Below are 57,671 nucleotides of genomic sequence, written 5' to 3'. Positions count from 1 at the left end.
TGATTTTTAATTATTAAGAGCAAGGTTGTCTATAAGCCTAATATCACCTGCATACGCAGCGATAAAAGCTCGGTAAGATGTTCCTTCTCTTTTTTCTGTTATTTCTTTTAAAGTTTCAGCATCGGATATTTCAAAATATTCCAGTTCTAAAAATGGATAATTTTTGAATTGTTGTTCTACCCAATCATTAATATAATTTGCACTTTCTGTGCCAAATAACGTTTGAGTTTCTTTTAATGTTTCATAGATAAAGGCAGCTTTTTCCCTTTGCAAGTCATTAAGTCGTTCGTTTCTACTACTCCTTGCAAGACCAGATTCTTCTCTAAGAATAGGGCATCCTATGATCTCTACGGGAATACGCTCTATTTTGGTAAGTCTTTTAATAATTTGTAATTGCTGATAATCTTTTTCACCAAAAAAAGCCTTGTCTGGTTCTACGGTTTCAAATAAAAGTTTAACTACAGTTCCTACTCCGTCAAAATGTCCGTTTCGATGTTTCCCTTCCATCACATTGTCTAATCCTTCGAAGTCAAAATGTTGTGAAATCACTTCACTGTCGTACAATTCGTTAGCATTTGGAGTGAAAACGATAATATTTTCAGATATTTTTCGGATAAGATCAATGTCCTTTTTCAGGTCTCTTGGATATTTTTCCAAATCGCTTGGATTGTCAAACTGAGTAGGGTTAACAAATATGCTTACAACTACCTGATCGCAGGATTTAAAAGCTTCATTAACAAGGTACAAGTGACCATCGTGCAAAGCACCCATAGTGGGTACTAAACCAACTGTTTTGTTGGCCGACTTTATGTTTGCTAAGGTAGTCCTTAGCCGTTCCTTTTCTTTAAAAACCTGCATTGTAAATTAAAATTAACAGCGTGCAAACTTAATATATCTCTGGCAATCTGCATAAAATTTTGTAATTTTGCGTGTTTTTTGTTCGCAATCGCACTTTAAAGAAAAAATTATATGAAAGATAAGAGGATATTGTACGTCTCGTCTGAAGTTATACCTTACTTACCTGAAACCGAAATATCATCCACATCTTTTGAAGCCGCAAAAATGGTGAATAACCTTGGAGGGCAAATTCGAATTTTTATGCCAAGATTTGGTAATATTAATGAGCGCCGCCATCAACTTCATGAAGTTATTAGGCTTTCCGGGATGAATATGGTGATTAATGATTTAGATATGCCGCTAATCATAAAAGTTGCTTCGATCCCAAAAGAGAGAATGCAGGTTTATTTTATAGATAACGAAGATTATTTTAAGAGAAAGGCAACATTGACTGATGAAGATGGAAATCTTTTTGATGACAATGACGAACGCGCTATATTTTTTGCAAAAGGTGTGATCGAAACGGTGAAGAAATTAAACTGGTCTCCAGACGTTATTCACGTACATGGTTGGCTGGCGTATATGTTGCCGTTATATTTGAGAAATTATTATGGTAATGAGCCTCTTTTTAAAGATGCAAAAATAGTTACGTCTATTTACAATGAAAACTTTGAAGGAACGTTAGATGAAGAGATGAGAGAGAAAATCTTGTTTGACGGAATGGAAAAGAGAGATCTTAAGCACCTGAAGGAGCCAAGTTTTGTGAATTTAGCAAAAACAGCTGCAGATAACTCAGACGCTCTGATCGTTGGAAGTGATGATCTTCCAGAAGATTTATTAGATTATTTGAAGAAAATCAATAAGCCTTTACTTCCTTACAAAACAAGAGAAGAGTTCTCGCAAGCATATCAAGATTTTTACACTACAAAAGTATTAGCGGAATAGTAATTCTTATTTACATGAATTTATACAGAAGGATTTTAAAAATAGCAACAGTTCCTGTTGTTATTTTTCTTTTAGCATCTTGCGATGAAGATTTTAGTAATGTTGGTGGAGAGGTTATCGGAAATCCATCTGGCGTAGAGGTGCGTGAATACGACATCAATGCCTATACTGTCGATTTAAAATCGATCGAGTCTAACCGAAATTTTTTGGTAGGAGTAAGTCCTAATCAGATTACTCACTATCCCAGACTTTTAGGGGTTTATAATCATCCCGTTTTTGGGCAAAAATTAGCCAGTGTGCTTTCGCAAGTGAGTATCTCTCAAACTTCACCACAATTTCCTGATGGTGCAATTTTAGATAGTGTGGTGCTTAATATGCCATATTATAGTAGAGAAACAAGAAACGCAGACGGGGATTCAGAATATACACTAGATAGTATTTATGGTAGTGGAGCTTTTAAATTAAGTATCTATGAGTCAAATTACTTTTTAAGCGATTATGATCCCGACCAAAACTTTGAGAAAAGACAAAAATACTATTCAGATCAACAGGATGTATTTGAGCAATTCTTAAATGACGATCCTATTTATGTGAATGAGAATTTTACTCCTTCAGCAAATAGAATACGGATTATAAGACCCAATGGAGAAGGTGAAAATGACACTGTTTACAATGCGCCTTCATTGCGAGTTAAGTTAGATAAAGAATTTTTTCAGCAGAAAATATTTGATAAAGAAGGAAGTCAAGAATTATCAAGTCAAAGTAATTTCAAAGATTATTTCAGAGGACTTTTTCTTAAGGCGGAGCCTGTTGGGAATAGTGGAAGTATGATTCTTTTCAATTTTGCTTCAAGTTCTGGTGTGAAAATGTACTATTCTTACGAAGAAGAAACTACAGACGATGAAGATCAAACTGTAGATGTAAAAGTAATAGACAGTCTTGGATTAAACTTTACTGGTAATAGAGTAAATACCTTTAAAGGAGAGTACCCTCAGCAAGTTCAAGAGGATATTGCTAATAGATCAGATAATCTTTATATTGACGGAGGTGAAGGAACTATTGGAGTTGTAGAGCTTTTTAATGACGTAGAATTGGAAGATTTAAGAGCTGAAAATCTTATTATTAATGAAGCAAATCTTGAGTTGTATCTTAAAAGTGATGAAATGGGCGGTGCTGAAGAACCATCGCGAATTTATCTCTATGATATAGATAATAATTCGGTTTTAGTTGATTATAATATAAATCAAAGTGACGTAAATCAGAATGCTTTTAATTCCAGATTAATATTTTCTTCTAAGCCAGAAACAGATGAGGAAACGGGAGTTACAAAATACACTTTAAGATTAACACAACATATCTTCAATTTGATAGAAAATGATTCTAGTAATGTGAGATTGGGGATAGCAGTAACTTCCAATATTAATCAGGCTGGTAATATCGCTGCAAAAGAAAGTACTCCAGTGTTAACTGGCGATAATAAATTAGATGTTGTTCCGGCTGCTTCAGCAATTACTCCAGAGGGAGCTGTTTTTTACGGATCTGAAGCATCGAACGAGGATAGAAGATTTAAGTTAAGAATATACTATACAGACGCAGACCAGTAAACCAAATCTTATATGTGCGGAATAGTTGGATATATTGGGCATAGAGATGCTTATAATGTAGTTATAGAAGGTTTAAAGCGATTAGAATACCGTGGCTATGATAGTGCAGGTATAGCGCTTTATGATGGTGAACAGCTTAAGGTTTGTAAAACCAAGGGAAAAGTAGCTGATCTTGAAAAGAAAGTTCAGGAATCTATAACTTCTAATGGCTCTATTGCAATAGGCCATACGCGATGGGCAACTCATGGTCAACCCAATGATATTAATTCGCATCCACATCTTTCAAATTCTGGTAATCTTGCTATAATTCATAACGGAATTATTGAAAATTACGATTCGCTTCGTAAAGAATTGAAAAAGCGTGGCTATACTTTTCAAAGTGATACCGATACTGAAGTTTTGGTGAATCTTATTGAAGATGTTATCAAAAATGAAGGAGTAAAGTTAGGTAAAGCTGTTCAGATAGCGTTAAATCAAACAGTAGGCGCTTATGCAATTGCTGTTTTTGATAAAAGAAAGCCCGATGAAATTGTAGTCGCAAGACTAGGAAGTCCTTTAGCAATTGGGATAGGTGAAAATGAATATTTTATAGCCTCAGATGCTTCACCATTTATAGCTTACACCAATAACGCTATTTATCTGGAAGACGGAGAAATGGCGGTTGTAAGAAATGGAAAGGATGTTAAGGTTCGTAAAATTCATAATGATTCTGAAGTTGCTGCTTACGTTCACGAACTTCAATTGAATCTTGAGCAAATAGAAAAAGGTGGTTACGATCACTTTATGCTTAAAGAAATATACGAGCAACCTAACGCTATAAGAGATACATATAGAGGGCGCTTGTTAGCCGACCAGGGAATTATAAAAATGGCCGGTGTAGACGATAATATAGAACGTATCGCCAAAGCTAATCGAATCTTAATTGTAGGATGTGGTACATCTTGGCATGCCGGTTTAGTAGCCGAATATGCTTTTGAGGATATGGCCAGAATTCCTGTTGAGGTAGAATATGCTTCAGAATTTAGATATAGAAACCCTGTTATTACTGAAGATGATGTTGTTATAGCTATTTCCCAAAGTGGGGAAACAGCAGATACTATGGCCGCTATTAAATTAGCGAAAGAAAAAGGTGCTTTTGTATTTGGTGTTTGTAATGTAGTAGGTTCATCCATTTCTAGAGAAACTACCGCGGGCGCGTACACTCATGCGGGACCAGAAATTGGGGTAGCTTCAACAAAAGCATTTACAACTCAAATTACGGTTTTAACCCTAATGGCGTTAAAGCTTGGAAAATATAAAGGAACGATTTCAGATTCAGACTTCAGATTTCATCTTCAGGCGTTAGAAGCAATTCCGCAGAAAATAGAAAGTCTTTTGAAATCAGATAAGATTATCAAGGAGATTGCTGAAACCTATAAGGATACTCGAAATTGTATTTACCTGGGAAGAGGTTATAATTTTCCTGTAGCATTAGAAGGCGCGTTGAAGTTAAAGGAGATTTCTTATATCCATGCTGAAGGTTATCCAGCCGCAGAAATGAAGCATGGTCCTATTGCACTAATCGATGAAGAAATGCCAGTTGTAGTAATTGCTGTTCGTAAAGGACATTACGAAAAAGTAGTTAGTAATATTCAGGAAATAAAATCTCGAAAAGGAAAGATAATTAGCTTAGTTACTGAGGGCGATACTGAAGTTAAAGAGATTGCCGATCATGTAATTGAAATTCCTGAAACTATAGAGTCTTTTACTCCGTTATTAACAACAATTCCGTTACAATTACTTTCTTATCATATAGCAGTAATGCTTGGTAAGAATGTAGATCAGCCAAGAAATCTTGCAAAATCGGTAACGGTAGAGTAAGGATAGCGCAGGATAATTTTTCTAAAATTTTTTAGTAGTTTTAGTGCTTCATGGATAACTTTTTGAACTATAAAAAAAGTTATTTACATGGAAGTATGAAATTATAAAGAAAAAACTATCTTTGCAGCCAAATTTGTGGCCTGTTTTATTTTATAGATTTATGAATCAGTTAGATAGGTTTGCAGTTAGATTTAAATAAAAAACATTAAAGAAATTAATAATGTCTAAAGTAACAGGTAAAGTTGCCCAGGTTATTGGCCCTGTAGTTGATGTTTCCTTCAGCGCAGAGAACGTAGAATTACCAAAGATTTACGATTCTTTGGAGATTAAAAGGGAAGATGGTTCTATTTTAGTTTTAGAGGTTCAAACGCATATTGGAGAAGAAACTGTAAGAGCTATCTCTATGGATTCTACAGATGGGTTAAGCCGTGGTGTAGAAGTTGTAGCTACCGGAGCTCCTATCCAAATGCCTATTGGTAATGATGTTTACGGACGTCTTTTTAACGTGGTAGGTGATGCTATCGACGGTTTAGGAAACTTACCGAAAGCAGGGAAAGATGGACTTCCGATTCACCGTGATGCTCCAAAATTCGAAGACTTATCTGTTTCTACTGAAGTTTTATTTACTGGTATTAAAGTAATCGATCTTATCGAGCCTTATGCAAAAGGTGGTAAAATTGGATTATTTGGTGGTGCTGGTGTTGGTAAAACTGTACTTATTCAGGAATTAATTAACAACATAGCGAAAGGCCATGGTGGTCTTTCTGTATTTGCCGGTGTAGGCGAGCGTACTCGTGAAGGGAATGACCTTCTTAGAGAGATGCTTGAATCTGGTATTATCAAATACGGTGACGATTTTATGCATTCCATGGAAGATGGAGGATGGGATCTTAAGAAAGTAGATAAGAAAGTAATGAAGGAATCTAAAGCTACTTTCGTATTTGGACAGATGAATGAGCCACCGGGAGCACGCGCGCGCGTCGCTTTATCTGGTCTTACTATTGCAGAATACTTCCGTGATGGTGCTGGTGAAGCTCAAGGTAAAGATGTTCTTTTCTTCGTAGATAATATTTTCCGTTTTACTCAGGCAGGTTCAGAGGTGTCAGCACTTCTTGGTCGTATGCCTTCAGCGGTAGGTTATCAGCCAACGCTTGCTACAGAGATGGGTGCAATGCAGGAGAGAATTACTTCAACTAAAAATGGTTCGATTACATCTGTACAGGCGGTTTACGTTCCTGCGGATGACCTTACCGATCCTGCTCCAGCGACAACTTTTGCTCACTTGGATGCAACAACAGTACTTTCTCGTAAAATTGCAGAGCTAGGTATTTATCCAGCGGTAGATCCTTTGGATTCTACCTCAAGAATTCTTGCTCCAGATATTTTAGGTAACGATCATTACGATTGTGCACAAAGAGTAAAAGAATTATTACAGCGTTATAAAGAATTACAAGATATTATTGCGATTCTTGGTATGGAAGAGCTTTCTGAAGAGGATAAACTTGCGGTATCACGTGCAAGACGTGTGCAACGTTTCCTTTCTCAGCCATTCCACGTTGCAGAGCAGTTTACAGGTCTTAAAGGAGTGCTTGTAGATATTAAAGATACTATCAAAGGATTTAATATGATTATGGATGGTGAGTTAGATCACTTACCAGAAGCAGCTTTTAACCTTAAAGGTACTATCGAAGAAGCGATCGAGGCTGGAGAGAAAATGCTAGCTGAATCATAATAAAGTAGTGATAAGTGAATAGATAAGTAGAGGGAACTCGAAGTTATCTACTCAATACTCAGTACTCAATACTAATAACTATGTATTTAGAAATCGTAACTCCAGAAGCAGTCGTTTTTCAAGCCGAAGTGGATGCTGTAAAAGTACCGGGGATTGATGGTGAGTTTCAGATGCTGAACAATCACGCACCAATCGTTTCTACTTTGACAGATGGCACGGTTAAGATTAACCTTGCTGCTTCAAATGCTGAGGTGACTTCAAAGTTGTCTTCAGATTTTAAACAAGAAGGAAAAGAATTATTCTACCATATTAAAGGTGGAGTGTTAGAAATGAAAGATAATAAAGCGATCATTCTAGCCGACTAATATATTTTTGATATTATATAAAAAAGCCTGTTGCAATTGCAACAGGCTTTTTCTATTTTTAAAGATTACTGTGAACTGTAAGCCTTAAACTTTACTTCCCTGAAAGCCATTTTTCACGATTTTTGACTTCCTTTTTCTTTGCATCGGCGTTTATTTTTATTTCGTAAGAAGGATTACTGCCTACAATTAATTCAGTAGTTTTTTCTTCTCCATAAATGCTGAATTTGATGCTAATTTCTTCATCAGGTTTTAATGCTGAAGTTATTTTCTTGAATTCTTCTGTGTTTTCTACAATTTGCTCGTTAATGGCTAGAATTCTAGCACCTTTATCCAAACCTCCTTTATAAGCTGATGTTCCTATTTTAGGATTATTCGTCATAACCACCATGCTATCTTTATTTTCTACGGAAATTCCCAGATCAGCTTCCTCTGCTTTTCTTGAAATATTGATCCCCATTTTGGCCAAAAGCGGTTCGTATTTTGGCATTTCGCTATTGTAGATATATTTATTGAAGAAGTCTTCTCCAAATTTTTTGCCCGCATACTGTTTTAAGAGGTGTTGGATATCTTCAACCTTATATGGTTTTTCTGGTTTTCCGTAAGTTTCCCAAACCAGTTTCATGAAATCATCTAGATTAAGATCTTGATCGCGTAATTCTAGATCTAAGGCTAGTCCCAAAACACTTCCGTAGGAATAATAAGAAATAAACGTATTTGCTCTATTTACTGGATCCAAAGAAGTTGCCGCATCTACAAAAGGTGCCTGGTAGCTCATTTCAATAGGATTAAAATACTGAAGTGCCGGAGATGTCCAAACATAGTTAAAGCTACCGCTTAGACCGTTTATGTAATCTTCCGCAGAAATAATTCCTGCTCTGCATAAAATCAAGTTAGTGTAATAACTAGTGAAGCCTTCAGCAAACCAAAGTGCACCCGTCATATTCGCTTTTGTGAAATTAAAAGGTTCTAAAGCTTTTGGGCGAATGCGCTCCACATTCCATGCATGGAAAAACTCGTGGGAAACAGTGCCAATATTTCCCTTCATGCCTCCATTGGCCAAAGTTTCAGTATCCGTTAAAATGGTGCTGTTGCGATGTTCCATTCCGTCTCCCGAAACATTTGGCATGTAACAGGCTAAAAAAGTGTATTCCCCGTAATCGAAATTGGGCAATTCGCCGTAAACTTTCATTTCTTGCTCCACGATTTTTTTTACCTTCTGAAAGTACGCTGAGAAAAGGTCATCGCTGCTTGGATCGTGTAACACAAACCGAATGGTTTTCCCGTCCAACTCAAATTTTTTCATTCTGAAATTGCTAATTTCAGTTGGGCTATCCATAAAGTACTGAAGGTTGGGAGCGGTGTATGTATTCCCTTTAATATGCTTTAGCTGTGTAGCTACTTTCCAATCTGGCTGACTTTCAGTATTGTATTCGATCTCTATAGCTCTATCCTGCAAGCTTTCAGCAAACATAAAGGTCGCCGGCATATTTAGATGAGCGTGTGTAGGATCGATTTGGGAGTATGTACCATCGCCACGGTTGGCGAAAAGAGTGTACTCGATATTTACGATTCCGCTATGATTTGTAATAGCCCAAGAGTATGGGTCTGGTCGAGAAACTTCCAGCTGTTTTCCTTCGCTATCGGTAGCCTTGAAATCGTAAACGTTTTTCGCAAATTCATGAATAGCGTATCGACCTGGGGAAGATCTACTCATTCTTACCGTTAGTGTATCATTTTCAATTTCAGGAAATCTAATATTGATTTTCGCTTCGTGATGCACGGCATTTTCAAAAGAGATGCTGTATTGATTTTGCTGAGCAAAACTAATCGTGCAGACAAAAAGTAAAAGTAGGGGTAAACGCATAAACTAAATTTTAGTGCTAAAGTTAAATAATTAATTTTCTTCTTGGTATTCAAGAATATCTCCAGGTTGGCAGTTTAGTATTTCGCATATCGCTTCTAAGGTTGAGAATCTTACTGCTTTGGCTTTTCCGGTTTTCAGAATAGAAAGGTTTGCCGTAGTAATGCCGATTTTATCGGCAAGTTCGTTGCTCTTCATGCCCTCGCGTTCCAAAATTCTATCTAGATTAATAATTATCGCCATGACTTAAACCGTAAGATCATTTTCTTGTTTTATGACTTCACCTTTGGCTACAACTTTACCTAAAAGGAGCAATACTTTGCCTAGAATATAAAGAATTATGAATGATGGTATGAATCCTAAAATATTAAAAGGAGACATTAAAAAAAATGCGCCGCAACATAGAATAATGAGAAATTTAAGCTTTGCATATCCTATGATTGTTGATGATATTCTTCTTATTTCCTCTGCTTGATAAGGGTAGAATAGGTTCTCTTTCAAGATGTCGTTAATTAATTTGGGTACTTTCCTTAAACCGATGGCTAGATATATGAATACTGCCGAGTTTAGTACGTAAAAAAGTCTTTCACCATTCTTAGAATAGTCGAAGCTTCTTTCAGGGAAATAGTTTTTGAAGAAAAATGAGTTTGATATCTCATTAAGCATGTCAAATTGATGAATAGCTCCCAGAATATTAATTAGTGCGGAAGCTATTAAAAGAGCAATAACAGTAATTACTATAATCTTTAGAATGTTTAAATGCCATTTCATATTTATAATATTATACGGTTAAATCATTTTCTTGTTTAAGTATACGGGCATTTTCAAAAACCTTACTAAGGAAGATTAGGAAAATACCGAATGCAAGAATTATCCAGAAAGAGCTGAAAGAAAATTCCAAACCAAAGTTTAAGGAGATACGGCTATCGACAATTAACTTTTTTAAGAATTCAGAAATTGCTCCTAGTATTACAGATAAGCATATTAATCTGCCACTAAGATTAAAAGATGCTATTTGAAGCCTGGTATAAAGCTTATTTCTGAAGAAACTTCTAATTAATTTTCTCAGAACAAATAGCCCATATAAGAAAGTACCTGTTCTAACTACTTCTAATAAAACAAGTATCCATAATGCTAAATTGTTGACATCTTTTGAAGGATTTTCTATAGATATAAATGGGACATCTATTCCTGTAAAAATATTGACTACCAGCATTATCATGACTCCAGCCAAAGAGAGAGCAGAAAAAATAAAACAAATATCGAAGATTGTTTTTAGCAGAATTGGTGGTTTCATAAAATATAAATTATCGATTAACGATAACAATTATACGTATTATTATTGTTTTTCGATAATTTAATTATAAATAATTTTTGAATTAGTTATCAAGAAGTTTTCTAAACTACTATTTTTCAAATGTAAACATTAAGTTATTGCAAAGTCTGCGTATATATGTATATTTAACGTTTATTATTCGCATAAAACTTAAATAATAACTATTATATTTGCGAGAAACGGATTATTAATCAACTATGCTATTAGCAATACTTTTAGGATTTTTATTTGCTTTACTTTTAGTTTTTGCAGGAAAGTTTTTTAAAGGAAAGTTTGCTGTCTTATCATCATTGATCCCCTTAGGATTATTTGTCTATTTTCTTCAGTTTATACCTGAAGTTATGGCTGGGGAGATTATGAAGGAAAGTTATAACTGGGCACCCTCATTTGGTGTGAACCTAGGTTTTACTTTGGACGGTCTTTCACTTTTATTCTGCTTAATGATTACCGGAATTGGTTTTCTGGTTTTTGTATATACTTCAGCCTATCTACACCATCATAAATATCTTGATCGATTTTATGGGTATCTGAGTGTGTTTATGGCGGCCATGTTAGGTTTGGTTTTATCGGATAACGTGATAAGCCTTTTTACTTTTTGGGAACTTACTAGTATAAGCTCATTCTTTTTAATAGGTTTTAATAACACGCAAGAAGCTTCCAGAAAGTCGGCTTTAACCGCGCTTGGGATTACCGGTCTGGGTGGGATGTTTTTACTTGCAGGAGTTATCGTTTTAGGAAATATCGCTGGTACATATAGCATTGCTGAAATGCTTAATATGGCGCCAGAATTAATAAAAGGACACCAGTATTACTCGGTCGCTGTAATTTTATTATTTGGAGCGGCTTTTACTAAATCTGCACAGTTTCCTTTCCATTTTTGGTTACCGGGAGCGATGAAGGCACCAACACCAGTTTCTACTTATTTGCACTCTGCAACGATGGTAAAAGCAGGTATTTATCTGGTAATGCGTTTTACACCCGTTTTAGGAGGTGAAGAAATTTGGAATACAACATTAATAATTGTTGGAGGATTTACGATGCTTTACTCTGCAATTCATTCTTTATTTAGAACCGACCTTAAAGGAGTTTTAGCGTATTCGACCATATCGGCTTTAGGAATTTTGATGTTCTTGATTGGTATGGGAACAACCGAATCTTTTACAGCGGCGGCAGTATTTATTGTTGTGCATGCGCTTTATAAAGCTACACTATTCTTAACAACAGGAATAATAGATCACCAAACAGGAAGCCGTGATGTGACAAAGCTTTCTGGTCTGCGTAAAGTTTTGATGCCAGTTGGTATTGCAGCGATTATCGCAGCAATATCGAGTGCAGGTATTCCGCCAACGATCGGTTTCTTAGGTAAGGAACTCACTTACGAGGCAACGATGCATGCGCCTATTATTGCAACTGTTTTACTCGTTGGGATCATTATTACCAAAATATTACTTTTATGGGCTGGTTTTGTAGCCGGTATAAAACCGTTTCAAGGAAAGTTACCTGATAATCTTAAGGATACTAAAATGCCGGGGCCTCTAATGTGGGTGCCGCCAATAGTTCTGGCAGTTTTAAGCCTGGTTTTTGGAATTTTACCATTTATAATTGAAGGTTCTCTAGTAAAACCTGTGGTTGCTGCTTTAGGTGGTGAATCTGGAGAAATTCATTTAGCCCTATGGCATGGATTTAATACGGTATTTATTTTAAGTTTAGTAACAATAACCGTAGGAACAATATTATACTTTGTTATCAAGCCATCCGCAAAACTTGAAACCAGCATAGGTAAACTGGAATTTATTAGTCCTAAAAGTTTGATGGAAAGATTTAATATAGGATTCACCTACGTATCTTCATTTTGGACAAGAGTTTTTCAGAATGGATATTTAAGAAACTATGTCTTTATCATTATTTTCTTTTTAGTAGGAATGGTAGGCTATACTATGGTAGGAAGTACCAAGTTCAATATTGATCCTGCAATTTTATCCAATATTAGTTTTTATGAACTAGTGGTGAGTATCATCATGTGTATTGCTATATTATTCACGGTATTTACCAGTAGTAGATTGTCTGCCGTTGTAGCAATGGGAGTTGTTGGCTTAACTATATGTCTTGTTTTTGTATTTTATAGTGCGCCAGATTTAGCCATGACACAGTTTTCCATCGATACCTTGACGGTTATTCTATTTGTTTTGGTACTTTACAGATTGCCTCGTTACCTTAAAATACAAGATCACAAAATGCGTATTCGGGATGGAATATTATCCTTGCTTTTTGGAGGCATGATTGCTGTTTTAGCACTCGAAGTTTTATCGGAACCTGTTAATACTGAAATTGGTGATTTTTACGCTAAAAATTCGTATATAATGGCTCACGGTAAAAACGTTGTTAATGTCATTTTAGTTGACTTTAGGGGAGCAGATACAATGATAGAGATTTCCGTGTTGACTATTGCCGCTATTGGGGTATTTGGCTTATTGAAATTAAGATTAAAAAGAACAGATAGAGTTCAGTAATTAAAATATTATGAAAACCATCATATTAAGAACAGCATCAAATTACCTTTTGCCGGTTTTGCTAATGTTCTCGATTTTTATCCTTTTGCGAGGGCACTACCTTCCAGGTGGTGGATTTGTAGGCGGACTTGTAGCAGCAATTGCTTTTGTTTTGCATTCTTTCGCTAATGGATTAAAAAATGCTAAAGCATTACTTAAATTTCATCCGGGATTTTTGATGCCCGCAGGTTTAGCCTTGTCTTTTTTTAGTGGGCTTTCACCTATGCTTTTTGCAGGAGATCCTTTTATGACAGGATTATGGTATCACGGCCATGTTCCCGTTTTAGGAAGTATTGGTTCAGCATTATTTTTTGATATAGGAGTTTATCTTGTGGTTGTAGGGGTAACATTAACCATCATCTTTACAATTTCTGAAGCACCTTAATTATGGAGATATTATTAGCTATTTTAATAGGTTTGCTTTATGCGGCGGGGATTTATATGATCTTGCGTCGTAGTTTGGTGAAACTAATTATTGGTATAATTCTGTTAGGGAATGGAGCCAATCTTTTGATTTTTCTTTTAGGTAGAATAACAAAAGGTTTACCTCCAATAATTCCAGAGAATTCTGAAGTTTTTACTGAAGCTTATGCAGATCCTGTTCCGCAGGCACTTATATTAACTGCTATTGTAATTAGTTTTGGATTGCAATCTTTTGCCATCATTCTTGTAAAAAGAGCTCATAAGGTGGTAAGAACAGACGATCTGGACGAAATGAACGCAACCGACGAAGATTCATGATGCAACATTTAATCATATACCCTTTATTATTTCAATTATTCCTGAGCATTGTTTTGATGTTTTTCTGGAATAAGATTAATGCGCAAAAAATTATAAGCATTGGCGGTAGTATTATCGCTGTAGCTCTTTCCGCTTATGTATTTTACTTTGTTTGGGAGAATGGAACTCAAAAAGTAAATGCAGGAGATTGGGATGCGCCATATGGTATTGTGTTTGTCGCAGATACGCTGGCAGTCACCTTGGTGCTTTTAACAGCACTTTCTGGTTTGGCAGTATCAGTATTTTCAGCTGGTTCTGTTATCAAAGATCGACTACGTTTTGGTTATTACCCTATATTTCATTTTCTGTTATTAGGATTAACCGGAGCATTTTTAACCGGAGATTTATTCAACCTTTATGTTTGGTTTGAAATCATTATCATAAGTTCTTTTGTGTTAATTACCATTGGCGGTGAAAAAGCACAGTTAGAAGGAGCAGTAAAGTACTTTACCTTAAACATCCTGGCTTCCATTATTTTTTTAACTGCAATTGCAGTATTATATGGTTTAACCGGATCTTTAAATATGGCAGATCTTGCCGGGAAAGTTGCGGCGGTAGAAAACCGCGGACTGGTAGAAGTTGCCGCTATATTATTTTTAGTTGGTTTTGGGACAAAAGCATCAATTTTCCCACTGTATTTTTGGTTACCGGCATCCTACCATACGCCACCCGCTGCTGTTTCTGCAATATTTGGTGGACTGCTAACTAAAGTTGGCGTTTATGCTTTGATAAGAGTGTTTACATTAATTTTTGTAGGCGATGTATTCTTAGGAGAAATTTTAATGGTATTGGCTATTCTTACTATTTTTAGCGGAGGTGTTGGTGCATTGGTTCAGAATAATGTTCGTAAGGTCTTTTCGTATTTGATTATTTGCCATATTGGTTATATGATTGCTGGTTTGGGAATGTTTACTGAAGTGGCTATTACTGGGGTTATTTTTTACCTGATTCACGATATCATGGTTAAAACGAATCTATTTATGGTAAGCGGAATTATCTTCAAGATAAAATCTTCAAATAGCATGAGGGCGTTGGGAGGTTTCTACGCGAATTATCCAAAGCTCAGTTTGTTGATTTTTATTCCTTTATTTTCACTAGTGGGAATTCCGCCTTTATCAGGATTCTGGCCTAAAATTTCTTTAATAGGAGAAGGTTTTAAAACAGAGAGTTATTGGACGGTTGCAGCAATTGTTTTTGCCAGCTTTATTACCTTAGTAATAATCGCTAAATTATGGGCAGAAGTTTTTTGGAAAGACGCGAAAGAAATACCTGAAAAACCAAAATTTGAATATTTCAGCGATTTAAATAAAACTAAGAAAACACAGTTTATCGTGCCAATTGTTTTCTTAAGTTTAATATCGCTATATATTGGTTTTGGAGCAGAGCATATTCAAATATTATCTGCCAGAATAGCGAACGAACTTATGAATAGTCAGCAATATATCGATACAGTTTTAAACAATAGTTAAGGAAGGAAACAATGAAAAACAGGTTTGTATCTAATATTCTTCTAACATTTGTGTGGGTAGTACTCACAGGAGACTTTCATGTTTCTAACTATTTGTTTGGCTTTATATTAAGCTATATTATATTAATGGTAATAACTAGAGGCTCAAAAAAAGCCAAGTATTTTACCATTGTACCAAGGCTTATTTTTATCATTTTATTCTTTTTCTGGGAATTAATAAAAGCAAATTTAGAGGTGGCTTGGGAAGTAATGACGCCTAAACTAAATATGACGCCAGGAATCGTGAAAGTTCCATTAACCGTGCAGAGCGATGCAGGAATAACCTTGTTGGCGAACATGATTACATTAACTCCGGGTACGTTGAGTCTGGATGTTTCAAACGACAAGAAAGTGCTTTATGTACATGCGATGTATATAAAAGATAAAGACAAATTCATTGCCGGTATTAAAAACGGTTTTGAAAAACGAATTTTAGAGATTTTAAAATAATGACTTTAGTTGAATATTGTAGAATAATAATCCTGCCTGTTTTGGCCTTTTCGGTGATTCTTATTTTGGTAAGATTTTTCAAAGGCCCAAGTATTGCAGATAGAATTGTCGCATTAGATCTTTTAATCACTACAGGTATAGGAATTATTGGGATCTACACGATAACTTCTGGAAGCTCTACTTTATTAGATACGGGGATGATTCTGGCTCTTATCGCCTTTTTAAGTACGGTAGCCTTAAGTTATTATTTAGAACGAAGAAGTAAGAAAAAATGAATATTTTAATAGGGATAATCATCACTTTAGGAACATTATTCGTTTTGCTCGCAGCAGTAGGACTTATAAGAATGCCAGATACATATTTACGAATATCGGTAAATACTAAAGCTGCTACCTTAGGAATAGGACTTTTACTTGTTGGTGTAGCGCTGTACTTCTACGATCTTAGTACAACTTCTAGAGCATTTATCATTATTCTATTCTTATTCTTAACGGCACCTGTAGGAGCTCATTTAATTGGAAGAGCATCGTATTTTATAGGTAATAAGCTTTGGGATCAATCCAAAATGGATGATTTACAAGGGAAATATCAGCGAAACTCACACATCTTAAAAAGTGAGATCGATGATACTCCAGAGGATAACGTAGATCACGAGAAAATGGAATAAGTCCACAGTATTTTAGATTCATTAGTTTCTCCCAAACTTTTTTCCTATCATTCCAACAGCCCAGTTTCAGGTAATCTTGTAATTTTGCTGAATGAGTAAATTTCCTAATAATTTATCGAAACGTCTTCAGGATAGAACCAATAATAACTCTTTCAGAGAATTACAAGCTCCTAAAGATGGTATCGATTTTTATTCAAACGATTATTTAGGCTTCTCTAGCTCTGAAACTATTTTTTCTGAAGCCACAAAGCTTTGTGAAAAACATCAACTGAAGCAAAACGGAGCTACCGGCAGTCGACTTATTTCAGGAAATCATAAATTATTCGAGCTTACTGAATATTTTTTAGCTGAATTTCACCAAGCTGAAAGTGCTCTTATTTTTAATTCTGGTTACGATGCCAATCTGGGTTTCTTTTCTTCAGTTCCGCAGAAAGGAGATTTCATTTTTTATGATGAATTAATCCATGCCAGTATTCGCGATGGCATTTCGTTAAGTAATGCGAAAGCTTATAAATTTCAGCATAATAATATTGAGGATTTACAAGCTAAAATTTCGCGCCAAGAATCTTTAGAAAATAGCGTAATCTATATTGTAACCGAAGCTGTTTTTTCGATGGATGGCGATCTGGCTCCGCTATCCAAATTAGCTGATTTTGCTGAAAAAAACAATCATTTTTTAATTGTAGACGAAGCGCATAGCACAGGCGTTTTTGGAGCGAACGGAAGCGGATTAGTAAATGAACTTCAGCTTCAGGAAAAGATTTTTGCACGAATCCATACATTTGGAAAAGCGATGGGTTGCCACGGGGCTGTTATTTTAGGTAGCCAGGAACTAAAATCGTATTTGGTAAATTTCGCACGGAGTTTTATATACACCACAGGACTTCCGCCGCATGCAATAGCAACTATTTATTCAGCCTTTCAGCAATTAAAAAATGGAGGAGCCGAATTGGATAAGCTAAAAGCAAATATTCAGTATTTTAAAAAACAATTGAAAATCGCTAAAATCGATTCTTATTTTATCGAAAGTGAATCACCAATTCAATGTGCGATAGTTTCAGGAAACGGATCGGTTAAAAAAATAGCAGCAATATTTCAACAAAATGGATTTTTAGTAAAACCTATTCTTTCGCCAACAGTTCCAAAAGGTAGCGAGCGACTCAGATTTTGCTTACATAGTTTTAATTCCGAAGAAGAAATAGCAGCACTCATCAATTTACTTTCAGAATCTTTAAAATCAATTTTAGATGAATAGCTCATTAAAATTAATTGCTAGTTTTCAATATGCTTCAGAAGCACAAATTGTAAAAGCCAGGCTAGAGGCCGAAGATATTCAGGTTGTAATTAATAATGAGCATACAATTAATACCGATCCGCTAATTAGTAATGCCATTGGTGGCGTGCAATTAATGGTTTTCGAGGAAGATGAGGCTCAAGCAAAAAAGATCTTAGAAAGTATCTCTAAATATTCGTTGGATGATGAAGGAGAAGCGATTCATTGTCCCAATTGCAACAGTTCTAAAATAGAATATTATACCAGTATTACCGATTTTAAATCTTTTATTTATTTCTTTGTCGGCTTTCTTTTTGCGGTTTTACCGATGTATACCAAATATTCGTATCGATGTGAAAACTGCAAACATAAATTTAATTTGAAATGAAACAGACTTATTTTGTTACCGGAATAGGTACAGAAGTAGGGAAGACAATGATCTCTGCCATGGTGACAGAAGCTTTAGAGGCTGATTATTGGAAACCTATACAAGCAGGAGATTTAGATAATTCAGATACCCATAAAATTCAGCATTTAATTAGTAATCCAATTACTAAATTCCACTCAAATGCTTTTGCTTTACAAACACCTATGAGTCCGCACGCTGCTGCGGAAATAGATGGAGTTGAAGTAACATCTAAAACCATAGTTAGACCAGAAACCGATAATAATTTGGTGATAGAAGGTGCGGGAGGTTTGCTGGTGCCGATAAACAATACAGAGACGATTGCCGATTTAATTAATCCAAATGATAAAGTAATTTTAGTTTCTCGGCATTATTTGGGAAGCATAAATCATACGTTGTTAAGTACAGAGGCTCTTCGAAGCCGCGGATTAGATTGCTTCGGAATAATTTATAGCGGAAATGCGACAAAAACTACGGAAGATATTATCGAAAAAATGAGCGGTGTACCAATGATTGGGCGTGTAGATGAAGAAAATGAATTTACACCGGAAGTAGTAAAAAAATATGCAGAGCAATTCCGCAAGAATCTGAAAAAATAAATGATGCAAGAGAATTTGAATTTAGCAGAACGAGATAAAAAACATTTGTGGCATCCTTTAACGCAGCACAAAACAGCTTCAGATGCAATAGGAATTACAAAAGCAAAAGGTGTAAAACTTTACGATGAAAGCGGAAAAGAATATATCGACGGGATTTCATCTTGGTACACCTGTGTTTATGGTCATTGCAATGAGTTTATTACCGATCGCGTAGCCGCGCGAATGAAGAATTTGGACCAGGTGGTGTTTAGCGGATTTACACATCAACCGGCTGTTGAACTTTCAGAAGCTTTAATTAAGATTTTACCCGAAGGTCAGCAAAAACTATTTTTTAACGATAATGGTTCTACCGCAACCGAGATCGGAATAAAAATGGCGCTGCAATACCATCATAATTTAGGAAACGATCGTAAAGTAATGTTAGCGTTCGAAGAAGGCTTTCATGGCGATACTTTCGGAGCAATGTCGGTTTCAAGCTTATCGGTTTATAATGGTGCTTTCGAAGATCATTTTATCGAGGTGCAGCGTATTCCCGTACCAACGGGAGATAATAATTCCGAAGTTATAGAAAAACTTCAGCAATTAATTCAGAATCATAATTTTGCCGGTTTTATTTACGAACCTTTGGTTCAGGGAGCAGCAGCCATGAAGATGCATGATAAAGAAGGACTTAATCAAATTCTAAAGATTTGTAAGGAGAACGAGATTATTTGCGTAGCCGACGAGGTCATGACGGGATTTGGAAAAACCGGAAGCTATTTTGCTTCAGATTATATAGCAACTAAACCCGATGTAGTTTGTATGTCTAAAGCGCTTACCGCTGGATTGTTACCCATGGGCTTAACCAGTTGTTCTCAGAAAATTTACGATGCTTTTTATTCTGAAGATATTGCCAAAGGATTATTTCATGGGCATACCTACACCGCAAATCCTTTAGCCTGTACAGCGGCATTAGCCGGAGTAGAACTTTTAACTTCGGAAGCAATGCAGGCGAACATCAAACGAATCGAGAAGTTGCATCAAGACTTTGGCGAAAAAATAAAAAATCATCCAAAAGTGAGCAATATTAGGCAATTGGGGATCATTTTTGCATTCGATTTAAATGTGAAAATGGAGCGCTACGGAAATTTACGAAACCAGTTATTCCGATATTTTATGGATCATGGTGTTTTTCTTCGTCCGCTTGGTAGTACTATCTATATTACCGCACCTTATATCACTTCAGATGAAGAAATGCAGAAGATCTATGATGTTATTGAAGGTGTGTTTGAACAATTTTAGAATTGAATTTAGACTTTAGACCGCTTTGCTGTTAGAGCTTAGATAATAGACATTTTGATGTATTGAGTTGATAATTTGAAATTGCACTGTTGAATAAAACCGACCTGTATTTAACCATAGAAAAGATTTTTGGAAAAATTTGAGAGCTAATCAATGAATAATCAAATATAATCGTCAGCAGCTTTATTGATAATTAAAAACTGGCCTATCGAAAATTGCTCGTTAAATTTGAAGTGAAATAAGCGTAAAATTTTAGGCTGTTTGAGCGTAGCGAGTTCCTAAAATTTAGCTTCAGAACGATAAATTTAGAGCAGGATTCGTAAGCCTAGTCTTTTTTGTTTCTTTTTTCGGCAATGGAAAAAAGAAAAGTACAGATTGAAAAGATATAAATTTTAAGATCTAACTGAGTTAATAGCTTAGATGCTAATCCCTACAATTATGAAAAATCCAATTTATATCACTTCCATGGCTTCGGTTTCTCCTTTGGGAGAAGATCACAGCAATATATGGGAAGCCTATAAAACTGATCAGCATTTTATAAAAAAGCATGATTTTGAAGGAGAGGACGCTTTTGCAGCTTCTTTACCTGAAGATCTAAATAGAGAAATCGAAAAATTAAGAACTGAATCGGTCAATTATCGAAAACTCGATCGTTCTGTGTTGATGGCAATTTATGTTTCGCGACAAGCCGTAAAACGCGCCGGTTGGCAGAATGAAAAAAACATCGGTATTAATATCGGAAGTTCACGGGGAGCAACCGGACTTTTTGAAAAATTTCATTCAGAATTTATCGAAAATCGAAAAGCTTCTACTCAGGCTTCACCAGCAACAACTTTAGGGAATATTTCATCCTGGGTTGGCCAGGATTTAGAAAATAACGGAATTCATTTTTCACATAGTGTCACCTGTTCTACGGGATTACATTCTGTTTTAAATGCGGTAGCTTGGTTACAATCGGGCTTAGCCGATAAATTTATTGCCGGAGCGAGCGAAGCGGCACTCACGCCTTTTACAATTGCACAGATGAAGGCTATTAAAACCTATGCTTCAGAAGATTTAGAATACCCATGTCAGGCATTGAATTTAAACAAAACTAGAAATTCCATGGTTTTAGGAGAAGGCGCCGGATTGATGTGTTTAGAAAATTCTGTTTCAGAAAGATCTTTAGCAAAAATTATAGGGATTGGTTATTCCGCAGAAAAATTAAAACATAGCGTTTCAATATCAGATGATGGAGAATGCATGCAAAATTCTATGAGAATGGCACTTGGCGGTTTAGAACCATCAGAAATTGATGCTGTGGTAATGCATGCACCGGGAACAATAAAAGGTGATGCAGGAGAGGTGAAGGCGATAAAAGCGCTGTTTGGTGAAAATTTACCAGCAATGACTTCCAATAAATGGAAAATTGGGCATACGTTTGCAACCTCGGGAATCCTGAACCTGGAATTAGCAATGTTAATGCTGAAAAAGCAGCAGTTTATTTCGGTTCCTTTTTCCGATATTAGTAAAAAACCAACGAGAATTCAGAATATTCTGGTGAATGCTGTTGGTTTTGGCGGTAATGCCGTTTCTATTTTGATAAGTAAATTTAATAGCCTTAAAAAAGGCAAATAATTCTCGCTGTTCTTATAGCGAAGTTTTGATTATTTTTGAATAAATCTATTTTCATGGCAACAAGACATAACTGGACCAAAGAAGAGATCTTAGCGATTTACAATAAACCTTTGATGGAATTGCTTTACGAAGCAGCTACCGTTCATAGAAAAAATCACGATCCTAATACAGTACAGGTTTCTACTTTACTTTCTATAAAAACAGGCGGTTGTCCTGAAGATTGTGGCTATTGCCCACAAGCAGCGCGTTATCATACTGATATTGAAGGTAACGATCTTATGAGCGTTAATCACGTAAAAGCACAAGCTTTACGTGCAAAATCTGCTGGTAGTTCTCGTGTATGTATGGGAGCGGCTTGGAGAAATGTTAAAGATGGACCAGAGTTTGATAATGTTTTAGAAATGGTGCGTACAATTAACAAACTTGATATGGAAGTTTGTTGCACGTTGGGTATGCTTACTGAAAATCAGGCAGAGCGTTTAGCTGAAGCTGGTTTGTACGCTTATAATCACAATTTAGACACCTCTGAAGAATATTATAAAGAAGTAATTTCTACACGCGGCTTTGGAGATCGTCTGGAAACGATTGATAATGTTAGAAAAACGAATGTTACCGTTTGTAGCGGCGGAATAATAGGAATGGGAGAAAAGGAAGAAGATCGTGCTGGGATGCTAGTAGCGCTTTCTACTTTAAATCCGCAGCCAGAATCTGTACCCATTAATGCACTTGTTCCTGTTGAAGGAACACCGATGGAAGAAGAAGCTCCGGTTTCTATTTGGGAAATGGTAAGAATGGTGGCCACTACAAGAATCGTAATGCCAGAGACGCAGGTTCGATTATCTGCAGGCCGTACGCAAATGAGTAGAGAAGGGCAGGCAATGTGTTTCTTTGCTGGTGCAAATTCTATTTTTGCAGGTGATAAGTTGTTAACGACTCCAAATCCAGATGTTAGTGAAGACATGCAAATGTTTAAAGCTTTAGGATTGAATCCACAAAAGCCATTCACTAAAAAGTCGAAACCAGACACTGTAGAAGCTACAGAATCTAAGTATAATTCGCTTGGGGAAAAGCCAAAATGGTCTAGACCAGGGCATACGATCGAGCGAAATAAGGTTACCGAAGAAAAACAAAAGGCAAAATCAAAAGCGTAAATCTGAATATGCAGTTGGATCTTCAGGAAATACCAAGAGTTAAAGGAATTTCTAAAGAGGAATTTCAGCGGGATTATTTTATTCCGCAGCGACCGGTAATTTTTGAAGATCTTGCAAAAAACTGGCCGGCTTATCAAAACTGGAGTTTCGATTATTTTAGAGAGAAAGCCGGTGATGTTGTTGTACCGCTTTACGACAACACACCTGCCAAGGGAAGGCAGAATTCTCATGGCGCTGCAAAGAAACTTCCAATAAAAGAATACTTTGATATTTTAGAAAAAGGCCCTTCAGATTTACGAATGTTCTTTTTTAATCTTTTGCAAAATTCTCCGGAGCTTTTAAAAGATATCGAATATCCAGATCTTGGAGTCAAATTCTTTAAAAAGCTGCCCGTTTTGTTTGTAGGTGGAGAGGGCTCTAGCGTAGTGATGCATTACGATATGGATCTTGCCAATAATTTCCATTTCAATTTTTCTGGTAAAAAGCGTGTGATCTTATATCCGCCAGATCAGACTGATTTTTTATATAAAGTTCCACATTCCATCGTAAGTATGGAAATAATCAATATGGATAATCCAGATTTTGAAACGTATCCTGCTTTAGCTAAAGCAAAAGGTTTTGAAGCTCACTTGGGACATGGTGAAGGATTGTTTATGCCAAGTAAATGGTGGCATTTTATAAAATATGAAACCGCAAGTTTATCGCTCACCTTAAGATCGTTCCCAAGGTCTCCCGGCAAAGTGCTTGAAGTTTTAAATAATCTGATCTTTATGCGGAATTATGATAATGTAATGCGTAAAATTAAAGGGCAAGATTGGATTGATTATAAGAATCAAAAAGCGATAAAAAATACCCACAAAAACGCGAATATCGAGTAATGATGAATGGAGGATTGCAATTAGCAGAGATTCCCAGGGTGAAAAGAATTTCTAAAGAAGATTTTTTAAAGTATTATGTAAAGCCACAAAAACCTGTGGTTATAGAAAATTTGATTGAAGAATGGCCGGCTTACGAGAAGTGGAATCTGGATTATATAAAACAAGTTGCCGGTGATAAAGTAGTGCCGTTGTATGATGATCGTCCAATTACTTCAGAATTTAAGTTCAACGAGCCGCATGCCGAAATGAAAATGGCAGATTATATCGATCTTTTAAAATCCAAACCTACAGATTACAGGATTTTTCTTTATCACTTAATGAAGGAAGTGCCGGTATTGCAAAAAGATTTTAAATTTCCGGAGGTCGGTTTACGCATGATTAAGCAGTTGCCGATGCTTTTCTTTGGTGGAGAAAATTCCAAGGTGTTTATGCATTACGATATTGATTTTGCGAATATTCTTCATTTTCAATTTCATGGTAAAAAGCAATGCGTTCTTTATCCTCCTTCAGAAAGTAAATATCTTTACAAGGTTCCGCACTCTTTAATTTCAAGAGAAGATATTGATTTTACCAATCCAGATTTTAATAATTTCCCTGTACTGAAAAAAGCACAAGGTTATGTCACCGAGCTTAATCATGGCGAAGCACTATATATGCCAGAAGGTTATTGGCACCAGATGAGTTATCTGAACGCTGGCTTTTCGATGAGTTTAAGAGCTACGCCGCGTACTTTTACCAATTTTTCCAAGGCAGTTTACAATTTGGTTGTAATGCGTAATTTCGATAACGTAATGCGGAAATTAGGTGGTCAAAAGTGGATAGATCGTAAAAATCGCATAGCAGTTAAAAAAACCAATAAATATTCCTAAGATTGGTTAAGCCGAATAAATCTTGTTGAAAGTTTAGGCCTGTAGGTTTAGCTTTATTAACTTTAAATTGAAAAACTTTTCGGTTTGAAGCCACCCCTGAATTATAAAATCTCATCTTCTGAAGGGATATATCTTCTTAAATGTATAATTGGTACAATTGTCTGTTTTGCGTTGTTTGATGCATTTCCGCAATATCCTTTTTATTGGAGTATTATTTCTTGTTTATTGGTGTTCTCTCAGGAGAATGACCGTGAACTTGCACTTAATAGAATTAAGTCTAATTTCTTAGGCTCTTTTGTGGGGTTAGCGGTCTATTTTTTACCCATCCCGAGCGTTGTGATGTTTTGTCTGGGGGTAGCTTTTACGATTGTTTTAGGTATCGTGTTAAAAATAGAACCGACAATTCGATCTGCTTTAGCCGCAGTGATTATTGTTATTATTAATGAAGATAAAGCAGATACGGCTTGGGTGGTAGGATTACAAAGAGCCGGTTGTGTTCTGCTTGGTTGTCTTATTGCCTTGTTTATATCAATGTCTTTCAACAGGCTGTCTAAAGCTTTATTTAATCGTTCTGTTTAGAAAGTTCATTGGCTTTTTCAAAAATAAGATGACTTTCCCAACCTCGATATTGCAAATAATCGACAAGCTTTTTTTTCTTTTTAATTGCTGAAGTTTCCTTGATGTTGTCCCATTTCTTTTCGGAAATTTCGTGGAATGTTTTCAGATAATCTGTTTCTGAAAGTTCTTTAAGTCCGGTTTGGATATTTCTAGCTGAAATTCCTCGTAATTTCAGCTCATTTGTGATTCTTTTTTTACCCCACTTTTTAATTCTGAATTTACCTCTGGCAAAGCTTTTTGCAAAACGTTCTTCATTCAGAAAATTCTCCTGCATAAGTTCCATAATAATTTGTTCCTGAGCTTCGGGAATCATATTCAGGCTTCTCAATTTTTCTTCAACTTCTTTATGAGTTCTATCACGATACGCACAATACTGCATTAGCTTGACGGTGGCCTCTTTTACTGTATACGTTTTATGTGCAGCTTCTTTCATAATACAAAGCTAAATCTTTTGCATTGGCATTAAAATAAAAAAACCGTCATAGAGACGGTTTCTTAATTAATTGTGAATTAAGCCATAGCTTTTTTATTCAATCTTTTTTCAGCTAGTTTATCTAATTTTTTATCTGCTGCATATTCTTCATCAAGTGTTTTTTGAAGTTTTGTAGCAAGTTCTTTGTAGCCTAATTCTTTGGCATAACGAACAACTGTACCATATCCAGAAATCTCATAATGTTCTATGCGTTGTGCATCTGCAATGATACCAGCATCACTAACCTCTTCAGAAGTTTCTTCTTTTAAGAAATCCTCAGCTTCTTCGATAAGTCCCTTCATCGCTTTACAAGTTTCGCCCGTAGGTTTTATGCCTAGCTCTTTGCAAATTTCAGATAAGCGTTCTTTATGTTCTTTAGTTTCTTCTAAATGACCTTCGAATGCTTTTTTTAGAGCATCATTATTTGCAGCTTTTACCATTTTAGGTAATGCTTTTAGAAGTTGCGATTCAGCACTATATAAGTCTTTCAACTGGTGTTCAAATAATTCTTTTAAATCTTTCATCTTTTTAATAATTAGGTTGTTATAGGTTAAATATATCCTATAAACCGAACCGGTATAGTTAAATAGATAAGAAAGCTTTCTTAGCTTTTTGCCAATTATGATTGCTGTAAAATATTTGAATTTAGCGCAAAAAAAAACGCCTTACAAAATAAATTGTAAGGCGTTTAAGTTTTATCGAATCACTTTCCCTTCTTTATCGTGAAAATGATATTCTAAATACGTGTAAGCGTCTCTAGGTATAATTTTAACCCAGCGTTTGTGGTCTATAAACCATTGAGATCTGGGAGATGGAAAGCCTTTTGTTAGAAAGGCTGCAATAAATGGATGCGCAGTGAGCGTTATTTTCTTATGATTTTTCTTAAGAAGTCGCTCAATATCGGCTTTAATTTTGCTTATTAAGATTATTGGTGCCTCAACCTCACCATCACCGTTAGGATTCTCCTCACGGGTCTTAATATTCATTTCTGGCCTTACGCGTTGTCTTGTAATTTGTATAAGTCCAAACTTACTTGGCGGTAGGATCTTGTGCTTAGCACGATCGTCGCTCATTTCGTTTTTTAGATGATCGAAGAGAGTTTTGCGATTTTCAGCTTTACTCATATCGATAAAGTCTACTACAATGATGCCGCCCATGTCGCGAAGTCTTAACTGGCGAGCAATTTCTGTAGCGCTAATTAGATTTACCTCTAATGCAGTATCTTCCTGGTTTTTAGATTTATTAGAACGATTACCACTATTCACATCTACAACGTGCATAGCTTCTGTATGTTCTATAACCAGGTAGGCGCCTTTACTTATGGATACAGTGCGCCCAAAGGAGGTTTTTATTTGTCTTTCGATACCGAACTTTTCAAAAATTGGAACATTGGACTGATGTAATTTTACAATTGATTCTTTGCTAGGAGCAATCTCGCTCACATAGTCTTTAATTTGTGTGTAAAGCGTCTCGTCATCTACAGTGATAGAAGTAAATGTATCGTTAAACACATCTCTTAAAAGAGATGAGGCACGATTTAATTCTCCTAGTACTTTTGATGGATATTGAGGCTTATACAATTTTTTACACATTGCTGTCCAACGACCCATCAAGTTTTGAAGATCTTTGTCCAGCTCTGCTACTTTTTTGCCTTCGGCTACGGTTCTTACGATAACGCCAAACCCTTTAGGTTTTATGCTTTTAACAAGGCGCTTTAATCGATCTTTTTCTTCTTTGCTTTCAATTTTTTGAGAAACCGAAATTCGATTAGAAAAAGGTACGAGAACGATGTATCTTCCCGGTAAAGACAACTCACTACTAATACGAGGGCCTTTGGTAGATATAGGTTCTTTTACAATTTGAACCAGTAACGACTGATTTGATTTTAAGACATCAGAGATAACTCCGTTTTTGTCTATTTCTTTTTCAAAAGTAAAATTCTTTAAAGAATAGTCTTTTAATTTACCTGTGCTTACACGTTTTATAAACTTAAGCAAGGATGAAACCTGAGGGCCCAGATCATGATAGTGTAAAAAACCATCTTTAGTATAGCCAACATTAACAAATGCAGCATTTAACCCGGGGACAGCCTTTCTAATCTTAGCGATCATTATATCGCCAACATTAAAATTGTTGTCATCTTCATCCTTGTTTAGTTCAACAAGTTTTCCATCTTTTAATAAGGCAAAATCTACAGCAGAGGATTCGGACCGTATAATTAATTCTTTGTCCACTCTATTAGATTTTTAACCCCGAAAATTCTCGGGATGGATTAAACATTATTTTATCACAGGTGTTTGAAGCCTGAAGAGATTTATAAATATACAGGCATAGTGACTTGATACCATGCTTTTATTCAAAATCTCGATGTCAAAGAACATTGCTGTTAAAGCAAAATCTTTTAAATAAAAAAAGTAGTATGAAAACTACTTTTTCTTGTGACGGTTAGCTCTTCTTCTTTTTTTACGCTTGTGCGTAGCTACCTTATGTCTTTTTCTTTTTTTACCACTTGGCATAGTGTTACGTTTTAATTAATAAATTTATTTCATTATTCCAGCTTCTTACTTCTGGATAGCTTATTTTACATCTACATTACTCTTAACACCCTCTACGAAAATCTTCGCTGGTTTAAATGCCGGAATGTTGTGAGCAGGTATTTTAATAGTAGTGTTTTTAGAAATGTTTCTTCCAGTTTTTTCTGCTCTAGTTTTTACAACAAAGCTTCCAAAACCTCTTAAATAAACATTGTCTCCACTTTCTAAAGAAGATTTTACCTCTTCCATAAAGGTTTCGATTGTAGCTTGTACATCACCTTTTTCCATTCCTAATTTCTCCGAAATATTTGCTACGATATCTGCTTTCGTCATTTTCGTGCTATTTAATATTTATAAATTGGGGTTCTTAATTTTCAAGGGGGCAAATATAAGAATTATATATTCAATATTTCAAACCTAAATCATTAAATAATAACGGAATAAACAATTTATATTGCGATAAGAGATTTTAAATTATGGATTTTTCTAAAACTTTGATTAACTGGTACTTAAAATCTAAGCGTGATTTGCCTTGGCGAAAAACCAGTGATCCTTACAACATTTGGCTTAGCGAAATTATGCTTCAGCAAACTAGAATCGAGCAGGGATTACCTTATTATTTAAAATTTGTGGAGGAGTTTCCAAGCGTTTTTGATCTTGCAGACGCATCTCAAGACAACGTAATGAAACTGTGGCAGGGATTAGGATATTATTCTAGAGCCAGAAATCTACATGAAACTGCAAAATATGTCGCTTACCAGCTTGATGGTATTTTTCCGAAGGATTATAAAGGATTACTTAAATTAAAAGGAGTAGGGGATTATACTGCAAGTGCAATTGCATCTATTAGTTATAATGAGCCGGTTGCTGTGGTCGATGGGAATGTATATCGTGTTCTTTCCAGATATTTTGATATTGCTACTCCTATTAATAGTACAGAAGGTGTAAAAGAGTTTAAAGCTTTAGCGATGGAACTTTTAGATAAAGAGGATCCTTCAGCGTTTAATCAGGCTTTGATGGAGTTTGGTGCGTTGCAGTGTAAACCTAAAAATCCGCTTTGTGATTCCTGTCCTTTTAACACGAGTTGCTTGGCGTTGAAAGAAAATAAGATTGGCGATTTACCGGTCAAAATCAAAAAAGGTAAAATTAAGAATCGATATTTTAATTATTTAGTTTTTTCTTCGGAAGAAAATAAAACTTTACTTCAGCAAAGAAAAGGTAAGGGGATTTGGAATGGATTATATGAATTTCCTTTAATTGAAACAACTTCAGATATTCAGGAATCTGGCTTAATTGAAGAAAATAAAGAATTTCAGGAATTAGTTTTGGATATTAATGCTTCAATTAGTCTTTATAATGATCGTCCTGTTATTCATAAATTATCACATCAACATATTCATGCCAGGTTTTGGTTGGTTGAAGCCGAAAATCTTCCGAGAATAGGTGTTTCCGTAGAAAAAGTAAAAGAATATCCCGTGCCGGTGTTAATTCAGAATTTTCTTAATGAAATTGACATAGAAAACTTGTAATTTTGCTGTTTTTCAATTTAACATCATTCCGTTGTAATCGGATTGATTTTTTCTTTAAATTAGAAAGAGAAGTTTTAAATAAATCAAAGACACTATTTTATGACAGGAACGCTAAACAAAGTAATGCTTATAGGACATACCGGGGATGATGTAAAGATGCATTATTTTGAGGGCGGTGGCTCAATTGGCCGTTTTCCGCTAGCAACCAACGAAGTTTATACTAATAGAACAAGTGGTGAGCGAGTGAACAATACCGAGTGGCACAATGTCGTTGTACGTAATAAAGCTGCTGAGGTTTGTGAGAAATACCTGAAAAAAGGAGATAAGGTATATATAGAAGGAAGAATTAAAACGCGTAAGTGGACCGACGATAAGGGAATGGAGCGTTATTCTACTGAAGTGCAATGTACCGAGTTCACTTTCTTAACACCTAAAGGCGAGAGCAATGGTGGTGGTAATCCTTCGCCACAAAATAATTCGAATAACCAGGCATCAAAGCCAAATAATATGGCAAACAGTAATAGTAATTCTGGTAATTCGGGAGATAATACTAATTTTGCCAGTCAACCATTTAATGGTAATGATGAGGAAGAAGATGATTTACCATTTTAAGTCTAACTAAATTTATTGCATTTGGATCCAGAACCCCCCAGTATAATTTTATGGGCCGCGTTTGATTATACCCAGGTAATAAGCTTTGTGTTTTTATTACTACTCTTATTATGCTCTGCCATGATCTCTGGTGCAGAGGTTGCTTTCTTTTCGTTAACTCCGGCCGATTTCATGACCGAGGATGGGAACAAGAGAACGAAATCTCAGGAAATCGTAATCAAACTGCTGGAAAAGCCAAAGAAGCTATTGGCAACAATACTGGTAGCGAACAACTTTATTAATATCGCCATTGTTTTATTGTTTGATTCTGTTTCAGATCAGTTATTCGGCGGACTCGATTTTGTTGTTTTCGGCTTAAATTTTAAACTGATTTTTGAAATTGGTATTGTTACTTTCTTGATCTTGCTTTTCGGTGAAATTTTGCCAAAGGTTTATGCGAGTCGTAATAATGTGCAGTTTTCAAACTTTATGGCGCAGCCGGTTAATATTTTGGATTCATTGTTTTCTCCTTTAAGTACTCCAATGCGGGCTGTGACTTTGTTTTTGCATGAGAAATTAGGGAAACAACGCCCTTTTATTAGTATCGATCATCTTTCGCAGGCTTTAGAATTAACCAGCGAGGAAGATACTACTAAAGAAGAGCAGAAAATTTTAAAAGGAATTGTGTCTTTTGGGAATACCGATACCAAACAAGTGATGCGCCCAAGAATGGACATTTTTGCGTTGAGCGATGAAGATACATATGCTGAAATTATCCCTGCACTTATCGAAAATGGATATTCCAGAATTCCGGTTTATAAAGAGAATATCGATAATGTGACCGGTATTTTATATAGTAAAGACTTATTACCCTATCTAAACACGAAAGATTTCGAATGGACGTCTCTTTTAAGAGAGCCTTATTTTATTCCGGAGAATAAAAAATTAGACGATCTTTTAAATGAATTTAAGGAAAAGAAAAATCACCTTGCAATTGTAGTGGATGAATATGGTGGTACAAGTGGATTAATTAGTCTTGAAGATATAATTGAAGAGATTGTTGGAGATATTAGTGATGAATTTGATGATGAAGACCTAATTTATTCGAAATTAGACGAATTTAATTATGTTTTTGAAGGACGTACGCCGTTAAAAGATTTCTATAAAGTAATTAAGCTGGAGGAACCTTCTTTATTTGAAGACAATAAAGGGGAATCTGAAACACTCGCAGGATTTTTACTTGAAATTTCTGGAGATTTTCCTCATAAAAACGAAATTATCAACTTTGGTAATTATAATTTTAAAGTTGAAGCCGTCGACGATAGACGTATCAAACAAATTAAACTGACGATTTTGCCTGTATGAGGTATTTAAGTTATTTGGTCACATTTATAGTATTCTGTTTTATGGTTTCCTGCGGAAATGAAGTTCAGCCGAAACCAAAAGCAATGTTAGCTTTAGATTACCCTAATCCAGAATATCGACCAATTAACCTTAATTGTCCTTATATCTTCGAAATTAATCAAATAGCTGAAGTAGCACCTTCCAAAAACAGGCGCCCATGTTGGATCAATCTGGATTATCCTTCTTTAAATGGCTCTATATTTATCACTTATCAATCGGTAAATAATAATCTAGATTCTTTATTAAGGGATGCCCAAAAATTGCCTTTAGAACATACTATAAAAGCTGAGGCTATCGAAGGCGACATTTATACGAACGATCTTCATAAATCTTACGGTATGTTTTATGAACTACAGGGTGATGCGGCCTCGCAAGCGCAATTTTATATAACCGATAGTACGAGCCATTTTCTAACGGGTTCGGTTTACTTCAATACACAGCCTAATTATGATTCTATTTATCCTGCTGCTAGCTATATTATGCAGGATATGCGTTATTTAATGGAATCACTTCAGTGGCGATAATTTTTTAGCTTTTAAGGTTTGATTTTAGTTAAGAATCTTGATTTTTGCGGAAAATTTCAATGCTATGGCGGCCGGAAAAATCAAATGGATTTATCTTTTTGTTCTCTCCTTAATTTGGGGCAGTTCTTTTATTCTTATTAAAAAAGGACTGGTAGGTTTATCTCCACTTCAGGTTGGTGCTTTTAGAGTAATTTTTGCAGCCTTGTTTTTAATTATCGTTGGATTTAGAAAGCTTCTTAAACTCAAAGCGGCGCAATGGAAATGGATTTTTGTTTCGGGCTTTGTAGGATCATTTTTCCCAATCTTTCTCTTTGCTTTTGCTGAAACTAAAATTAGTAGCGGTATAGCTTCAATTTTAAATGCGGTAACTCCGCTTATGACGCTTGTTTTAGGAGTATTATTTTTTCAGGATAAAATGAATAGCAATAAAGCTATCGGAGTTTTTGTAGGATTAATAGGGACTGCCGGGTTGATTTTTAGTAATGCCAGTTTTAACGGAAGCGAGAATTATCTATACTCGATATTGGGGGTTTTAGCAGCAGTTTGTTATGCGGTAAATGTGAATATTTTGAAGAAGTATTTAAATGATGTTTCTGCGGTGGCGGTAACTTCAGGATGTTTTGCGGTCTTATTAATTCCGGCATTTCTTGTTTTGATCTGGTCAGGATTTTTTAGTGAAAATTTATCGAATATTGATTTGCAGAAATCGGTTAGTTTTATTGCCATTTTGGGCATTTTAGGAACCGGTGTTGCGATGATTCTATTTAATCGCTTGGTGCAACTCACAAATCCTGTGTTTACCAGTTCAGTAACTTATACGATGCCAATTGTTGCTTTGAGTTGGGGTGTTTTAGATGGTGAGGTTTTTAGTTTGGGCCAGTTGTTTTTCGCCTTGCTGGTGATTATTGGTGTTTTGATCGTGAATCGTGCAAAGGCAATTTCAATAAAAAGAAAAAAGAAACTCGTCTAATAAAAAAGCCGACTAAAAAGCCGGCTTTTATCTAACATTAACTTAAAAGGAAATTATTCAAAATCTGAATCTTGTACTCCCTCATTAATTTTGTACTCTTGAACTTTAAGATCGAAAGACTGTGGTCCCATGCTTTGAGAAATAGTGAAAGGCATTTTTATACCTTCTACTTCTTGATAGTCACTATAAATTGTTGGGATGCTCATTGTTTGTCCCATTTGTGAAACGGTGGTAAGTGTTTTTACTTTAAGTCCGCTTTCCACATCGTAATAGTTGGTAGTACTTTCGTTTACCTTCACTGCATACGCCTCGCTACCTTCAACATCTTCGATACCGGTAACTTCAGCATTTTCACTTATGTTAAGTTCTGGGAACGTGTTAGCTTCAACCGCTACAGCACCAATTTGGTCCTCGCTCATATCCATTTTCTGTCCCTGTACCATCATGTATCCAGTTTCACCATTGTAAACCTGTTTTTGCATCACATTACCAGAAACGCTAACAGTTTGAGAGAATTTACCTTCACTGCTTTTACGTTGCTCTAAACTTAATTCTTGCCCTTGTATAGACGTAGTGGCGGTAAAAGCGATTGTATTTATAGCTTTTGCAGCTTCTTCGCCACCAATAGCTTCAATATAATCTGCATATACTTTCTCTACAGTAACCGAAGGATCTAAAGCTTTATTGTAGTCTGGCTTTTCAACTTCTTCACCATATTTGCTGTAATATTTAACAGGGAAAGTTTTTCCCTTATACTGCATTTTCTCAAGATTTTGGGCTACTTCGCTTCCTTTTCCTGCAATTACAATTCTGGATTGATCGGCAAGGAAGTATTTTTTAGCAACTCTTTGAACGTCCTCTAAAGTAACATCGTCGATGTTTTCTAAATACTCTTTATAGAAATCTTCATCTAAATCTTCAGTTTCTACTTCCATAGCAAAACTTGCGATAGTAGAAGGCTGCTCTAAACTTAGCACAAAATCACCTGTAAGTTTCGCTTTAGCATTAGCCAATTCAGATTCAGAAACCTTTTCATTTCTTATTCTATAGATTTCATCTAAAAACGCTACAACCGAACTATCGGTTACTTCGTTACGAACACTTGCACTTGCTACGAAAGTTGCTACGTGTTTATCATTACCAGTTCTAGAATAGGCGCCATAAGTAAATCCTTTATCCTCTCTAAGGTTTAAGAATAGACGAGCTTCGCCTCCGCCACCTAAGATTTTGTTGGCTACCATTACTGGAAAATAATCTTCCTGTTTTTTCTGAAGGTTAATGGTATTTACTAAAGCAATTTCGCTTTGTACCGCATTTGGCATGTCTACAAAGTTAATTTCAGTTTTATCTACATTTTTAACTTCAGGAATATTTATTTCAGGTACTGAAGTCTTTTTCCAGTTGGAAAATTGCTTCTTCACAAGTTTCTTTACCTCTTTCTTTTCTACATCACCTACTATAACTAAGTAAGCATTTGCCGGAGAGAACCAGGTTTTATAATAATTTTCAACATCAGTAAGACTAATATTGTCTATCGTTTCCTGAGTTTCAAATTCACCGTAAGGATGATCTTTACCGTAAGCTAAAGCAGATCTTACTCTACCTGCATTATAAGAAACATCCTTCTCGTTACTCTTTAAGTAATCTTTATTACGAGCGATAGATTTATCGAATTCTTCCTCTGTAAATTTTGGGTTAATTACTCCATCTGCCATCAAGCCAAGAATTTCTGGGAAGTATTTTGAAAGTGTATTCGCAGAAGCTCCTTCAGAGAAAATATTCAATCTGGCACCTAGGTAGTCTACTCTTTCATTAAACTCATCCTTAGGCATATTGGTAGTTCCCTGTCCTAATAAATCTCCCATTAAGCCGCTTACTCCTGCTTTTTGACCTTCGGAATGCGGAGGGTTATCGAATCTAAGCGACATGGCTACCCTTGGTAATTTATGGTTTTCTACCAGCATTACAGTTAAGCCGTTGTTTAGCTTAAATGTTTCTGGTTCTTCTACTTTAACTTTTGGTGCCGGCCCGGGTTCTGGCATGGTACTGCGATCTACCTGAGCATTGAGGCCTACAGCTCCTAAAAGGAATACTGTTATTGCTACTATATTTTTTTTCATCTTTTTGTAGTTTATTGTTATTCTGCTTCTTTTGCTTCTGGCAGATAATCGATAATTACTCGTTGATTTGGCTTAAGATATTTATTAGCAACTTCTTTAATGTCCTCTCTGGTGATGTTACGATAAATATCTATCTCTTCGTTTATTAGACTAGTGTCTTTGTAAAGAAGATAATTACGAGCTAAAGAATTGGCTACGCCGGCAATACTAGAGTTCGAGTTAACAAAATCATTTTCAGCTTTATTCTGAAGTTTTTCGAAGTCACTCTCAGAAATTAGATCATTTCTAAGCTTTGTGATTTCCTCTTCGATTTCTTCATTTAGTTTGTCAATACTTGTTTCGCCTTGTGGTAAAGAGTATACAAGATAGATTCCGTAGTCTTCCTGCTCAAGGTTAAAAGCTCCAACCTGTAAAGCAATGTTCTGCTCGTCTACTAACTTTTTGTAAAGCTTCGAACTTTTTCCGTCACTTAAATAGGTAGAGATCATGTTTAAAACATAAGAGTCTTTGTTGCCAAATTCAGGCGTTCTATAGCCAGTAATTGCCATTGGGATCTGAATGTTAGCATCATAAAATTCGCCATGAATTTCTTCAGTAATAGGATCTTCTTTTGGGTAATCTCTGGTTACTTCTTCGCCAGCCTCGATTGGGCCGAAGTAATCTTTGATCATTCCCTTAGTTTCTTCAATATCAATATCCCCGGCAACAACAAGAACAGCATTGTTGGGAACATAATATTTATCGAAATAATCTTTGAATTCCTGTAATGTGGCAGCATCCAAATCTTCCATATAGCCAATATTAGGATCTTTATATGGATGTTTTTCGAACATATTTTCCTGTACTGAAGTTAGAATATTTCCGTAAGGAGAATTATCCATGCGCATTCTACGCTCTTCTTTTACCACTTCATTTTGAGTATCTACACCTTCTTGCTTAATAATTGGATGCATCATTCGCTCAGATTCCATCCATAGTCCTAATTCTAGATTATTAGAAGGGAAGGTCTCATAATAATACGTTCGGTCGTTTGAAGTGTTAGCGTTATTATTTCCGCCATGAGAACTAACGATTTCAAACCATTTTCCTTTTTCAATATTCTCGGTTCCTTCAAATAATAAATGTTCGAAAAAATGGGCAAAACCAGTTCGGCCATCTTCGCGGTCTTTACCTCCTACGTGATACATTACCGATGTGGTTACTACAGGAGCCGAATTGTCCTGGTGTAAAATGACATGTAGCCCGTTGTCGAGATCGTATTCTGAATACTCAACTTCCTGGGCTAAGCCAACAGCGCCTACTAATAATGCACCTGCGGCCAGCTTAAGTTTGTTAATCATAGTGTATGGTTTATAGTTATGCTTTTAATTAGTGTTGAAAGTTACAAAATTGTTACACTTTAAATGTGATAAAAATTGGTATTACTTTAACACAAAACGTATAGTTATCTTAATTAACAAGCTGTTAAAGATAGTTTTCAAAGTTTTTTAGGAACTTTAATTCTAAAACCAACAATTATGAAAAATATTGGAATACCTGCAAAATTCGGAATTATGATAGCGGTAGGACTTATCGTTTACTTTTTAGCGCTATCTCTGGTAGGGCTCCATACAAACCCATTATTTAGTTTTCTAAATGGTGCAATAATGGGATTAGGAATATGGCTGGCTATAAAAGCGAAGCAAAGCAGTAAATCTGGTAGATTTAAATATGCTCAGGGATTTACTACAGGATTAGTTACTGGTTTTATTGCTACCACAATTTTTACAGTATTCTTTGCTATTTACGCTAGTGAGCTAAATCCAGATTTTCTTGATCAATATCTTACGGTTTGGCGTAGTGATTATAAAACAGGCCTAGGAGTTACTCTTTTTACAGTATACGCTATGGGAGCAGCTAGTACTTTTGCACTCACGCTTGCGTTTATGCAATTATTTAAAAATAGCTGGAACACTCAGGAAGCAGAAAAGCACACACTTTAAGATAAGAACGATATTTTAAGCACAGATAAATTTTATTCAAATTTCCATGAAGTCTTTGCTAATTAATTATTTAGAATTATATTTGCACCCGCTTTGAAGAGAAGCTAAGTATATTTAATTAGAAAGTAATTAATTAACAGAACACTATGTACGCAATTGTAGAGATAGCAGGGCAGCAATTTAAAGTTGCAAAAGACCAGAAAGTGTTTGTACACCGTTTACCAGGAGAAGAAGGAGACAGCGTTTCTTTCGATAAAGTTCTTCTTACAGGAGATGGTGACAGCATTACTGTTGGCGCCCCGGCTATAGAAGGTGCTCTAGTAGGAGCAAAAATTAATCGTCACCTTAAAGGAGACAAAGTAATTGTTTTCAAAAAGAAAAGACGTAAAGGTTACAAAGTTAAGAATGGTCACCGCCAGTCTTTAACTGAGATCGTAATCGATAGTATCACTGGAGAAGGTGGTAAAAAAGCTTCTGAAAGCAAAGCTGAGAAAAAACAAGAAACTAAAGCTGACAACGATTTAAGTAAGCACACAGTTGCTGAACTTAAAGAGATGGCTAAAGACAAAGGAATTGAAGGATATTCTTCAATGAAAAAAGCTGAGTTAATCGAAGCTTTAAGCTAAATTATTAAATTACTAAAAACCTTATAACATGGCACATAAAAAAGGAGTTGGTAGTTCCAAGAATGGTAGAGAGTCAGAATCGAAACGTCTTGGAGTGAAAATTTTCGGAGGTCAGGCTGCTGCTGCAGGTAACATCATTGTAAGACAAAGAGGTACTGCACACAATCCTGGTGATAATGTTTATGCTGGTAAAGATCACACTTTGCACGCAAAAATCGACGGTATTGTAAAATTTACTAAAAAGAAAGATGACAAATCTTTCGTTTCTATAGTTCCTTTCGAGGCCTAAGAAATAATTAGTTTATAATATAAAAAAAGCCTTTCAGTTTTCTGAAAGGCTTTTTTTATATTTCAATAAATCGGGGAATAATATAAAATTCACAGTGTAGATCATTTTCAGTTTTAAAGAAATCGAATGCTATTAATGTGATATGTAATACGTAAATTCTCCAATTCTATATCCAAATTGATATATAAAATATGCAGATAGCGCTAATAGCGTGCATGTCAAAATCAGTCTTTTTAGTTGTAATTTATTTATCATGATTGTTAGAAATGGTTTAGTACTCTAATATACTTTTTTTTTCGAAACGATTTTGTTTACAGTTATATAATAAAGACCTAACCATCACATTAAACTCAAAGGGTATATTTCAGGTTTTATAATATCGTTTTATGAAATCGCACATATTTATATACTTTTTTACGATCTCAAATCTTCTTTTTAGTCAGAATTACTCCACGAAACAATCCGCTGATTCCATATTTTTTGGATTGAAAGGCGAGCTTGATTCGGCTTTTGAAATAGGAGATGAATCTAAGATTGCCAAAAGTTATATTCAGCTGGGCGACTACTACCAGTCTATTGAAATTAGTACCCAGGCGATTGAGCAATACAATGAAGCCTTATCAATATTGCAAGAAGAATTCCCAGAGTTGCAAGTTTCAATTCGCAATAAAATTGCACAATCTTATATAAACTTAAAAAACTACGAAAAATCCCGAGAATACCTGAATGTAAGTATAGCGTTAGCTGAACAGGAACTTTTAGAAAACCATCTTGCTTATGCCGAAAGCCTTTTAGGCACCGCTTATGAAAAACAGGAGAATTATTCAGAAGCTCTAAAGCATCAAACCAAAAGTCTGGCTATTTATACCAAATCAAAAGATCAAGTAGGGATAGCGACTGTAAACGAAAATATAGGAAGTGTTTATGAAGACCTTCAGGAATTTGATAAGGCCTTAAAGTTCTTCAGCATATCAAATGATATTTTTAAAAAGTTGAAGCATGGCGCTCGCATCAATGTAATAAATAATCTTGGTGATGTTCATCGAAAAACCGGGGATTACGAAAATGCGCTAGTATATACCAAGAGCGCTTTAAAACTGGCAGAGCAATTTGATGATCATCACCAAATTGAGAGTGCTCACAAAGATTTAGCGCGAACCTTTGCGCTAATGGGTAAATACGAAATGGCTTACGATCATCGCCTTGTTTACGAGGATTTGCAGGAAGATGGATTTTATTCTCAAAATTTCAGGCAATTAAATACCCTCCAAACGATATTTGATACCAAAGAAAAAGAATCTGAAATTGCTTTGCTAAAAAAGCAAAATCAAGTTAATGAAGCTAATCAAAATTTGTTGATTTTCGGTCTTGTTATTTTAATTTCGCTTAGTGGTGTGGCGTTCTTCTTTTATAACCGAAAACGGCAGGAATCGGCCAAAATTCAGGCTTACGAACAAAAACTATTAAAAGTTGAACTGGATCAAAAAGCTGTAGAAGAAAAAAAGCTTCAGGATGAGATTCAGCTAAAAACGGCTTCACTTTCAAAGTATAGTCTGAATATGGCGCAAAAAAACAAGATGATTGCTGAAACTTCTTCCACTCTGCAAAATCTTGCATCGCGATCTACCATCGATCCTATTCCCAAAATAAAAACAATTGCTAGAGAGTTGAAAAAAAGTCTTTCTGAAGATAAAGAATGGGATGAGTTTATGAACTTTTTTAAGGAAATTCATCCGCAGTTTATCAAGCAACTTTCAAAAACTACAACCTCAAAATTGTCTTCAACCGAGTTGAGGTTGGCGATGTTGCTTCGGTTAAATCTTTCTTCTAAAGAAATTGCTTCAATTTTAAGAGTGACTCCAGATAGTGTTCGGGTGGCTCGTTATCGTTTACGTAGAAAATTACCTATAGAACAAAAACAGGAATTGGTGAATTTTATGCTTCAATTTTAAAGAAAATTGGCCTCTTTTTAGAGAAGGTTAATGTAATGTAAAGAAATCTTAATTGTTGCCTTGATGTAGCTGTTAAAAAAAGATTTGTTAACTCTTTGTTGCTATAGAATATTTAATCTAAAGGCTTGTAAAATATAGCTTTGGAGTATTCTTAAACTTAAAATGATGAATCAAAAAAACTACATTAAATTTTTACTTGTAACGCTTTTTGTAGCTGTCAATTTTAGCTTTTTGCAAGCTCAAAATGGTGCAATTAAGGGGAACATTACAGATGAAACCGGAATTTATGTTCCGGGCGCAGCAGTAATGATCCAGGATCTAAACAAAGGAACCACAACAGATTTTGATGGTAATTTTACGTTAGTCGAAATTCCTGAAGGCTCGTATACAGTTACTGTAAAATATCTAGGGTATGAAGACCTAAACGAAGAAGTAAATATAACCGCAAATAAGACCTTAAGCTTAAATCTTGTTTTAAATTCAGCCACAACAACATTAGATGCTGTTCAGATTTTGGGAGGCGGTTTAAGCGCGCAGGCCAGAGCATTAAACGCTCAAAAAAATAAGCAAAATATTACCAATATCGTTTCTACAGATCAAATTGGTAAATTTCCAGATGCAAATATTGGCGATGCTGTAAAGCGTATTCCTGGGATTACCATGCAGGTAGATCAGGGAGAAGCGAGGAATATCATCGTAAGAGGTTTAGCGCCACAACTCAACTCGGTAACTCTTAATGGTAGCCGTATACCCTCAGCCGAAGGTGATAATCGTAACGTACAGATGGATCTTATCCCTTCAGATATGATTCAGACAATCGAGGTGAGTAAAGCCGTAACTCCAGATATGGATGCCGATGCCTTGGGAGGTTCGGTAAATTTAATTACCAGAGCAGCGCCAGATGATTTCAGGCTTTCAGCAACACTTGGTTCTGGTCTTAATTTTATTACTGATAAGCGTATCCTAAGCGGATCTTTTCTTGTGGGCGATCGCACAAAAGATGGGAAGTTTGGGTATATGATTTCAGCATCCATAAACGACAACGATTTTGGATCTGATAATGTCGAAGCTGAATGGTCTGATGAATTCGAATATAATACAGGCACTTTAGACGAAAACGGAGATGAAATTCTAGAATCTGTTGATGTTAATCCTTATGCCAGTGCTTTTGAAATAAGAAAATATCTTGTACAACGAGTACGAAGAAGTTTTTCTGCAAATCTTAATTACGACTTTAACGATAACAATAGTATTTATCTAAAATCGATGTATAACTGGCGTGACGATCGTGAAAATCGTTATGCATATGCTTCAGAAATTTTGGATGGAGATGACATTGGCGCAGGTGATTATACGGTAAACAACCGTAATCTTGTTCGTTTTCCTGCAGAGGCAGAAAGAGAAACAAAAGGAGGAGTGCCGGGAGGTAGAATTCAAAACCGAAGATTAGAAGATCAACGTATGCAAAATTATACGTTAGGCGGAAATCATTTATTCGGAAATTTGAAGTTTGATTGGATGGGAGCATACGCAAAAGCTTCAGAAGAGCGTCCAAATGAGCGGTATATAAGCTGGGAGACAGAATATATGGTGAATAACGGAACCAATCCTGAAGAACCTTTACAAACTCCGGTAGGAAATCCATCACCTTCAGATTTTGAGTTGAAAGAAATTACCGAGGAATATCAATTTACTGAAGAAGAAGACATCAATGTATTTGCGAATTTTGAATTGCCTGCAGATTTTTTCAATACTGGAAAAGGCATTGTGAAATTTGGGGTAAGAGGTCGTTTCAAAAATAAAAATAGAGACAATAATTTCTTCGAATATGATCCTGAAAGTGGTTTTGAAAGTATGGCAGAAACCGATATCATTAGACATGATGGAGATGATTTTCTTGCGGGAGACCAATACCGTCCAGGATTTTTTACTTCTCCAGAATTTTTGGGAGATCTAGATCTTAATTCCGATCAATTTAGTAGTGAAGATCTGCCAGAAGAATATCTTCAGGAAAATTTTAAAGCTGAAGAAAATGTTTATGCCGGTTATATTATGGCAAATCAAAATCTATCAGATCGTTTTTCGATTCTTGCCGGTGTGCGTTTAGAAGCTACTAATATTACAAGTACGGGTAACGAATTAATTTTTAATGAAGATGGTGATTTCGAAGGAGCAACTTCTGTAGAAGAGAAAAGTGACTACACGAATATTTTACCCGGTGTTCATTTAAAATATGATCTTACTAATAATACAATTTTGCGCTTTGCATGGACAAATACTTTGGCTAGACCAAATTATATTGATCTTGTACCTTATCGTGCCGTCAATAATGAAGATGAAGAAATTTCAATAGGAAACACCAATTTGAATCCTTCAACTTCTATGAATTTTGATTTTATGGCAGAGTATTATTTCAAATCTGTTGGTATCGTTTCAGGAGGAGTTTTTTATAAAGATATCGAAGACTTTGTTTATACTTATATAAGCGAAGATCAAGCTACAGGATATGATGTTTTTCAACCTTTAAACGGTGATGATGCAAATATTTACGGAGCAGAAATCTCCTTCCAAAGACAATTAAATTTTCTGCCGGGCTTCGCTAAGAACTTCGGAATTTTCCTGAATTATACATATCTACATTCTGAAGCAAACGGAATTAGAAATGAAGATGGAGATTTAAGAGAGGACGATTTGTCTTTGCCTGGTTCTTCGCCAAATATGTTTAATGGGTCACTTTCTTATTCAGATAAGCGATTTAGCGCAAGATTTTCTGCAAATTTCTCAGATGCTTATTTAGACGAACTAGGAGGAAACGCTTTTGAAGATCGCTATTATGACGAGCAGTTATTTCTAGATTTCAATATCTCGTACTCCATAAACAAGAATTTAAGAATCTTTTCTAGTTTAAATAATATTACCAATCAGCCGCTACGATATTATCAAGGCGTGTCAGATCGCACCATGCAGATGGAATATTATAGTCAGCGTTTAACGGTTGGTCTTAAATACGATTTATACTAAATACACATTACTAGAATCAATACTTAAAAACACCTTATAATATATAATTTAAAGTATCAGGATACGCCTGAATACTTTGAACTTAAAAAACTAACAATGAAAAAAATAAATATCCTTCTAATTTGTCTAATATTAGCTTCTTGTGGGCCAAAATTACCTGAAATCGCACCAGATGTTGTTACCGAGCCAACGCGGCATGATACCGATGATCCCGCAATTTGGATAAATAGAGAAAATCCGGAGGAAAGCATTGTTTTTGGAACCGATAAAAATACTGACGGAGCAATCTATGCTTTTGATTTGGATGGTAAAATTATCGAATCTAAAACACTTCGGAATCTAAAAAGACCAAACAATGTTGATGTAGAATACGATGTGAAGTTAGCCGACGGATCGGTTACCGATATTATGATTTTTACTGAAAGAGAGCTAGAGCAAATTAGAATCTTTTCGGTTCCAGAATTAAAACCTTTAGACAATGGCGGTTTTAAAGTATTTCAAGATACACGAGAAAATGAAATGAGTTTGCCTATGGGGATTTCAATTTATAGATCACCAAAATCTGAAAAGACCTACGCCATCGTTGGTCGTAAAAATGGACCTAAGGAAGGTTATTTACATCAAATAGAATTAGTGCCGTCAGAAAATGGATTTGCGCCAAAAGTTGTACGTGAATTTGGATTATTTAGCGGAAAAAAAGAAATCGAAGCTATCGCAGTAGATGATGAATTAGGTTTTATTTACTGTGCAGACGAAGGTCACGGAATTAGAAAATATTATGCAGAGCCAGATATGGGGAATGAAGAATTAGCCCTTTTTGGAGGAGAATATTTTAAAGACGATATCGAAGGTATTGCGATCTCTGTGTATCCTGACGGAAAAGGGCAAATTATAGTTTCCGATCAACAGCAGGGGACTTTTAATTTCTTCAGTAGAGAAGATAATTCTTTTGAATATGCACTGAATTTAGGAACAACTGAAACTGATGGTTGCGAAGTAACTACCGTTGCTTTAGGTGATAAATTTCCTAATGGATTGTTTGTTTCGATGAATGATAATGATGAAAAGAACTTTTTTTATCACGATTTAAGCCGATTAAAAGAGCCGGTGAAAACTGAAAAATAATTTTGTTAGATTATGAAAGAAAATGTCGGTAAGCTTATTGTTTACCGGCATTTTTAGTTTTAAAAATCAGCTTTAAATTTATAATCTTTAATGTTGTATTTTAGTGTAAACCGAAATTGTATAATTATGAAGTCTATTTTTAAAATGACGATGGTGCTTCTTTTTGCTTTTAATTTCACATTACTGAAAGCACAGGAGAAAGAACCAGAATTTGATAAAAACTTTACCCACGTAGTTTATTTCTGGTTAAAAAATCCTGAAAGTAAACAAGATCGAGCCGATTTTCTAAAATCTCTAAATAAATTTATGGAAAATAGCCAGTATGCTAAAACGAAATTTATTGGGGAACCGGCGGGAACGCCAAGAGAAGTTGTTGATGGATCGTTTACGTATTCTTTAATATTGACATTTCCTTCAAAAGAGATTCAGGATAAATATCAAAAAGAAAAAGCACATTTAAAGTTTATTGAAGAATCAGAACAATTGTGGAAAAGGGTACAGGTTTATGATTCCGTAGGAATATAAAAAAAGCCTCGCGTTTGCGAGGCTTTTTTTATAGGTGTTATACTAAATTAGTCTTCTTCCTGAAAGTATACAGAAGATACACCATCAAGATCATTATTGATAGCTGGTTCAGCATCACCAGAATCTTCATCAGAAAATGCAAGTACTCTTCCTTCTCCGTTAGCTAATTCAGCCACGTAAATCATTCCAGAATCTTCATCGTAAGAAACGTTTACAGGATTACCAAGCATTGTACTTGCTCCAGCAATTCTTACTTGCTCTCCAACTGCTAGGGTTCCTCCGTTTTCAGTGTTAGCAAACTTGTTATCAAAATCTGTGATAATATGTAAAGCACCATCATCATCAGAATTAGCATCACCAATATCAGACATGATCATTGTTCCATCATCATAATCCAATCCGTGAGTTCTTCCAATTCCTTCTAAGGTGATCATTTTGGTTGCTTCTACCATTCCATCATCTTCATTAGAAAGGAAATTATCAAAACTTGCCAGCATACTTGATTGGTCTACAACAGCGTAAAGAGTGTTGTCATCAAATACAATTCCCCATACATTAAAGTCTACCATAACGGTATTTCTTAACGTCATTCCATTATCAGTTTTTTCGTAAATGAAGAAACGATTATAAGTTGTGTCATCATCATTATCATCGTCATCATCATCATCGTCAGAATTGATATCAGTATTATCAGCAATAACGATCATATCGCCAGAAATAGCAATATCACGAGCACTTTCTAAATCACTAGAACTCATAATTTCTGCAGCCGCATCATCAGACATATCGTCCCACATGCTTACACCGCTGTAATATTGAACTTGTCCTGGTGTTCTTGATGCAACAAGTAATGCATCATCATCTTCGTGATAAATAATTCCTTCAGCATCGCTAGAAGAACTACTTAGCATGTAAGACTCATTATTTTCTAAATTGTAAGCAGCAATGGCGCCTGAGTGTGTTGTGGCAAATAACATATCCGATGTTAATCCCGCTTCATCCAGGTTACCATCATCATCGATTCCAACTGCATCGTCGTCATCACTACAAGAGGCTAAAGTAATTGTGGTTAAGCCTGCTAAAATAAGGTGTTTAAAATTCTTCATAAATAGTTTTTTTGTTGCCGCTAAACTAAAAACTAAGTTTAGAGTGCTGTTCTGAATGTTAAGGATTAACCTGAGATTATGATTTATTAAACCTTTTTAACGTGACTGGTTGTTTAGAATAATTATCGGAGCAAATTATTTTAACTTTATTTGAAGATTTTAATTGATACGTTGTGTTATTGTTGGTTAATATCTGTATGATTTGATCTATTTTGAATTTCGTAATGCTTACGCAACTTTCTGAAATTTTAAGCATCTAATTAGAAACTAGTTCAAAATGAAGAATTTTAGGTTGTCTTTGATTGTGCTCATTCTTTTCACCTTCTCATGTAGTAGTGATGATGAAGAAGAATTTTATACGAAAGACTTTGAAATTAACGAGTTCCCGCAAGAATGGAAGCTGGTAAGGTCTATAAGCGGATTTGATAGAGAAGTTTCGGAAGGAGAAGAGTTATCAACTACCCAAGTTTATAAGTTTAATAAAGATCAAATATTCGTCAAGAAGGTGATACTAGATCAAGAAACTTACATTGGTGAAGGGGTCTACGAGCTAGTGGAGGATGATCAGGGACGATGGTGGTTTTACTTAACTTATACTAAAAAAGGTGGAGCGGTAGACTCATGTTTAGCTGAAAGTGATAAAGAACAATTGTATTTTAATACGGAAACTGTAGAGCTGCAGGGTGGTTCTCCTGAATGTGATGGACCTTTATTGTATTTTAAGAGAATAAAATAATTTTAGAATTAAAAAATCCCGCTCATTGCTGAACGGGATTTTTTAATCTGCTCTAGTCTCTAATCTCTAGTCTAGTACCTGTAGTATTCAGGTTTGAATGGTCCTTCAACTTCAACACCAATATATTGAGCTTGGTCTTCGCTTAGTTCGGTTAATTCAACACCAATTTTCTCTAAGTGAAGAGCAGCTACTTTTTCATCTAAATGCTTAGGTAGCATATAAACTTTATTTTCGTACTGATCAGTATTATTCCAAAGTTCGATTTGTGCTAAAGTCTGGTTTGTAAATGAGTTACTCATTACAAAACTTGGGTGACCTGTTGCACAACCAAGGTTTACTAAACGACCTTCAGCAAGTAGAATAATATCTTTACCATCTACAGTATATTTATCTACCTGTGGTTTAATTTCATCCTTAGTTTCTCCGTAGTTATTATTTAACCATGCCACATCGATTTCATTGTCAAAATGCCCAATATTACATACGATGGTTTTATCTTTCATGGCCTGGAAGTGCTCACCACGAACGATATCTTTATTTCCGGTAGTTGTAATAACGATATCTGCTTTTTCAACTACGGTTTCTAAACGTTTTACTTCAAAACCGTCCATTGCTGCTTGTAAAGCACAAATTGGATCAACTTCAGTAACTGTAATAATTGCACCAGTTCCTTTAAAAGAAGCCGCGGTTCCTTTTCCAACATCACCATAACCGCAAACGACAACACGTTTACCGGCTAGCATTACATCGGTAGCACGACGAATAGCGTCTACAGCACTTTCGCGACATCCAAATTTATTATCGAATTTCGATTTAGTAACCGAGTCGTTTACATTAATCGCCGGCATAGGAAGTGTTCCGTTTTTCATACGCTCGTAAAGACGGTGAACTCCCGTTGTAGTTTCTTCAGAAAGTCCTTTTACATCTTTAGCAAGTTCAGGATACTTATCTAAAACCATATTGGTTAAATCCCCACCATCATCAAGAATCATGTTTAATGGCTTACGATCTTCACCAAAGAAAAGAGTTTGCTCAATACACCAGTCAAATTCCTCTTCCGTCATACCTTTCCAAGCGTAAACAGGAATACCAGCATCAGCAATTGCAGCTGCCGCCTGATCTTGAGTAGAGAAAATATTACAAGAACTCCAGGTTACTTCAGCACCAAGAGCAATAAGTGTTTCAATAAGTACAGCAGTTTGTATCGTCATATGCAAACAACCTGCGATACGCGCACCTTTAAGCGGTTGCTCATCTTTATATTCTTCACGAAGCGACATCAATCCAGGCATTTCAGCTTCTGCCAGTTCAATCTCTTTACGCCCCCATGCAGCAAGGGAAATATCTTTAACTTTATACGCCGTGTAAGGCACTGTATTCGTAGACATATTATTATATTTGATTATTCTCTAATATTACAGCGCAAAAGTAACTAATATTTAATAAACCGGCATGCCTCTTTTCAAAACAATAACACCACGAGAAGGAACTAAAGTCTTCATTTGGAAGGTGGAAGAGTCTTTTGAGTGGCTTAGCGAAGGGATTAAATTAACCGAGCATTGCGAAAAAAGAGTTTCAGGTATGAAATCTGAAATTCATCGTCGCGGTTTTATGAGTATTCGGCACTTAATGGCAGAGGCGGGTTATGTAGATCAAGATCTTTGGTACGACGATTTGGGGAAACCTCATTTAAGTGACAATAAGTATATTTCTATAACCCATTCTTTCAATTTTACCGGTATAATTGTGAGCGACCAGCCGGTGGGGATCGATATCGAAAAGCAACGCGATAAAATTCTAAAGATTGCTAATAAATTTACGCCACTTAAAGAATATCATACGCTCCCAAACGAAGAAGCTATAATGCGTAAACTTACCATTGTTTGGGGTGCTAAAGAATCTATTTATAAAGTACATGCGCAGCCGGGATTAGGCTTTTTGCAGCATATTTATATTAAAGATTTTGATTTTGAAGAAGCAAATACCACCGGAACTGTTACTTTTGAAGCCGAAAAAACGGAGTACGAACTGGAGTTTCTGGAGTTTGAAGGATTCACCTGTGTTTATACTTTCTTACTAAACTAAGATTAATGCCTCAAATTTTAGATGCAATAAAACAAGCATCCAAATTCAACAAAAAATTACTAGCGGTTTTAATTGATCCTGAAAAGTTTTCTGCGGAAAAATACACGGAATTTCTTCAGAATATACCTGAAATAACGACCCATATTTTCGTTGGAGGAAGTACAGCAACGACAATACAAACTGAAGTGTGTGTGTCGTTTATAAAATCCAAGACCAGCTTACCGATAATTCTATTTCCCGGAGACAAAGATCAGATTACTGAAAAAGCAGACGGAATTTTATTGCTGAGTTTACTTTCTGGGCGTAACCCTGAATATCTTATCGAGCAGCATATAAAAGCAGTACCAAAATTGCTGAATTCTGACTTAGAAATTATGCCAACGGGTTATCTTTTATTGGATGGCGGTAGTAAAAGTGCCGTGGCGAGGGTGAGTAAAACCAAACCAATTCCTCAGGAAGAAATTCAGCTTATTAGTCATACCGCACTTGCCGGACAAATGATGGGAAAACAATTAATTTATTTAGAAGCGGGTAGTGGAGCCGTTTTTCCAGTAAGTGAAAAAGTGATTGCGGAGGTAAAAAAAGATCTAAAGATTCCAATTATCGTTGGAGGTGGCATTAGAAGCAACAAGCAACTTCAAAAAGTCTATAATGCAGGAGCCGATTTGGTGGTTATTGGAACAGCCTTCGAAAATGGCGAATTTGAGGATTAAGAAGTAGTAGTTAGTATTGAGAATTGAGTACTGAGTAGTGAGAAATTAGAATGTAGAGAATATTTCAGCTATATTGAATAAAATTGAAAACAATTACTTCTTATTTTAAATTTAAAATCAACACCTGCGCTAATTGTATCAAATCTAATGTCTCACTACTAAATACTCACTACTAATTATGCGTAAACTTCAGTTAAAAACTGTTTCATAGTTTTTGTTTTTCTACCAAGAATTTTTTCAAGATCAGTGTTGTCAAAATCGAATTCACCGTTCGCAACTCCCTGGCTAAACATACTAAGCATTCCAACAATTTCGTTGGGTAAACCAGCTTCTTTCATTTGGGATTCAAATTCTTCAACTGAAGGGGAAACATAAGCGATTTTTTCGCCAAGAATTTCAGTTAAAATCTCGCTAATCTCTGCGTAAGAAACTTTTTCATTTCCGTTGAATTCATATATTTTATTGCCATGATCCTGCGGTGATATTAGCATTTTCGCCTCAGCTTCAGCAAAATCTTCTCTTGGTACATAAGAAACTTTTCCGTTTTCAGTAGGAAGATAAATAGACTTCGTTTTTAGAAGTTGCTCTTTATCGCCAATAAACATTGGTACTACATCGCTATATAAATTATGGCGTAAAATGGTGTACTTTAAACCAGAGTCTATTAATAGTTTTTCGGTTTGCAAATGGCTGCTAACAACCGGATCTAATGGTGCATCAGAAGATTCCGTCTTTCTTACTGTGCTGGTGTAAAAAATATGCTTAACGTCATTAACTTTGGCTGCAGCGATTACATTTTCATGTTGTTTTAAACGCGCGCCTAAATCGCTACCTGAAATTAGATAGACCTGCTCGAAATCTTTTAAAGCTTCTTCTAAATTTGCCGGGTTATCATAGTCGGCTACTCTAATCCCTAAACCTTGAGATTTATATTCTTTTACAATGTCTTTCTCAGTATCTCTAACCAGTACGGCAATGTTGTTCGCTTCTGTATTGGCTAATAGATTTTTAACGACGAGCTGCCCTAAACTTCCGGTTGCTCCGGTTATTAATGTCTTTTTCATTTCAATATTTTTAATTACTAATAGATATTTAGTTACTTTTGGTAAGTAAAGGTAATTAAAGTGAAACGAATAATCAAGAAGTTTCGAGTTTGCAATTAAGTTACTACAGAGTAACTAATGTTGATAATCAGTTTGTTATGGCAGAAGAAAAAGAAATAAATTATACGGAAGCTGAAAATTGCCCCGTTCGGAATATTTTAGACCGTTTTGGGGATAAGTGGTCTACGCTGGTCATTTTAATATTAGGAGAGCAGGAAACACTACGTTTTAATGAACTTCAGAAAAAAATAGGAACTATTTCCCAGAAAATGCTCACTGTCACACTGAAGAAGCTGGAAGCCGATGGATTGATCTCTAGGAAAGTTTACGCTCAAATTCCGCCAAAAGTGGAGTACAAATTAACGAATCTTGGTTTAAGCTTACTCCCGAAACTTCATAGTTTGGTACAATGGGCAAATGAGAATATGGAAGAAATTACCCAAAATCGTTCGGTAGTATAAATCAAAAAGTAAGAATTTTCTCGCTAAAGTCAGGCGTTCCGTAGAATTTATTATTCTTATTTTTGGCGTTAAGAACAAAATATATTGTCACGAATAACAGGAATGTTTTAATGCCATTTTCCAAAGTTTAGGAATTCGGGATTGAAATTTCTAGAACTTATATTATCAGATTAAACCTGTATGGATCAGATCTCAGATTTCTTTTTAGATTATTATAGAGGAGCTTCAACTTTCAATATTATTTTGGAAGCAATAGTCTTCGTTTTTGGTATTCTAAGCGTTTATTTTTCGAAAAAAGAAAATATCCTTGTTTATCCCACAGGTCTTGTCGCAACTGTAATTACGGTTTACTTATTATTTATTGCGGAATATTACGGAGATATGATGATGAATTTCTATTATTCGGTAATGAGTATTTATGGTTGGATAAATTGGGCTAGAAAAAAAGATGGCGTACCAGTAGTTCCTATTTCTCGAACAAATACGAAAGAAAAAATAATCGGTTTTGGTTTATTTCTACTAACCATGCTGGTTACTTACGGCGTTTATAAAGCCTTTGGAAGAGAAATTGAAACCGAAAATTATATCGACATATTTACCTCAGGAGTGTTCTTTACGGCGATGTGGTATATGGCTATTAAGAAATTGGAGAACTGGACACTTTGGATTTTTGCAGACCTTATCACTGTTCCGCTTTATGCGCATCGAGGTTTGGGAATGTTAGCACTGCAATACCTTATTTTCACTTTTATGGCAATACAAGGTTATAGAGTCTGGAAAAATAATCTTAATAATGGGCATGTTAAGAGCTAATTTAGGTTGCTTCCTTTTAGAAATATTGATTAGCAAATCCAATTATTTTACATAATAGATTTGGATTAGAAATGATCAAAACTTCTAATTAATTGAAAATACTTTGTTAATTTCAATTGGAGCTTCTATTAGCGAGATAAATTAAGCTTTTTCGTAGATTGTTGATTTGCAAGTTTATGAAATGTTTGTTTTAAGGATAAATAACTAAATATCCGTTAAACAGCACCGATAATTTCTATTTTTTGGCGTATATTCACATGTCTTGAGCATTCGATGGGTCATGGAAATTCCAAAGAAAGAGAAGCGATGTTCTTCAGATTTATACGTTTCTTAAATAATATTGAACAATACTTAAAATTTTTATTTACAGCATTTTTTAATGTCTGTTCTAAAATTATAGAAAAATAGTAACTAACAAAAACTAACTAAAACTGTGAAATTTAACGAATCAGATCTCCTGCAAATTCAGGATAAGGGATTAACCACGGAAGAAGTAGAACGTCAAATCGCTATTTTTGAGCGAGGAAATATAAAAGTTGACATTCAGGAAGCAGCAACCATAGGAAATGGTATTTCTGAAATATCAGACGAGCAACGAACAAAATATATAAAGGACTTTGAACATAAAAAGGACGAATTAGATCTTTTAAAATTTGTTCCCGCATCTGGTGCAGCGACAAGAATGTTTAAAGCATTACACAATTTTGTTTCAGATTTCGATCCAGATAAAGAAGAATTACGTGATTATCTGGATAAAAAAGGAGATTCTAGTTTGCAGCTTTTCTTCAATTCTATAGAAAACCTTCCTTTTTATAAAGATGCTATAGAAAAGGCTAAAGCTGATCATGATCATTTTGATGATCTAAGTAATGATGCGCAAAAAAAGATTATTGCTGAAAATGTTTTATACAGTAAAGGTCTTGGACTAAGTGATCTTCCAAAAGGCTTGGTGCCATTTCATAAATACGACGACATTGTGGTTACTGCTTTTGAAGAGCATTTATATGAAGCAGCAAAGTACGCCGATAGTAAAGGTTTAGTAAAATCACATTTTACCGTTGGGCAGGGCGATAAAGAGAAATTTGAAGCAGAATTTAATAAGATTAAGCAAAGAGTTGAAGAGAAAACAAATCTAAAATTTGAAATTTCTTACTCGTACCAAGATCCAAAAACAGATACAATTGCAGTAGACGATGAGAATGCACCTTTTAGAACAGAGGAAGGTAAAATGTTTTTCCGACCAGGTGGTCATGGAGCACTCATCGATAATTTAAATCAGCAAGATGCAGATTTGATTTTTGTGAAAAATATCGATAACGTCGTAACCTGGGATAACTTGGGAGACGTTGTGGATTACAAAAAAATGCTTGCCGGTAAGTTGTTGGAATTGAGAGATAAAACTTTCGGTTTGATAAGTAAACTTCAGGGAAATCCTTCAGACGAGGATCTAAAAGCAGCATCAGACTTCTTAATGAACCAATTGTTTGTAAAGTCGCTAACAGGATCTGAGTCTGCTTCAGAATTAATTGAAAAATTAGATCGACCATTGCGTATTGGCGGTATGGTTAAAAATGAAGGAGAACCTGGTGGAGGTCCATTTTTGGTAAAAGATGAAGAAGATGAAATTTCGCTTCAGATTATTGAAGGAGCGCAAATTGATGAGGATAATCCAGAGCAAGTGAAAATTGTAAACGATTCTACACACTTCAATCCGGTGGATATTGTTTGCAGCGTAAAGAAACCAGATGGTAATACTTATGATCTTGAGAAATTTGTAGATCCTAACATGAGTTTTGTTGCTAACAAAACTAAGGATGGTAAGCCTTTAAAAGCTTTAGAGCGTCCAGGTTTATGGAATGGTGCGATGGCGAAGTGGAATACCGTTTTTGTAGAAGTGCCTGTAACGACATTTAATCCAGTGAAGACAGTAGCAGACCTTCTAAAAGAAAGTCACCAGACTGCTGAATGATAAACGAAGAAGAATTAATAAAAGAACTCGACTTTAGAGCTGTAAAAAGTAGCGGTCCTGGTGGGCAGCACGTTAATAAAACAGCTTCTAAAGTCGAGTTATATTTTGATATAGAGAAATCTCAATCACTTTCAGAGATTCAAAAAGAGCGAATATTCGCAAATTTTGCAACCAGAATTACCAAAGACAAAGTTTTTATCCTGCAAAACGGGAATTCCAGAAGTCAGCATAAAAATAAAGACGCTGTTATAAGCCAGTTTTTATCGATGATTAGATCTGGAACAAAAGCACCTAAAGTGCGAAAAAAAACAAAGCCTAGTAAAATGGCTAAGCTGAAAAGGTTGCGAAAGAAGAAAATTCAATCAGAGAAAAAACAAAATAGAAAAAATCCTTTAAAATAGAGCTGTGTAAAAATTCTACACCTGTGGAATTTAATTATGTGGAATTCTACAAGTTTGAGTTTTTGTAAAGGACCCAAATAGAGTTTTAAGCTCTGAAAATTAGCTGTTTGTGTCTTATTTTAGATCGTAAACGTTATGGCACGATTTTGCTATTATGATAAAATGTTAGGGTTATTGAAGGATTTTAAATAACTAACGCAGCAGCTCATACTGTTGGATAATTTAGATTTTCGGATTAAAAGAGGCTGTGGTGGCCTCTTTTTTAATCTATCAAATCAACGAAATGCTTCTTCAATTATTTTATGTGCATATTTTCTACATAATAGAATCTTAATATCTCGTAAATTCTACAAAATATTGATTTCCGTAAGTTTTAATTTTTAGGGTAAGTAGTTGTAAAACAATCTCTTGTGTGCTGTAATTAAGTTGGGCACAATCTTTACTTATGTAATAACGAGACTGAAGAAGATAAAGTCTTAAATATAAAACTAAAGCCAGTATTATGAAAAAGTCAATATTATCATCGTTTGCTATTCTAGGATTGTTTTTTGCAACCCAATCAATTCAAGCACAAGAAGAACCAATGGAACCAGAAACTGAAGAGGTAGAACCACAATCTGCTCCAGAAATTGGGGAATTTCAGTCGATTGATGTTTTAGCATTGCCACAATCAATTAAAGACGCTACAATGACAGAATTTAACGCTGTGGCTTCTGAAGCTTGGGTGAAAATGCAGGACGAAGAAAAAATATACAAATTAAAGGTAGCTGTGGATGGCGAGAGTAAAACGATCTACGCGAATACCGAAGGAGAATGGTTAAAAGAGGATGAAGTTATAGACTAATTACCGAAAAACAAAGAGACCAACTTTGCGGTATTGGGATACAATCGGTTAGCATGTATTAAATTTTAGAAGCTCGGGAACTACTAACTAACACTAGGGCTTCTAAAAAATACAAATAAAATTTGGCGATTTTGCTGGCCGATTTTCCAAAAAATGGGAGTAAATACATAGGCTATATTCTAAATTAGATTAAAAGAGGTCACTTTTCAGGCCTCTTTTTTTATACTTTCTTTTTAAGAAGTTGAATTTATGTTTGCTAAATTTGTCGTCTCGCTTTAAAATTTGATTATGCCCAAAATTCTCATAGTAGAAGATGACGTTCCTTTCGGAACAATGCTTAAAACATTTTTATCTAAAAGAGATTATGAGACAGAACTTTGCTTTTCAGGTGAAGATGCACTAAAAATTATATCCAAATCAAATTTCAACCTTGTACTTACCGATGTTAGGCTTCCTGATAATGATGGTTTAACTATTCTAAAAGAGGTAAAAGCTAAGAATCCAGCAACACAGGTGATTGTTATGACGAGTTATGCAGAGATCAGCATGGCTGTTAAAGCAATGAAAGATGGTGCTTTTGATTATGTTAGCAAGCCTTTTAGACCAGAGTCAATTTTGCAAACTATAGAGAATGCGTTGCAAACAAAGGTGGTAGCAGAGAAAGTTCCTGAACAGCAGCCTACAAAAGAGAAAAGGGAGAAACCGCATTCAACAGTTCAGTACATTAAAGGTGTAAGTGATGCATCTAGAAAATTGAACGATTATATTGAGTTGGTAGCACCTACAAACATGTCAGTTTTAATAACCGGTGAGAGTGGTACCGGGAAAGAAAATGTTGCCAAAAGTATACATTTTCAGAGTAAACGTAAAGATGCTCCTTTTATCGCAGTAGATTGTGGAGCTATTCCTAAAGAAATTGCGTCAAGTGAATTTTTTGGACATATTAAAGGTTCTTTTACGGGAGCTATAAATGATAAGATTGGTCATTTTAAAGCTGCTAATGGCGGGACTTTATTTCTAGATGAAATTGGAAATCTAAGTTACGAACTACAGGTTCAGTTACTAAGAGCTTTGCAAGAGCGCCGCATTAAACCGGTAGGGAGTAATAAGGAGATTGAAGTCGATATTCGCGTAGTCACGGCAACAAACGAAGATCTTGCACAAGCCGTAAAGGATGGTGAATTTAGAGAGGATTTGTATCATCGTTTAAACGAATTTTCGGTAAAAGTACCTTCCTTAAAAGATCGAAAAGAAGATTTGATGCTTTTTGCCGACCATTTTCTAGAAGAAGCTAATATTGATTTAGAAAAAGATGTTGTTGGATTTACCGATGATGCTGTAGATGCTTTTAAAAGCTACTCATGGCCTGGTAATTTACGAGAGCTTAAAAATATGGTTAAGCGAGCGGTACTGTTAACTCAGGATGATTTAATCCCCATGAAAGTGTTACCGCATGAAATTGCTACAGCCGAAAAGAATGAGGAAGATTATGGCCTTTTCAAAAATAAAAATGAAGAGAAAATGATTCTTGAGGCGTTAGAGAAAACAGCGGGAAATAAAAGCAAAGCTGCAAGAATGCTTTCCATAGATCGAAAAACACTGTATAATAAATTGAAACAGTACGATATTAAGCTGTAACCTCAGTTTCTAAAGATTGCATCAACTTTTCTAATTGGTTTATTACCTGATCTACTTCAGCTATTGAAGTTTCTTGTTTACGTTCCAGCTTTTCTAAAATTGGAATTAAAAGAAGAACTTTCATTTGCCTTATCATCGGTAGCATTTTATGCGCAATTTGACCAATAGTCTCAAAATCGTGTTTCTTTTTACATATTTTGAGTTTCTGAATATTTTCTTCTGAACTTTCTATAAAGGCTTTGAGGATAACCTGCATGGCTTCTGAGTCTTCTCCAGAAAACATATAAATATCCTCTAAATTATATAATTCGGTTGCTTCTGAAGCTGATTTAGACTTGCTTTCAGCTAAAACCTCTTTTTGATTTATGTTGAGGTCAAATATTTCGCTGATTTTAAGTAAAAGATCTTGAGCTTTAAAAGGTTTAGTCAACTTTGCCGTAAAACCGGTAAGTTTATAAACTTCATCTTTCATATCGGTGCGGCCAGACAAAGCGATAATCGGTATTTTACGCAGTCGATCATTCTTTTTGATGTTGTTCATTAATTGGAAGCCATCCATAATAGGCATCTGAATATCGGTAAGAATTAGATCGTATTCATTTTCGTTTAAAAGTGCTAAAGCTTTTTTTCCATTTTCTGCGGTTTCATACTTCAGTTGATGACTTCTTAAAAACTCTAAGGTCAAGGCTAATTGAGCCGGTTCGTCGTCAACTACCAAAATCTTTTTATTTCCGAAGTCAATATTCCGGATTTTTGGAGGTTGTTTTATTTGTTTATCCTTAGCAGCTTCTTTCTTCAATTCTTTTACCGGAATAATCACGGTAAACTCGCTTCCTTTACCTTGGTCGCTCTGAAGTTGAATTTCTCCTTTTAAAAGTGAGGTTAGGCTTTTTGTAATGGTAAGCCCCAAACCACTACCGCCGTATTTTTTTTCGATTCCGCTATTTTCCTGA

The 57,671-nt window shown here is 35.4% G+C and carries 58 protein-coding genes (2 of these 58 only partly in view); 42 read left to right on the top strand and 16 right to left on the bottom strand.

The genetic code is table 11. From position 1 onward, the window contains the following. Both panD and panC read right to left on the bottom strand, forming a co-directional pair. Window position 1: a 1-nt sliver of an aspartate 1-decarboxylase gene (gene panD, locus QWY91_RS12300; protein WP_290235542.1), read on the bottom strand. The gene continues 350 nt to the left of window position 1, outside the view; only 1 of the gene's 351 nt is visible here; its start codon straddles the left edge of the window (only 1 of its three bases is visible, at window position 1); the stop codon falls past the left edge of the window. Between the two features lie 5 nt (window positions 2-6). Next, window positions 7-858 (bottom strand): pantoate--beta-alanine ligase, encoded by an 852-nt coding sequence (panC, locus tag QWY91_RS12295; RefSeq protein ID WP_290235540.1) that lies wholly within the window; start codon window positions 856-858, stop codon window positions 7-9. 111 nt (window positions 859-969) lie between these two features. On the opposite strand from panC, the gene QWY91_RS12290 reads away from it, so the two are divergent. From QWY91_RS12290 to QWY91_RS12270, 5 genes are all read left to right on the top strand, one after another. Then, the gene (locus QWY91_RS12290) at window positions 970-1,782 is read left to right on the top strand and encodes a glycogen/starch synthase (protein WP_290235538.1); all 813 of its coding nucleotides are present in this window, start codon (window positions 970-972) and stop codon (window positions 1,780-1,782) included. A 14-nt stretch (window positions 1,783-1,796) separates the two neighbouring features. Then, complete coding sequence (bamH, locus tag QWY91_RS12285; protein WP_290235537.1) at window positions 1,797-3,386, top strand: BamH family beta-barrel-assembly machinery protein; 1,590 nt, start codon at window positions 1,797-1,799, stop codon at window positions 3,384-3,386. Between the two features lie 12 nt (window positions 3,387-3,398). Beyond that, the gene (glmS, locus tag QWY91_RS12280) at window positions 3,399-5,246 is read left to right on the top strand and encodes a glutamine--fructose-6-phosphate transaminase (isomerizing) (protein ID WP_290235536.1); all 1,848 of its coding nucleotides are present in this window, start codon (window positions 3,399-3,401) and stop codon (window positions 5,244-5,246) included. 220 nt (window positions 5,247-5,466) lie between these two features. Further along, window positions 5,467-6,978 (top strand): F0F1 ATP synthase subunit beta, encoded by a 1,512-nt coding sequence (gene atpD, locus QWY91_RS12275; RefSeq protein WP_290235535.1) that lies wholly within the window; start codon window positions 5,467-5,469, stop codon window positions 6,976-6,978. 80 nt (window positions 6,979-7,058) lie between these two features. Next, entirely contained in the window at window positions 7,059-7,343 is a 285-nt protein-coding gene (locus tag QWY91_RS12270) for a hypothetical protein (RefSeq protein ID WP_290235533.1), read from the top strand. A gap of 91 nt (window positions 7,344-7,434) precedes the next feature. Here the strand turns inward: QWY91_RS12270 and QWY91_RS12265 are convergent, their stop codons facing one another. Genes QWY91_RS12265 through QWY91_RS12250 form a run of 4 tightly spaced genes read right to left on the bottom strand, consistent with a single transcriptional unit; the run spans window position 7,435 to window position 10,501 of the window. Beyond that, window positions 7,435-9,207 (bottom strand): M61 family metallopeptidase, encoded by a 1,773-nt coding sequence (locus QWY91_RS12265; RefSeq protein WP_290235531.1) that lies wholly within the window; start codon window positions 9,205-9,207, stop codon window positions 7,435-7,437. Between the two features lie 30 nt (window positions 9,208-9,237). Further along, the gene (locus tag QWY91_RS12260; protein WP_270063067.1) at window positions 9,238-9,447 is read right to left on the bottom strand and encodes a helix-turn-helix domain-containing protein; all 210 of its coding nucleotides are present in this window, start codon (window positions 9,445-9,447) and stop codon (window positions 9,238-9,240) included. A gap of 3 nt (window positions 9,448-9,450) precedes the next feature. Then, entirely contained in the window at window positions 9,451-9,975 is a 525-nt protein-coding gene (locus QWY91_RS12255) for a DUF2975 domain-containing protein (RefSeq protein WP_290235530.1), read from the bottom strand. Window positions 9,976-9,985: 10 nt separating this feature from the next. Next, window positions 9,986-10,501: a DUF2975 domain-containing protein gene (locus QWY91_RS12250; RefSeq protein ID WP_290235529.1), complete on the bottom strand. Its 516-nt coding sequence runs from the start codon at window positions 10,499-10,501 to the stop codon at window positions 9,986-9,988. Between the two features lie 236 nt (window positions 10,502-10,737). Between QWY91_RS12250 and QWY91_RS12245 the strand changes: the two genes are divergently transcribed. The 16 genes from QWY91_RS12245 to QWY91_RS12170 all read left to right on the top strand — a co-directional run bounded on the left by QWY91_RS12245 (window position 10,738) and on the right by QWY91_RS12170 (window position 25,146). Further along, the gene (locus QWY91_RS12245) at window positions 10,738-13,050 is read left to right on the top strand and encodes a putative monovalent cation/H+ antiporter subunit A (RefSeq protein WP_290235527.1); all 2,313 of its coding nucleotides are present in this window, start codon (window positions 10,738-10,740) and stop codon (window positions 13,048-13,050) included. A gap of 10 nt (window positions 13,051-13,060) precedes the next feature. After that, window positions 13,061-13,474, top strand: coding sequence for a Na+/H+ antiporter subunit B (locus tag QWY91_RS12240; RefSeq protein ID WP_290235525.1), 414 nt, complete (start codon window positions 13,061-13,063; stop codon window positions 13,472-13,474). 2 nt (window positions 13,475-13,476) lie between these two features. Continuing rightward, window positions 13,477-13,830: a Na+/H+ antiporter subunit C gene (locus QWY91_RS12235; protein ID WP_270059492.1), complete on the top strand. Its 354-nt coding sequence runs from the start codon at window positions 13,477-13,479 to the stop codon at window positions 13,828-13,830. Beyond that, complete coding sequence (locus tag QWY91_RS12230) at window positions 13,827-15,338, top strand: proton-conducting transporter transmembrane domain-containing protein (protein WP_290235522.1); 1,512 nt, start codon at window positions 13,827-13,829, stop codon at window positions 15,336-15,338. The genes QWY91_RS12235 and QWY91_RS12230 overlap by 4 nt, the downstream gene beginning before the upstream one ends. Before the next feature lie 11 nt (window positions 15,339-15,349). Continuing rightward, window positions 15,350-15,826, top strand: a complete 477-nt coding sequence (locus QWY91_RS12225; RefSeq protein WP_290235521.1) for a Na+/H+ antiporter subunit E — start codon at window positions 15,350-15,352, stop codon at window positions 15,824-15,826. After that, window positions 15,826-16,101: a monovalent cation/H+ antiporter complex subunit F gene (locus QWY91_RS12220; RefSeq protein WP_270059489.1), complete on the top strand. Its 276-nt coding sequence runs from the start codon at window positions 15,826-15,828 to the stop codon at window positions 16,099-16,101. The genes QWY91_RS12225 and QWY91_RS12220 overlap by 1 nt, the downstream gene beginning before the upstream one ends. Next, a complete protein-coding gene (gene mnhG, locus QWY91_RS12215; protein WP_290235518.1) occupies window positions 16,098-16,493 on the top strand; it encodes a monovalent cation/H(+) antiporter subunit G in 396 nt (131 codons plus the stop codon). The genes QWY91_RS12220 and mnhG overlap by 4 nt, the downstream gene beginning before the upstream one ends. A gap of 91 nt (window positions 16,494-16,584) precedes the next feature. Further along, window positions 16,585-17,748, top strand: coding sequence for an aminotransferase class I/II-fold pyridoxal phosphate-dependent enzyme (locus QWY91_RS12210; RefSeq protein WP_290235516.1), 1,164 nt, complete (start codon window positions 16,585-16,587; stop codon window positions 17,746-17,748). Beyond that, the gene (locus tag QWY91_RS12205) at window positions 17,741-18,154 is read left to right on the top strand and encodes a putative signal transducing protein (protein WP_290235515.1); all 414 of its coding nucleotides are present in this window, start codon (window positions 17,741-17,743) and stop codon (window positions 18,152-18,154) included. Before QWY91_RS12210 ends, QWY91_RS12205 begins: the two co-directional genes overlap by 8 nt. Then, a complete protein-coding gene (gene bioD / locus QWY91_RS12200) occupies window positions 18,151-18,771 on the top strand; it encodes a dethiobiotin synthase (RefSeq protein WP_290235513.1) in 621 nt (206 codons plus the stop codon). Before QWY91_RS12205 ends, bioD begins: the two co-directional genes overlap by 4 nt. Before the next feature lie 3 nt (window positions 18,772-18,774). Continuing rightward, window positions 18,775-20,052, top strand: a complete 1,278-nt coding sequence (gene bioA, locus QWY91_RS12195) for an adenosylmethionine--8-amino-7-oxononanoate transaminase (protein ID WP_290237096.1) — start codon at window positions 18,775-18,777, stop codon at window positions 20,050-20,052. A gap of 438 nt (window positions 20,053-20,490) precedes the next feature. Beyond that, window positions 20,491-21,669, top strand: a complete 1,179-nt coding sequence (locus tag QWY91_RS12190; protein WP_290235511.1) for a beta-ketoacyl synthase N-terminal-like domain-containing protein — start codon at window positions 20,491-20,493, stop codon at window positions 21,667-21,669. Window positions 21,670-21,722: 53 nt separating this feature from the next. Next, on the top strand, window positions 21,723-22,820 hold the full coding sequence (bioB, locus tag QWY91_RS12185; RefSeq protein WP_290235509.1) for a biotin synthase BioB: 1,098 nt from the start codon (window positions 21,723-21,725) through the stop codon (window positions 22,818-22,820). An 8-nt stretch (window positions 22,821-22,828) separates the two neighbouring features. After that, window positions 22,829-23,698 (top strand): cupin-like domain-containing protein, encoded by an 870-nt coding sequence (locus QWY91_RS12180; protein WP_290235507.1) that lies wholly within the window; start codon window positions 22,829-22,831, stop codon window positions 23,696-23,698. After that, complete coding sequence (locus tag QWY91_RS12175) at window positions 23,698-24,567, top strand: cupin-like domain-containing protein (RefSeq protein WP_290235504.1); 870 nt, start codon at window positions 23,698-23,700, stop codon at window positions 24,565-24,567. Before QWY91_RS12180 ends, QWY91_RS12175 begins: the two co-directional genes overlap by 1 nt. A gap of 84 nt (window positions 24,568-24,651) precedes the next feature. Next, window positions 24,652-25,146 carry an FUSC family protein gene (locus tag QWY91_RS12170; protein WP_290235501.1) on the top strand — a complete coding sequence of 165 codons (495 nt, stop codon included), beginning with the start codon at window positions 24,652-24,654 and terminating at the stop codon, window positions 25,144-25,146. Here QWY91_RS12170 and QWY91_RS12165 read toward each other — a convergent pair. The 4 genes from QWY91_RS12165 to QWY91_RS12150 form a co-directional block, all read right to left on the bottom strand. Beyond that, complete coding sequence (locus tag QWY91_RS12165) at window positions 25,130-25,618, bottom strand: regulatory protein RecX (RefSeq protein WP_290235498.1); 489 nt, start codon at window positions 25,616-25,618, stop codon at window positions 25,130-25,132. The two genes, QWY91_RS12170 and QWY91_RS12165, sit on opposite strands and share 17 nt — an antisense overlap. A gap of 77 nt (window positions 25,619-25,695) precedes the next feature. Beyond that, on the bottom strand, window positions 25,696-26,181 hold the full coding sequence (locus QWY91_RS12160) for a YciE/YciF ferroxidase family protein (protein ID WP_290235495.1): 486 nt from the start codon (window positions 26,179-26,181) through the stop codon (window positions 25,696-25,698). Window positions 26,182-26,352: 171 nt separating this feature from the next. After that, a complete protein-coding gene (locus QWY91_RS12155) occupies window positions 26,353-27,891 on the bottom strand; it encodes a ribonuclease E/G (protein WP_290235492.1) in 1,539 nt (512 codons plus the stop codon). A gap of 342 nt (window positions 27,892-28,233) precedes the next feature. Further along, window positions 28,234-28,524 (bottom strand): HU family DNA-binding protein, encoded by a 291-nt coding sequence (locus QWY91_RS12150; RefSeq protein WP_013073853.1) that lies wholly within the window; start codon window positions 28,522-28,524, stop codon window positions 28,234-28,236. A 143-nt stretch (window positions 28,525-28,667) separates the two neighbouring features. Here QWY91_RS12150 and mutY point away from each other — a divergent pair, with 143 nt between their 5' ends. From mutY to QWY91_RS12125, 5 genes are all read left to right on the top strand, one after another. Continuing rightward, window positions 28,668-29,720: an A/G-specific adenine glycosylase gene (gene mutY, locus QWY91_RS12145; RefSeq protein WP_290235476.1), complete on the top strand. Its 1,053-nt coding sequence runs from the start codon at window positions 28,668-28,670 to the stop codon at window positions 29,718-29,720. 99 nt (window positions 29,721-29,819) lie between these two features. Continuing rightward, window positions 29,820-30,332 (top strand): single-stranded DNA-binding protein, encoded by a 513-nt coding sequence (locus QWY91_RS12140; protein ID WP_290235474.1) that lies wholly within the window; start codon window positions 29,820-29,822, stop codon window positions 30,330-30,332. A gap of 21 nt (window positions 30,333-30,353) precedes the next feature. Next, entirely contained in the window at window positions 30,354-31,676 is a 1,323-nt protein-coding gene (locus tag QWY91_RS12135; RefSeq protein WP_290235471.1) for a gliding motility-associated protein GldE, read from the top strand. Beyond that, window positions 31,673-32,239, top strand: coding sequence for a gliding motility lipoprotein GldD (gene gldD / locus QWY91_RS12130; RefSeq protein ID WP_290235468.1), 567 nt, complete (start codon window positions 31,673-31,675; stop codon window positions 32,237-32,239). The genes QWY91_RS12135 and gldD overlap by 4 nt, the downstream gene beginning before the upstream one ends. 64 nt (window positions 32,240-32,303) lie before the next feature. Further along, a complete protein-coding gene (locus tag QWY91_RS12125) occupies window positions 32,304-33,209 on the top strand; it encodes a DMT family transporter (RefSeq protein ID WP_290235465.1) in 906 nt (301 codons plus the stop codon). A gap of 53 nt (window positions 33,210-33,262) precedes the next feature. On the opposite strand, the gene QWY91_RS12120 is transcribed toward QWY91_RS12125, so the two are convergent. Then, window positions 33,263-35,329 carry a M16 family metallopeptidase gene (locus QWY91_RS12120; protein ID WP_290235462.1) on the bottom strand — a complete coding sequence of 689 codons (2,067 nt, stop codon included), beginning with the start codon at window positions 35,327-35,329 and terminating at the stop codon, window positions 33,263-33,265. A 17-nt stretch (window positions 35,330-35,346) separates the two neighbouring features. Then, window positions 35,347-36,669: a M16 family metallopeptidase gene (locus QWY91_RS12115; protein ID WP_290235460.1), complete on the bottom strand. Its 1,323-nt coding sequence runs from the start codon at window positions 36,667-36,669 to the stop codon at window positions 35,347-35,349. Window positions 36,670-36,846: 177 nt separating this feature from the next. Here QWY91_RS12115 and QWY91_RS12110 point away from each other — a divergent pair, with 177 nt between their 5' ends. From QWY91_RS12110 to QWY91_RS12080, 7 genes are all read left to right on the top strand, one after another. Further along, the gene (locus tag QWY91_RS12110; protein WP_290235456.1) at window positions 36,847-37,311 is read left to right on the top strand and encodes a DUF4199 domain-containing protein; all 465 of its coding nucleotides are present in this window, start codon (window positions 36,847-36,849) and stop codon (window positions 37,309-37,311) included. Window positions 37,312-37,457: 146 nt separating this feature from the next. Further along, complete coding sequence (gene rplU, locus QWY91_RS12105) at window positions 37,458-37,937, top strand: 50S ribosomal protein L21 (RefSeq protein ID WP_290235452.1); 480 nt, start codon at window positions 37,458-37,460, stop codon at window positions 37,935-37,937. Window positions 37,938-37,965: 28 nt separating this feature from the next. Next, the gene (rpmA, locus tag QWY91_RS12100) at window positions 37,966-38,226 is read left to right on the top strand and encodes a 50S ribosomal protein L27 (protein WP_290235449.1); all 261 of its coding nucleotides are present in this window, start codon (window positions 37,966-37,968) and stop codon (window positions 38,224-38,226) included. 485 nt (window positions 38,227-38,711) lie between these two features. Then, complete coding sequence (locus QWY91_RS12095; protein WP_290235446.1) at window positions 38,712-40,178, top strand: tetratricopeptide repeat protein; 1,467 nt, start codon at window positions 38,712-38,714, stop codon at window positions 40,176-40,178. A gap of 165 nt (window positions 40,179-40,343) precedes the next feature. After that, entirely contained in the window at window positions 40,344-43,199 is a 2,856-nt protein-coding gene (locus QWY91_RS12090) for a TonB-dependent receptor (RefSeq protein ID WP_290237095.1), read from the top strand. A 96-nt stretch (window positions 43,200-43,295) separates the two neighbouring features. Beyond that, window positions 43,296-44,324 (top strand): phytase, encoded by a 1,029-nt coding sequence (locus QWY91_RS12085; RefSeq protein ID WP_290235442.1) that lies wholly within the window; start codon window positions 43,296-43,298, stop codon window positions 44,322-44,324. Window positions 44,325-44,450: 126 nt separating this feature from the next. After that, window positions 44,451-44,849: a Dabb family protein gene (locus QWY91_RS12080; protein ID WP_290235439.1), complete on the top strand. Its 399-nt coding sequence runs from the start codon at window positions 44,451-44,453 to the stop codon at window positions 44,847-44,849. Window positions 44,850-44,896: 47 nt separating this feature from the next. Here the strand turns inward: QWY91_RS12080 and QWY91_RS12075 are convergent, their stop codons facing one another. Next, window positions 44,897-45,955, bottom strand: coding sequence for a hypothetical protein (locus QWY91_RS12075; protein WP_290235436.1), 1,059 nt, complete (start codon window positions 45,953-45,955; stop codon window positions 44,897-44,899). A 277-nt stretch (window positions 45,956-46,232) separates the two neighbouring features. Here QWY91_RS12075 and QWY91_RS12070 point away from each other — a divergent pair, with 277 nt between their 5' ends. Then, window positions 46,233-46,691: a hypothetical protein gene (locus QWY91_RS12070; RefSeq protein ID WP_290235434.1), complete on the top strand. Its 459-nt coding sequence runs from the start codon at window positions 46,233-46,235 to the stop codon at window positions 46,689-46,691. Between the two features lie 71 nt (window positions 46,692-46,762). On the opposite strand, the gene ahcY is transcribed toward QWY91_RS12070, so the two are convergent. Then, window positions 46,763-48,079 (bottom strand): adenosylhomocysteinase, encoded by a 1,317-nt coding sequence (gene ahcY, locus QWY91_RS12065; RefSeq protein WP_290235431.1) that lies wholly within the window; start codon window positions 48,077-48,079, stop codon window positions 46,763-46,765. Between the two features lie 64 nt (window positions 48,080-48,143). On the opposite strand from ahcY, the gene QWY91_RS12060 reads away from it, so the two are divergent. Together QWY91_RS12060 and QWY91_RS12055 are read left to right on the top strand one after the other, a co-directional pair. Beyond that, the gene (locus tag QWY91_RS12060) at window positions 48,144-48,776 is read left to right on the top strand and encodes a 4'-phosphopantetheinyl transferase family protein (RefSeq protein ID WP_290235429.1); all 633 of its coding nucleotides are present in this window, start codon (window positions 48,144-48,146) and stop codon (window positions 48,774-48,776) included. A gap of 5 nt (window positions 48,777-48,781) precedes the next feature. After that, on the top strand, window positions 48,782-49,489 hold the full coding sequence (locus QWY91_RS12055; RefSeq protein ID WP_290235426.1) for a phosphoglycerol geranylgeranyltransferase: 708 nt from the start codon (window positions 48,782-48,784) through the stop codon (window positions 49,487-49,489). Window positions 49,490-49,665: 176 nt separating this feature from the next. Here QWY91_RS12055 and QWY91_RS12050 read toward each other — a convergent pair whose 3' ends face one another. Further along, window positions 49,666-50,553 carry an SDR family oxidoreductase gene (locus tag QWY91_RS12050; RefSeq protein WP_290235424.1) on the bottom strand — a complete coding sequence of 296 codons (888 nt, stop codon included), beginning with the start codon at window positions 50,551-50,553 and terminating at the stop codon, window positions 49,666-49,668. Between the two features lie 137 nt (window positions 50,554-50,690). On the opposite strand from QWY91_RS12050, the gene QWY91_RS12045 reads away from it, so the two are divergent. From QWY91_RS12045 to QWY91_RS12020, 6 genes are all read left to right on the top strand, one after another. Next, entirely contained in the window at window positions 50,691-51,053 is a 363-nt protein-coding gene (locus QWY91_RS12045) for a winged helix-turn-helix transcriptional regulator (protein ID WP_290235421.1), read from the top strand. A gap of 180 nt (window positions 51,054-51,233) precedes the next feature. Beyond that, window positions 51,234-51,866: a nicotinamide riboside transporter PnuC gene (gene pnuC, locus QWY91_RS12040; RefSeq protein WP_290235420.1), complete on the top strand. Its 633-nt coding sequence runs from the start codon at window positions 51,234-51,236 to the stop codon at window positions 51,864-51,866. Between the two features lie 433 nt (window positions 51,867-52,299). Beyond that, entirely contained in the window at window positions 52,300-53,835 is a 1,536-nt protein-coding gene (locus QWY91_RS12035; RefSeq protein WP_290235417.1) for a DUF4301 family protein, read from the top strand. Beyond that, a complete protein-coding gene (gene arfB, locus QWY91_RS12030; protein WP_290235415.1) occupies window positions 53,832-54,236 on the top strand; it encodes an alternative ribosome rescue aminoacyl-tRNA hydrolase ArfB in 405 nt (134 codons plus the stop codon). Before QWY91_RS12035 ends, arfB begins: the two co-directional genes overlap by 4 nt. Before the next feature lie 502 nt (window positions 54,237-54,738). Continuing rightward, window positions 54,739-55,080, top strand: a complete 342-nt coding sequence (locus tag QWY91_RS12025) for a hypothetical protein (RefSeq protein WP_290235412.1) — start codon at window positions 54,739-54,741, stop codon at window positions 55,078-55,080. A 288-nt stretch (window positions 55,081-55,368) separates the two neighbouring features. Next, a complete protein-coding gene (locus QWY91_RS12020) occupies window positions 55,369-56,718 on the top strand; it encodes a sigma-54-dependent transcriptional regulator (RefSeq protein ID WP_290235409.1) in 1,350 nt (449 codons plus the stop codon). Here the strand turns inward: QWY91_RS12020 and QWY91_RS12015 are convergent. Next, a protein-coding gene (locus tag QWY91_RS12015; protein WP_290235407.1) for a hybrid sensor histidine kinase/response regulator crosses the window boundary here: on the bottom strand, window positions 56,708-57,671 show its end. The gene runs 1,475 nt beyond the window's last position; 964 of the gene's 2,439 nt are visible here — the last part of the coding sequence; the start codon falls outside the window, past its right edge — the gene reads right to left on this strand; the stop codon is at window positions 56,708-56,710. The two genes, QWY91_RS12020 and QWY91_RS12015, sit on opposite strands and share 11 nt — an antisense overlap.

Source organism: Zunongwangia endophytica (genome assembly GCF_030409505.1).
Classification (GTDB): domain Bacteria; phylum Bacteroidota; class Bacteroidia; order Flavobacteriales; family Flavobacteriaceae; genus Zunongwangia; species Zunongwangia endophytica.
This window is presented reverse-complemented; position numbering and strand designations above follow the sequence as displayed.

Coding starts and splice junctions, on each gene's coding strand:
- panC (WP_290235540.1), bottom strand. CDS start 858: ATGCAGGTTTTTAAAGAAAAGGAACGGCTAAGGACTACCTTAGCAAAC.
- QWY91_RS12290 (WP_290235538.1), top strand. CDS start 970: ATGAAAGATAAGAGGATATTGTACGTCTCGTCTGAAGTTATACCTTAC.
- bamH (WP_290235537.1), top strand. CDS start 1,797: ATGAATTTATACAGAAGGATTTTAAAAATAGCAACAGTTCCTGTTGTT.
- glmS (WP_290235536.1), top strand. CDS start 3,399: ATGTGCGGAATAGTTGGATATATTGGGCATAGAGATGCTTATAATGTA.
- atpD (WP_290235535.1), top strand. CDS start 5,467: ATGTCTAAAGTAACAGGTAAAGTTGCCCAGGTTATTGGCCCTGTAGTT.
- QWY91_RS12270 (WP_290235533.1), top strand. CDS start 7,059: ATGTATTTAGAAATCGTAACTCCAGAAGCAGTCGTTTTTCAAGCCGAA.
- QWY91_RS12265 (WP_290235531.1), bottom strand. CDS start 9,207: ATGCGTTTACCCCTACTTTTACTTTTTGTCTGCACGATTAGTTTTGCT.
- QWY91_RS12260 (WP_270063067.1), bottom strand. CDS start 9,447: ATGGCGATAATTATTAATCTAGATAGAATTTTGGAACGCGAGGGCATG.
- QWY91_RS12255 (WP_290235530.1), bottom strand. CDS start 9,975: ATGAAATGGCATTTAAACATTCTAAAGATTATAGTAATTACTGTTATT.
- QWY91_RS12250 (WP_290235529.1), bottom strand. CDS start 10,501: ATGAAACCACCAATTCTGCTAAAAACAATCTTCGATATTTGTTTTATT.
- QWY91_RS12245 (WP_290235527.1), top strand. CDS start 10,738: ATGCTATTAGCAATACTTTTAGGATTTTTATTTGCTTTACTTTTAGTT.
- QWY91_RS12240 (WP_290235525.1), top strand. CDS start 13,061: ATGAAAACCATCATATTAAGAACAGCATCAAATTACCTTTTGCCGGTT.
- QWY91_RS12235 (WP_270059492.1), top strand. CDS start 13,477: ATGGAGATATTATTAGCTATTTTAATAGGTTTGCTTTATGCGGCGGGG.
- QWY91_RS12230 (WP_290235522.1), top strand. CDS start 13,827: ATGATGCAACATTTAATCATATACCCTTTATTATTTCAATTATTCCTG.
- QWY91_RS12225 (WP_290235521.1), top strand. CDS start 15,350: ATGAAAAACAGGTTTGTATCTAATATTCTTCTAACATTTGTGTGGGTA.
- QWY91_RS12220 (WP_270059489.1), top strand. CDS start 15,826: ATGACTTTAGTTGAATATTGTAGAATAATAATCCTGCCTGTTTTGGCC.
- mnhG (WP_290235518.1), top strand. CDS start 16,098: ATGAATATTTTAATAGGGATAATCATCACTTTAGGAACATTATTCGTT.
- QWY91_RS12210 (WP_290235516.1), top strand. CDS start 16,585: ATGAGTAAATTTCCTAATAATTTATCGAAACGTCTTCAGGATAGAACC.
- QWY91_RS12205 (WP_290235515.1), top strand. CDS start 17,741: ATGAATAGCTCATTAAAATTAATTGCTAGTTTTCAATATGCTTCAGAA.
- bioD (WP_290235513.1), top strand. CDS start 18,151: ATGAAACAGACTTATTTTGTTACCGGAATAGGTACAGAAGTAGGGAAG.
- bioA (WP_290237096.1), top strand. CDS start 18,775: ATGCAAGAGAATTTGAATTTAGCAGAACGAGATAAAAAACATTTGTGG.
- QWY91_RS12190 (WP_290235511.1), top strand. CDS start 20,491: ATGAAAAATCCAATTTATATCACTTCCATGGCTTCGGTTTCTCCTTTG.
- bioB (WP_290235509.1), top strand. CDS start 21,723: ATGGCAACAAGACATAACTGGACCAAAGAAGAGATCTTAGCGATTTAC.
- QWY91_RS12180 (WP_290235507.1), top strand. CDS start 22,829: ATGCAGTTGGATCTTCAGGAAATACCAAGAGTTAAAGGAATTTCTAAA.
- QWY91_RS12175 (WP_290235504.1), top strand. CDS start 23,698: ATGATGAATGGAGGATTGCAATTAGCAGAGATTCCCAGGGTGAAAAGA.
- QWY91_RS12165 (WP_290235498.1), bottom strand. CDS start 25,618: ATGAAAGAAGCTGCACATAAAACGTATACAGTAAAAGAGGCCACCGTC.
- QWY91_RS12160 (WP_290235495.1), bottom strand. CDS start 26,181: ATGAAAGATTTAAAAGAATTATTTGAACACCAGTTGAAAGACTTATAT.
- QWY91_RS12150 (WP_013073853.1), bottom strand. CDS start 28,524: ATGACGAAAGCAGATATCGTAGCAAATATTTCGGAGAAATTAGGAATG.
- mutY (WP_290235476.1), top strand. CDS start 28,668: ATGGATTTTTCTAAAACTTTGATTAACTGGTACTTAAAATCTAAGCGT.
- QWY91_RS12140 (WP_290235474.1), top strand. CDS start 29,820: ATGACAGGAACGCTAAACAAAGTAATGCTTATAGGACATACCGGGGAT.
- gldD (WP_290235468.1), top strand. CDS start 31,673: ATGAGGTATTTAAGTTATTTGGTCACATTTATAGTATTCTGTTTTATG.
- QWY91_RS12125 (WP_290235465.1), top strand. CDS start 32,304: ATGGCGGCCGGAAAAATCAAATGGATTTATCTTTTTGTTCTCTCCTTA.
- QWY91_RS12120 (WP_290235462.1), bottom strand. CDS start 35,329: ATGAAAAAAAATATAGTAGCAATAACAGTATTCCTTTTAGGAGCTGTA.
- QWY91_RS12115 (WP_290235460.1), bottom strand. CDS start 36,669: ATGATTAACAAACTTAAGCTGGCCGCAGGTGCATTATTAGTAGGCGCT.
- QWY91_RS12110 (WP_290235456.1), top strand. CDS start 36,847: ATGAAAAATATTGGAATACCTGCAAAATTCGGAATTATGATAGCGGTA.
- rplU (WP_290235452.1), top strand. CDS start 37,458: ATGTACGCAATTGTAGAGATAGCAGGGCAGCAATTTAAAGTTGCAAAA.
- rpmA (WP_290235449.1), top strand. CDS start 37,966: ATGGCACATAAAAAAGGAGTTGGTAGTTCCAAGAATGGTAGAGAGTCA.
- QWY91_RS12090 (WP_290237095.1), top strand. CDS start 40,344: ATGAATCAAAAAAACTACATTAAATTTTTACTTGTAACGCTTTTTGTA.
- QWY91_RS12085 (WP_290235442.1), top strand. CDS start 43,296: ATGAAAAAAATAAATATCCTTCTAATTTGTCTAATATTAGCTTCTTGT.
- QWY91_RS12080 (WP_290235439.1), top strand. CDS start 44,451: ATGAAGTCTATTTTTAAAATGACGATGGTGCTTCTTTTTGCTTTTAAT.
- QWY91_RS12075 (WP_290235436.1), bottom strand. CDS start 45,955: ATGAAGAATTTTAAACACCTTATTTTAGCAGGCTTAACCACAATTACT.
- QWY91_RS12070 (WP_290235434.1), top strand. CDS start 46,233: ATGAAGAATTTTAGGTTGTCTTTGATTGTGCTCATTCTTTTCACCTTC.
- ahcY (WP_290235431.1), bottom strand. CDS start 48,079: ATGTCTACGAATACAGTGCCTTACACGGCGTATAAAGTTAAAGATATT.
- QWY91_RS12060 (WP_290235429.1), top strand. CDS start 48,144: ATGCCTCTTTTCAAAACAATAACACCACGAGAAGGAACTAAAGTCTTC.
- QWY91_RS12055 (WP_290235426.1), top strand. CDS start 48,782: ATGCCTCAAATTTTAGATGCAATAAAACAAGCATCCAAATTCAACAAA.
- QWY91_RS12050 (WP_290235424.1), bottom strand. CDS start 50,553: ATGAAAAAGACATTAATAACCGGAGCAACCGGAAGTTTAGGGCAGCTC.
- QWY91_RS12045 (WP_290235421.1), top strand. CDS start 50,691: ATGGCAGAAGAAAAAGAAATAAATTATACGGAAGCTGAAAATTGCCCC.
- pnuC (WP_290235420.1), top strand. CDS start 51,234: ATGGATCAGATCTCAGATTTCTTTTTAGATTATTATAGAGGAGCTTCA.
- arfB (WP_290235415.1), top strand. CDS start 53,832: ATGATAAACGAAGAAGAATTAATAAAAGAACTCGACTTTAGAGCTGTA.
- QWY91_RS12025 (WP_290235412.1), top strand. CDS start 54,739: ATGAAAAAGTCAATATTATCATCGTTTGCTATTCTAGGATTGTTTTTT.
- QWY91_RS12020 (WP_290235409.1), top strand. CDS start 55,369: ATGCCCAAAATTCTCATAGTAGAAGATGACGTTCCTTTCGGAACAATG.